The following is a 55,292-nucleotide window of genomic DNA, read 5'->3' on the forward strand; positions in this document are numbered from 1 at the left end:
CGGCTTCAGTTTCTGCCCGGTCGGCAGGGCCCTTGGGCTTGCGGGTGGACAGGTTGGTGCCCTTGACCTTGCCCTCCTCATCGAGCATGTCGAACCATTCCGCGGCGGTCTCAACGTCCTTGTCGCCGCGGCCGGAAAGGTTCACAATGATCACCGTTTCGGACGGGTCAGCAGCGCCTTCGGTGAGGCGCTTGCCAACCTTGATGGCACCCGCGAGGGCGTGTGAGGACTCGATGGCGGGGATGATGCCTTCTGTCCGGCACAGCAGCTTGAACGCATCCATTGCTTCGCTGTCGGTGATGGGCTCGTAGCTGACGCGGCCGATGTCGGCCAGGTACGCGTGCTCCGGGCCAACACCCGGGTAGTCCAGGCCTGCCGAAATCGAGTGCGACTCGATGGTCTGGCCGTCGTCGTCCTGCATGAGGTAGGAGCGTGCGCCGTGCAGGACGCCGGGCTTGCCAAGGGTGATGGTGGCTGCGTGACGGCCGGTGTCCACGCCGTCACCGCCGGCTTCAAAACCGTAGATCTTCACGGACGGATCATCCAGGAATCCGTGGAAGATGCCGATTGCGTTGGAACCGCCGCCGATGCAGGCGCAGACGGCGTCGGGCAGCTTACCCGTCTGCTCCAGGATCTGGGCGCGGGCTTCCTCGCCGATGACCTCGTGGAAGAAACGGACCATGGCCGGGAACGGGTGCGCCCCGGCGGCGGTGCCCAGCAGGTAGTGGGTGTTGTCGACGTTGCTGACCCAGTCCCGGAGGGCATCGTTGATGGCGTCCTTGAGGGTCTGCGAACCGTTGACCACGGGCACCACCGTGGCGCCGAGCAGCTGCATCCTGGCGACGTTCAGCGCCTGCCGGCGGCAGTCTTCAGCTCCCATGTACACAACACATTCCAGGCCAAGGAGCGCGGCGGCGGTGGCGCTGGCAACGCCGTGCTGCCCGGCACCGGTCTCGGCGATCACGCGGGTTTTGCCCATGCGCTTGGCCAGCAGGGCCTGGCCCAGGACGTTGTTGATCTTGTGGGATCCGGTGTGGTTGAGGTCCTCGCGCTTGAGGAAGATCCGGGCGCCGCCGGCGTGCTCGGAAAACCGCTTGGCTTCGGTCAGGAGCGAGGGGCGGCCGGAGTAGTTCTTGTTCAGGTCGGAGAGCTGGGCAAGGAATTCGGGATCTGCCTTGGCCTTTTCAAAGGTGTCTTCGAGCTCGTCCAGGGCGGCGATCAGCGATTCCGGCATCCAGCGCCCGCCGTAGCCGCCGAAGTACGGCCCCGGGGCGTGCTTCAGCGAGCCGCCCTGCAGGAAAGCGTCCGCAGCGTTGTTGTCAGCGTTTTCTGAGGGTGCGTCAACCATCAGTCTCACCGTCCTGTTCCAGTTGATCGTTCGGAAGTGTTGTGCCGCCGGCACCAGGGCCGGCGGGTGCCCGGACTAGGCCCGGGCGGCGATGGCGGCAGCGCCGGCCGCCGTGAATTCGGCGATCCGGTCACGCGGCGTTGAGTCGCTGACCAGGGCCTCGCCCACCAGGATGGCGTTGGCGCCGTTGGAGGCGTAGTGCGTCACGTCGTCCACGCCGCGCACACCGGATTCGGCGATGACCAGCGCTTCGGCAGGAATCAGTCCGGCGAGTGAGGCGAAAACTGAACGGTCGACGTCGAGCGTCTTCAGGTTGCGCACGTTGACGCCGATGATACGCGCCTCAGCCGCCACTGCACGTTCGATTTCCTCTTCCGTGTGCGTCTCCACAAGCACGTTCATGCCAAGTTCGCGGCTGAGCGCGCTGAAGTCCCGGAGCTGGCTGTCGGAGAGCGACGCCACGATGAGCAGGATCAGGTCCGCGCCGTGGGCGCGGGCCTCCCAGATCTGGTACTCGTCGAGCGTGAAATCCTTGCGGAGCAGCGGAATGTCCACGCGGGCACGGACGGCGTCCAGGTCCGCAAGGGAACCGTTGAAGCGCCGCTGTTCGGTGAGGACGCTGATCACGGCTGCGCCGCCGTCGGCATATTGCTCTGCCAGCGATGCCGGATCCACGATGGTGGCGAGGTCGCCCTTGGACGGGCTGCGCCGCTTGATTTCCGCGATGACCTTCAGCTGGTCCCGCCGCACCGCGGTGCCGCCGAGGGCCGACCAGGCGTCCCGGGCGGGTGCCGCGTCCGCAGTCCGGTCCTTCAGTTCTGTCAGCGAAACGAGACGCTTCCTGGCCTCCATATCCTCCCTGACACCGGCATTGATGTCATCGAGAACAGTCGCCATCAGTGGCCGGAGCTCTTCAGCTTGCTGCCTTCGACGCCGTAGCCGGCCTTGCGCATGACGTAACCCAGGATCAGGCCGACGACCATCACGGCTGCGCCGGCGATGAAGATGGGGGTGTTGTTGATGACAAAGGCGATGGACGCGATGAGGGCGCCGACCAGCATAACGATCACGCAGGTCCAGGCCGCGGGGCTGTTGCCGTGGCCAAGTTCCTGGCTGTGGTCAACGACGCCGGGGGCAACGGTCCGGGTGCCTGATTTCGATACGGAAGCGGGTGCTTTGCTCATGTGAATCTCCTCGGGATGAATACTGCTTACATTCTGCCATTTTTTGGCCGGGACCTGCCTATCGGCAGACCGGGCCGCGGTTTGCTCGGGTTTGGCTGAGAGCGGGGGTTCAGGTGGGGTCGTCGCCGCGCGAGAGCCGGTCCCAGCTTTCGATCTCGTCCACCGGACCGCTGGCGGCCGCCGTGCTGCCGGCGGGCGCCCCATACGTGGCCGCGTCATATTTGGTCCGCGACTTCCAGTGCCTACCTGCGGGGATGATCAGCAGGGCGGCCAGCGCCAGCAGGGCACCGGCGACGACGGCGAGGACAGGGAAGGCGGTCACAACCACTTCCGCGTTGCCGCCGGTGACCCCGGTGGCAGCGGCGATGGAGCCCTGCGCGGCGCCCAGCGGGTCAGCCAGCACCGTGGCGGCCGCAGCAATGATGCCTATGGAGGCCACCATGATGATGGCGGTGATGACCCACCGCGCGAACTTTCCGGCGATGGACGCTGCGAGTCCGCCGGCCAGGGCCACCAGGGCCAGAGCCGTCACCGCAGTGGCAGCCTTGCTGCCCTGGACCGGAAGCGTGTTCTGGTCCCCCGCCGCCTGGCCCACCTGGTTGGCGTCCAGGCTGACAGTGATCCAGGTCTGCGTGGTGGCGCCGAAGACCGCCAGCGCAAGAACGGCGATCAGCAGTACCAGCGTGGATTTCCTGGCCCAGGCCGGCGTCATTCGGCGCCCTGGCTTTCCCCGGCGGTGCCGGCGTCGCTGATGTGAGAGGTGCCGGGGAGCGATTCCGCCGCAATGTTGTGCAGCGATCCGGCGGTGTGCACGGCCCGGAGTGGAGCGGCCGCCTTGTTCACGGTCTCCAGCGCTTCTGTGGGGTTCACCGAATCCGCCACGATGCCTCCACCGGCCTGGACGTAGGCGCGTCCTTCGCGGAGAAGGGCCGAGCGGATGGCAATGGCCATGTCCATGTCGCCGGCGAAGTCGAGGTAGCCCACCACGCCGCCGTAGATGCCGCGTCGGTGCGGTTCAAGCTCGTCCAGCAGGCGCAGTGCCCGGGGCTTTGGGGCACCGGACAGGGTGCCTGCGGGGAAGGTCGCTTTCAGGACGTCGTAGGCGTTGGCGTCCGGGGACAGCTTGCCCACCACAGTGGAGACCAGGTGCATGATGTGGCTGAACCGCTCCACCTCCATGAACTGGGTGACGTCCACGGTTCCCGCGACGCAGACCTTGGACAGATCGTTGCGGGAGAGGTCCACGAGCATCAGGTGTTCGGCGCGTTCCTTCTGGTCGGCCAGCAGTTCCTCGGCGAGGGCTTTGTCTCCCTCCACGGTTTTGCCGCGGGGCCGTGAACCGGCGATCGGGTGGGTGATGACTTCCTCACCGGTCACCGTCACCAGGGCCTCGGGCGAGGACCCAACGATCGAGTACTCCCGGCCGTCGGCGTCCTCGAGGCTGAAGATGTACATGTACGGGCTGGGGTTGGTGTTCCGCAGGACCCGGTACACGTCCAGGGGCGAGGCTCCGCACTCCATCTCGAAGCGGCGTGAAATCACCACCTGGAACACTTCGCCGTCCACTATGGCTTCCTTGCCGCGGTCCAGGGCGGCCAGGTAGGAGGGTTCGTCCCACCGTTCCTCGACGCTGGAGGCGAAATCCAGGGCGGCGGGTTCCAGCACGGAAACCGGCTGGGTCACGGGCGTGCTGATCCGGGTGAGGAGGGCCTTGACCCGTGCCACGGCATCTTCCCAGGCCTCGTCCACGCGGTCGGAGCTGCCGTCGAAATTGATGGCATTGGCGATCAGCAGCACGGTGCCGTCATGGTTGTCGTGCACTGCCATGTCGGTGACCAGGTTCAGCGCCATCTCGGGCAGGTGGAGGTCATCCTCCGGCGGGCTGGTCAGCCGTTCCCAGTGGCGGACAGTCTCCCAGCCCAGGAAGCCGACAAGTCCGGAGGTGAAGGGCGGCAGGCCGTCAAACCTGCTGGTCCGCAGCGCTTCGATGGTGTCGCGGATGGCGTCCACGGGGTTGCCGTCCAGGGGCACGCCGGCCGGGGGCTGGCCCAGCCAATGCGCCTGGCCGTCCTTGGTGGTCAGGGTTGCCCGGGACTTCGCGCCTATGAAGGAATACCGCGACCACGTGCCGCCCACCGCCGCGGACTCCATCAGGAACGTGCCGGGCTGGCCCTGGGCAAGCTTCCGGTAGAGGCCGATAGGGGTCTCCGCGTCCGCCAGCACTTTGAGCGTGACGGGGATGACCCGGCTGTTGCCGGCGAGTTCGCGGAACTCCTCGAGGCCCGGGCTGATGATTCCAAGGTCCTGCATGGCTATTCTTCGCCGCCTGTTCTTGTGTGTCGCCTCGTGAATGTCGCCGGGTGTGGAACGGCGCCAGTCTTTGCTGCCAAAAAGTGTGTGCCTGCGGGCCGGTCATCCGCCCATGGGCCGTGGATCAGAGTGCCTCGCCGGTTTGGACTTCCAGGTCCCTGCCGTCGAAGCAGGTCCGGGTGCCGGTATGGCATGCCGCGCCGACCTGGTCTACTCGGATCAGGAGGGCATCGCCGTCGCAGTCCACGGCAACCGATTTGACCCACTGGACGTGGCCGGAGGTGTCCCCCTTGCGCCAATACTCCTGGCGGGAACGGGAATAGAACGTGACCCGGCCGCTGGTCATGGTGCGGTGCAGCGCTTCGTCGTCCATCCAGCCCAGCATCAGCACCTCGTTCGAATCGAACTGCTGTACGACGGCGGCTACGAGCCCGGCGCCGTCACGCTTCAGTGCGTCCGCGACGGCGGGTGGAAGCGGGCTTGTGACGGGGGCCGGGACAATTACGGGGGCGGAGGCGGGCTGCTCAGACATCAGACCAAGTCTAGTGCCTGATCAGCGGCCCCTGAATATGCACAAGCAGGCATACAACCAGTGTGTGAACAAGAGCACCCATCGGCTGGCGGTTCTGCTGCCCAACCTCCCTGCTCTCGTGCTAGTTTCACAAGTGATGCATTTCGTCGAACCGTCCCGAGAAGTCCTGGCCGAAACCCTGCTGGCGGCCGGCCCTGATGCCCCTACCCTCTGCAGAGGCTGGCGCACCAGGGACCTTGCCGCGCACCTTTACCTGCGCGAACGCAAGGCGGCCGTGGGGCTGGGCCTCATCATCAAGAGCCTGTCCAAGGCTTCGGACAAGGCCACCGCCAAGCTCGCGGCCAAGCTTAAGACCGCTGACGACTACACCGGCCTGGTGAACACCTTCCGCGGCGGCCCGCCGGCACTGTCCCCCATGAACATCAAGGCATTGGACGAGAGTTCCAACCTGATCGAATATTTCGTCCACACCGAGGACATCCGCCGGGCTGTGGACCGCTGGGCGCCGCGCGCCCTCGACGAGGCTTATTCGGACGCCCTCTGGGACGAGCTGATCAAACGGGCAGCGATTCTTTACCGCGGCGTCGACCTGGGAATTGTGCTGGTGCGCCCGTCCGGGCCGCGGCACGTCGCCAAGCGGGCACCCGTTTCGGTGGCGATCGTTGGTGAGCCGGGCGAACTGCTGATGCACGCCCACGGCCGGACCCGCCACGCACTGGTCACCTTCGAAGGCCAGCCCGACGCCGTCGCCCTGCTCCAGTCAGCAGAAGTCGGCCTGTAACCGCGATCCGTTGGTTCGGGCCCTCGAGATCAGGTTTCGACAAGCTCAACCACCGGCTAACTGGTGATCGAGCCTGGGCCCACGCCCGCAGGGTTCCCTGTCCGTGGAGCCGCTCCGGCGAGGGCCCCAGCCCGAGCTTGCGAGGGTAGGGAGCCGGTGCGGACTTGCGAGGATAGGGAGCGGGTGGGGATTAGCGGACTTCGAAGCCTGCGTCGCGGATGGCCTGCTTGACCTGGGACATCATGTTGTCCGGTCCCCAGTGGAAGATCGACGCGGCCAGCACGGCGTCCGCTCCTGCGGCGACGGCCGGAGGGAAGTGAGCCGGTTCCCCGGCGCCGCCTGAGGCGATGATCGGCACTTTCACCGCGGCCCGGACCAAGCGGATCAGTTCCAGGTCGAAGCCGTCCTTGGTGCCGTCGGCGTCGATGGAATTGAGCAGGATTTCGCCGATGCCGCGGTCGGCGGCTTCCCTGGCCCACTCGATGGCGTCGATCCCGGTACCGGTACGGCCACCGTGGGTGGTCACTTCAAACCCCGACGGCGTGGGCTGGGACCCGGGGCGGGTCCGGCGGGCGTCCACGGACAGGACCAGCACCTGCGAACCGAAGTGCCGGCTGATTTCGTTGATGACGTCCGGCCGGGCAACGGCGGCCGTGTTGATGGATGCCTTGTCCGCGCCGAAACGCAGGAGCTTGTCCACCTCGGCAACGCCGCGGACACCGCCGCCCACGGTCAGCGGGATGAAGACTTCCTCGGCCGTTCGGCGGACCACGTCGAAGGTGGTTTCGCGGTTGCCCGAGGACGCCGTGACATCCAGGAACGTCAGTTCGTCGGCGCCCGCATTGTCGTAACGGTGGGCCAGCTCCACAGGGTCGCCCGCGTCGCGGAGCCCCTCGAAGTTAATGCCCTTCACAACGCGCCCGGCGTCGACATCGAGGCAGGGGATGACTCGTACAGCTACAGCCATGGGGACTCCTGGAATTCTCGGGTGGATTCTGCGGCGCGGCGTGAACCGGGCGGGACGCTCAGATACGGCAGGCGTGGATGCTGCTGACCAGGATGGCGCGGGCGCCGAGATCGTAGAGCTCATCCATGATCCGGTTGGTTTCCTTCTTCGGAACCATGGACCGGACAGCCACCCAGTCGGAGTCGCGCAGCGGTGAGACGGTGGGTGATTCCAGGCCGGGAGTCAGCGCGGCGGCCTGTTCCACGAGTTCCTTGCGGATGTCGTAGTCCATGAGCACGTACTGGCGCGCCACGAGGACGCCCTGCAGGCGGCGGATCAGGACTTCAATCTCCTTGGCGGTGCCGTTCGCGGCTCCGCCATCGCCTGTGCGGCGGATCAGGACAGCTTCTGACTTGAGGATCGGCTCGCCGAAGATTTCCATCCCGGCGGCCTTGAGGGTGTTGCCCGTTTCCACGACGTCGGCGATGGCATCCGCTACGCCCAGGCGCACGGAAGACTCCACAGCGCCGTCGAGCCGGACCACCTTGGCGTTGATGCCCCGCTCGGCGAGGTAGCCGCGGAGCAGGCCGTCGTAGCTCGTGGCGAGGCGCTTGCCTTCCAGCTCTTCTGCGGCGGCGAAATCGCCCACGGGTCCGGCGAAGCGGAACGTGGACGCAGCGAAGCCCAGGGGCAACAGTTCCTCGGCCTCCACCTCGGCGTCCAGCAGCAGGTCGCGGCCGGTGATGCCGACGTCGAGGGTTCCGCGTCCGACATACACTGCGATGTCGCGCGGGCGGAGGAAGAAGAACTCGATGTCGTTGTCCGGGTCCATCATGACCAGCTCGCGGGTGTCGCGGCGCTGGCGGTAGCCAGCTTCGGACAGCATGGCGGAGGCGGCTTCGGACAGGGAGCCCTTGTTGGGTACGGCTACTCGCAGCATGGGGGTCTTTCTTGGTTGGGAGGTCTATGGATCAGGCATACGGGCCACGCAGGGCACGGGCAGGCAATTGTTGACCGCCGGGTGCCGCAGTGGCTACAGATGCTTGTAGACGTCTTCCAGGGTCAGTCCTTTAGCGAGCATCAGAACCTGCAGGTGGTAGAGCAGCTGGGAGATTTCCTCGGCCGTGGCCTCATCGGATTCGTACTCAGCGGCCATCCAGACTTCGGCTGCTTCCTCCACGACTTTCTTGCCAATGCCGTGGACTCCGGACTCCAATTCAGCGACGGTGCGGGAGCCTGCCGGGCGGGTGGCTGCCTTCTCACTCAGTTCAGCGAACAGCGTCTCGAAATTCTTCACGCCCTACAGCCTACTTGCTGCCGGCCCGGGGGCGCCTTTCGGGCCGCTGCATGACGGGCGCGATGTGAGCGAATACACACCGCGCCCGTCCGCCGGCTGCTACTTGTACTGCTTGAGGAGCACTGCGGTGGCCAAGGCTGCCGTCACTGCTTCGTGGCCCTTGTCCTCGCTGGAGCCCGGCAGGCCCGCACGGTCCAGTCCCTGCTGCTCCGTATCGCAGGTCAGCACGCCGAAGCCCACCGGCACGCCGGTGGAGACACTGACGTCGGTCAGTCCCGACGTCGCCGCCTGGCAGACGTATTCAAAGTGCGGCGTACCGCCACGGATCACGACGCCGAGGGCCACCACTGCGTCAAAGTGCGGTGCCAGCCGCGCGGCAGCGACGGGAAGCTCGAAGGCGCCGGGAACGCGCAGTACGGTGGGTTCGCTGATGCCTGCATCTTTGGCGGCGCGCAGGGCACCGTCCAGGAGTCCGTCCATGATCTGGGTGTGCCAGCTGGCTGCCACAATGGCCAGCCGCAGCTGCGACGTTTCCGCCGGGTTGAGGGTGGTGAGGTCAATATCGGGTGCGCCGTGTCCGCTCATGCGTGAATCTGATCCGTTCAGTTTTGTTCGTGGTCGAAATCGTCGGCGGGGCCGCTCGGCACCGTGACAACGTGGGTGTCCAGCGTCAGCCGGTGCTCCATGCGGTCCTTTTTGGTCTGCAGGTAGCGGATGTTCTGGTCGCGGGACGGCACCTCGGTGGGCACCATTTCCACTACCTTCACGCCGGCTTTGGCGAGCCTGTTCTTTTTGTCCGGGTTGTTGCTCAGGAGCCGAACCTCGTGGAGGCCCATCTCGGCCAGGATCTGGGCGGCCGCCTTGTAGCAGCGGGCGTCCACCGGCAGTCCCAGCTGTTCGTTGGCCTCCACGGTGTCAAAGCCCGCTTCCTGGAGGGCGTAGGCCTTGATCTTGTTGGCCAGGCCGATCCCCCGGCCTTCCTGCCCGCGCAGGTACAGCAGCGTGCCGCCGAACTCGTTGATCAGCTCCAGGGCATAGGCCAGCTGTTCGCCGCAGTCACAACGGTAGGAGCCGAAGACGTCGCCGGTCAGGCACTCGGAATGCAGCCTGACCAGCGGAGCAACGCCCTCCTTGGGCGGGTTGGGTGAGCTAACCGCCAGGTGCTCGGCGCCCGTGACCAGGTCTGTCCACGCTTGGGTAATGAAATCGCCAAATGCCGTGGGCAGCTGAACAATCGGACCGCCGCTCACGGGATGGTGGGCCCGGCCATTGCCGGATGCCCCCCGATGGTGGCCATTCTGGTGGCTGTTCTCCGATACTCCGGAAGCCGTCATCATTACTCCTCTACTCCGCCCGGGCGTCCGGCCCGGTGTCACTTTCGGCGGGCGTCCCGGCTCCTGCTTCAAGGTAGGCCACCAGATCCTCAATCGAGATCAGGGGGCACCCGTGTTCAGCAGCGAATCCCCGCAGCCCGTCGAGCCGCATCATTTCACCGTCGTCGTACACAACCTCGGCGATCACGCCCACTGGCTCCAGTCCGGCGAGCCGGCAGAGGTCCACGGCCGCTTCGGTATGGCCGGCGCGTTCACGCACTCCTCCGTTAACTGCCCGGAGCGGGAAAATATGCCCGGGCCGGGTCACGGCCGCCGGTCCGGCGCCGGGGTCTGCAAGGACGCGGGCCGTGAGGGCCCGGTCCGTGGCGGAGATTCCGGTGCTGACACCCACCGCCGCATCGCAGGAAACGGTGTACGCCGTACCCTTCGCGTCCTGGTTCACTGCCACCATGGGCGGCAGTGCCAGGGCGTCGGCACGCTCCCCCGTCAGGGGGACGCAGATGACGCCGGAGCTGTAGCGGATGGTCCATCCCATGAGGGCAGGGGTGGCATGCTGTGCGGCGAAGATGATGTCGCCTTCGTTTTCGCGGTCCTCGTTGTCCACCACCAGCACGGGCCGGCCGGCGGCCATGGCGCGGATGGCATCTTCCACGGGGTCAAGTCCGAAGGTTGCGTTGGGAACCGGGCCGGCGTCCGCGGCCGGTTCCAGCCGGACGGTAGCGTTCATCGTTCGCCCCCGGTGGTTGCGCCGGTGCTGAATGCCAGCAACCGTTCCGTGTACTTCGCGAGCACGTCGACTTCAAGGTTGACCCTGCTGCCGGTTTTCTTGGCCCCCAGGCCGGTCTCGGCCAGTGTGGTGGGGATCAGCCCCACTTCGAACCATGGCTCCGGCTCCGCGGCGCGGCTGACCGCCGTGACGGTGAGCGAGACGCCGTCGATCGCTATGGAGCCCTTCTCCGCGATATAGCGGGCGAGGTTGGCTGGCACACCGAAGCGGAGGCGCTCCCAGTTGCCGAGCGCCTCACGCTCCAGCAGCTGCCCGACGCCGTCGACGTGGCCCTGGACGACGTGGCCGTCCAGCCGGCCGCCGGCGGGGACGCAACGCTCAAGGTTCACCGAGTCACCGGCGGCAAGTTCGCCGATGGTGCTGCGGACGAGGGTTTCGCCCATCACATCAACGCTGAACTCTTTGCCCTCGATCGCGGTGGCCGTCAGGCAGACTCCGTTGACGGCAATGGACCCGCCCAGTCCGAGCCCTTCGGTGGTGCCGGGCGCGCGGAGGCGGAGCGTTGCGCTGGCATCGCCGTCCCGCTCCACGGACAGGACCTGTCCCTGCTCGGCAATAATTCCGGTAAACATCAGTAGCCTCCCATGGCTGGTTCCGCGGCAGTGCGGGATAGTTGTGGTTCAAAAGCTTCGGTTGGTTCTGGACGGAGGTGCAGCCTCAGGTCCCGGCCCAGGGTCAGGACGGCGCCGCCGTCGGAGGGGTCCCAGTCCCAGTGCCGGGCATCCGCGAGGGTGGTGATTCCCAGTCCGTTGAGGGCGGGGGTTCCGGAGCCCAGCAGGGTGGGGGCAACGTAGACAATGAGTTCGTCCACAAGCCCGGCGGCCAGGAATGAACTGAGGATGCGTGAGCCGCCTTCCACCATGACGTGGCGGACTCCCTCCGCGTAAAGGAGCGAGAGCGCCTCCCTCGGATCCCGCGTGGCGAGGTGGAGCACGTTACCGTCGTCACCGCGGACGGCGGCGTCGGCCGGAATGTCGCGCAGGCCCATCACGGCACGCAGCGGCTGCTTGCCCGATGTCGCTCCGGACTCGTCTCGGGCTGACAGCCGGGGGTTGTCCACCAGCACGGTCTGGGTCCCCACGAGGATGGCGTCAATCCGTCGCCTGAGCCCGTGGTTGTCAGCGAGCGACTCCGGCGAGGAGATCCACTGGCTCGTGCCATCCTCGGCGGCGATCCGGCTGTCCAGCGTCTGGGCGATGTGCAGCGTCACAAACGGGCGTTGCGCGGCCACTCCCAAGAACCACTGACGGTTCAACTCGAACGATTCTCCGGCGGCGAGCCCGCTGCGGACCTGCACCCCGGCGTTCCGGAGGGTGGCCGCGCCGCCCGCCGCAGGGTCATGCGGATCGTCGACGGCGTAGACCACGTCCGTGATTCCGGCACGAATGATCGCCTGGGTGCAGGGCCCCGTGCGGCCGCTGTGGTCACAGGGTTCCAGCGTGATCACCATTGTGCAGCCGCTCAGGTCCAGCCCGGCGGCCTGAGCCTGGGTGATGGCGTCCGCTTCCGCGTGGGGTGTGCCGGCGCCGCGGTGGTAGCCGGTCACCAGCTGGTGACCGGCAGCATCGATGACGACGGCGCCCACCAGCGGATTCGCTCCGCGTGGGCCCTGCAGGGCCGCTTCGAGCGCTGCGTCCATGGCCGCCGTTTCGGCGGCGCTGAACGCCGTGACGTTTTCGATCCGGGTCATGGGGCAGCCACCGGTCCGGCGGCTTCGGTTCCCGGAGCATGGGAAATCCTGGCTTCAAAGAGCCATCGCAAGGGGTACATGTGTGTTGTCGTTCCTTCCCTCTAGAACCGCGATGGCTCCGGGGGTATACGACAGCAGAAGGCCGCAGCGCCAAAGGGCGCCGCAGATACAGCTGTACGTGCTTCTCTCATCCAGACTTTAACTGTCGGTACCGGAATTTCACCAGTTCAACCGTCCGCCGGTTCCTTCCCTGAGGGGAAAGCGCCGGCTCGCGGGTCGCGGACTATCACCGCCGGTTCGGACTTACACCGACCCCGGAGCACGTATTGTGTGTTGCTATTGTGCCATAACCACAAGGTGGCCCAGACTATTCCTCGGACGCAGCACGTAACTTTATGCTGCCGGCTTCGCGGAGCCGGCCGATGGCTGCAGCCGGGTCTTCCGCGCCGTAAACAGCCGAACCCGCCACAAAGACGTTCGCACCTGCTTCGGCCGCCCGCAGAATGGTTTCTTCGGTAATGCCGCCGTCCACCTGGATGGCGACATTGATTCCGGAGCCGTCAATGGCTGCCCGGGCCCTGCGGATCTTGGGCAGGGTGAAGTCCAAGAACGCCTGGCCGCCAAACCCCGGCTCCACGGTCATGATCAGGAGCATGTCCAGTTCCTCAAGCATGTCCAGGTAGGGTTCCACGGCTGTGGCAGGGCGCAGCGCCATGCCGGCCTTGGAGCCGCGGGCCCTCAGTTCGCGGGCCAGTTTGACCGGTGCAATGGAGGCCTCAGCGTGGAAGGTCACGGAGGCCAGCCCTGCGTCGGCGAACCCCGGCGCCCAGCGGTCGGCGTCGGAGATCATCAGGTGGGCGTCCAGCGGGACGGGGCTGACCGCCTGGATCCGCTGGACCACAGGCAAGCCCAAGGTGAGGTTGGGGACAAAGTGGTTGTCCATAACGTCCACGTGGACGGCGTCAGCGGTGCTGATGCGCTGCAGTTCGGCTTCGAGGTTGACGAAGTCGGCGGACAGGATGCTGGGGTTGATGCAGCATTGCGGCATAGAGGAACCTTTCACGGGTCACGCTTTCTTCCGGATGAGGGCCAGGAACATGGCGTCGGTGCTGTGGATGTGCGGCCAGAGCTGGGCGGTGTGTTCGTGCCCGGCGTCCAGGTGGCCGGTCAGGCTGACGCCGTCCAGCACAGCGCCGGCGTCGATCAGTTCGAGGTCGTCGCGCTTGCGCAGCACATCGCTGACCACGGCCGTGGTTTCGGCGGGGTGGGGTGAGCACGTCACGTAGGCCACGACGCCGCCGGGCTTGACGGCAGCAAGCGCGGACTTGAGCAGTTCGCGCTGCAGCGGTCCGAGGTCCGTCAGGTCCTTGGGGGTGCGCCGCCAGCGCGACTCGGGGCGGCGGCGCAGGGCGCCGAGCCCGGTGCAGGGCGCGTCGACGAGGACACGGTCAAAGCTCTCCGCCATCTCCGTGCCGACCTCGCGGCCGTCGCCGGTGCGCACATGCCAGATCTCGTGCGGAACTGCGGCCAAGGCCTGCCTTACCAGCTTGGCGCGGTGCGGTGCGGGCTCGTTAGCCAGCAGGGTCGCGCCCTGCTGCCGGGCGAGGGCGCCGAGCAGCGCGGCTTTGCCGCCGGGACCGGCGCAGAGATCGAGCCAGCGTTCGCCTGCCCCGTCGCTGCCGGTACCGGTCCCAAGGTCGACGGCGGCCATTGCGCGTGCCACGAGCTGCGAGCCGACGTCCTGGACGCGGGTGCTGCCTTCGCGCACTGAGGCGAGCCGGCCGAGGTCGCCGCCACTGGAGAGCGCCGAGCCTTCCACGAGTTCTCCGGGCGTGGCCCCTCCTTCGAGTGCTTCATCGAGGCTTCCCAGCCCGGGCAACGCCACGAGGTTGACCACCGGGGCGGCATTGTCGGCGTCCAGGAGGTTGTTGATTTCGCTGACAGAACGGCCGTGGGCGACCAGGGACTGCCGCAAAGCCCGGACAATCCACTCCGGGTGGGCATAGCGGATCGAGGCGATCCTGGTTTCGTCCGTCTCGTCGCGGAGCAGCAGTTCCAGCCACTCCTCCAGCGTGTGTGCAGAGACTTTGCGCAGGACCGCGTTGATGAGGGCGGACGGTCCGGCACCGATAACGGCGCGGGCCAGGCCAACGGTCTGATCCAGGGCTGCGTGGGCCGGGACCCTCATGGCCAGCAGCTGATGGGTGCCGATCCGCAGGGCGTCCAGGATGGCGGGGTCAAGCTGGTCCAGCGGCCGGTCAACGCAGCGGGCCAGGATGGCATCGTAGGTGCCCTGGCCACGCAAGGCACCGTAGCTGAGCTCGGTGGCGAAGCCGGCGTCGCGCTTGTCCAGGCCGTGATGGCGGATGCGGGACGGGAGCACCAGGTTGGCATAGGCGTCCTCGGCGGCTACCGCGCGCAGGACTTCAAAAGCCACCAGCCTCGCCGGGTCCGCCCGGCGGGTGCGCTGCGCCGGTGCGTTTTCGGTGAAGCTCCGCTGGGAGGGGCGGTTACGTTCGCGGCCCTGGGCGTTGCGCTGGCTGGAATCCCGCGGCCCGCTCTTGCCCCGTCCGCTGTTGCCCCGTCCGCCGCCGGGGGCACCGCTTCCACTGCCGCCCCTGCCGCCTGCATTACCGCCGGATTCGCTCATTCGAAGACCACGCTTTCCAGTGTTGCCATGCCACGCGCCCAGTCGGCGGCGGCCATCATCTTTTTGCCCGAAGGCTGGATCCTGGTCAGCTCCACGGCGTGGGATCCGGTGCCCACCAGGACGCTCTTCCCGTCGAGGAATACTGCGCCGGGCTGCAGGTCAGTGTCACCTGGCCGGAGCCTGACGGGTTCGAGTTTGACGCGCTGTCCGTCCAGGGTGGTCCAGGCGCCGGGCTCGGGAGTTACGCCGCGGGCGCGCCTGCCGATCGCCAGGGCAGGCTGCTTCCAGTCGAGCCGGCCGTCATCGATGGTCAGCTTGGGGGCCAGTGAAACGTCGCCGACCTGCGGCTGCGCAGCTGCCCTCCCGGCCTCAACGGCGGACAGCGTCTGGGCAAGGAGCACAGCCCCGCTGTGGGACAGCCGCTCCAGCAGCGCTCCGGCGGTGTCCTCCGGGCCAACGCCCTCGGTCAGCGTTCCGAAGACCGGGCCGGTGTCCAAACCTTCTTCCAACAGGAAGGTGACAGCCCCGGTGACGTCGTCGCCGGCCATCACGGCCCGCTGCACGGGGGCAGCGCCACGCCATGCGGGAAGCAGGGAAAAGTGCAGGTTGATCCAACCATGCGGGGGAATATCCAGGGCGGGGCGCGGAATCAGTCCGCCGTAGGCCACGATGGCAGCCACGTCCGGCTTGGTCGCGGCGATTTTCGCCGTCACGGCCTCGTCCACGCGGGTGGCGTGGATGATGTCGATTCCCAGCCCGGCGGCGCGGGCTGCAACGGGCGACGGCGTCAGCACCCGTTTGCGCCCTATCGGCGCGTCGGGACGGGTCAGGACCGCAACGATCTCAAAGCCGGCCGCAATCAGGGCATCAAGGGACGGAATGGCCACGGCGGGGGTGCCGGCAAAAAGTACCCTCATGTGGTGGCGCCGCCGCCGAAGCCGGCGCCCCCGGTGCTTGCGCCGCCAAAGCTCGCGCCCCCGAAACTGGACCCGACCGTCTTGGCGCGCTTCGTCGTCGTGCGTTCCGTGATGGCGTCATAGTTGGCATTGCGGATGGAGCGCAGGGCCGTCTTCCGGTCCTCGCCTTCCAGCCTGTCGGTGAAGAGGATGCCGTCCAGGTGGTCCGTCTCGTGCTGGAAACAACGGGCCAGCATGCCTTCCCCCTCCACCGCGACAGGATTCCCGTTAAGGTCAACGCCGGTGGCGCGGGTGGCGCGGAAGCGGCGGACCGGGAACGCCAGGCCAGGAATGGACAGGCAGCCTTCAACTTGGTCCGCCTGGAAGTCGTTGCTGTTTTCCAGGACCGGATTGATGATGTGGCCCTCCACGCCGTCGATCCGGTAGGTGAAGACCCGCTGGCTGACGCCAATCTGCGGGGCTGCGAGGCCGGCGCCGTCCACGTCCTCCATGGTTTCCGTCATGTCCGCAACCAGCTTGGCGAGCTCAGGACCGAATTCCGTCACGGGATCGGCCACTGTGCGGAGCACAGGATCACCGATGATGCGGATATTCAGAATGGCCATGTGCTGTCTTTCCTCACGGTGGGCGTTAATGGCGAACCTATCCAGTTTAGGTGCAGGGGCACCAGCGCCGGGACTCCGGTCAGGCGTGCTCCGGTCAGGCGTGCTCCGGACACGTGTGCTCGGCTATGCGCTGCGGACCTGCGTGGAGACGGGCGGAGCCACCGGGAGAAGCGCAGAACCGGCGGCGAGCGTATCGGCGGACAGTTCCCAGACCCGGCGCAGGGCGCAGAACTTCCACCAGTGGTGTTTGAGGACGTCGGGGTTGGCGCGGACCGGACGGACTTCCGTCTCGCCAATGGCCACTGCCAGCAGCAGCGGGGCCTCGCCGTACTTCCAGGGCTCCCATTCCCCGGCCACGGCATCCACGAGGCTCTCCTCGGCCTTCATGCCGGCCACGAGTTGCATAACCACCTTGTCGTCCAGCGGCTTGACGGTGCCGTCCCGCGTAGTGCCCTTGGTTTTGTAATCAATAACACAGATCCGGCCGTTGATCCGGGCCACGAGGTCCAGCGTCCCGGCGTAGCCCACTGACTTGTTCCAGACGGTGATTTCCGGTGCGATGGGCTCCACGTCATAGAGCTCCCACCACTCGTCAAACCGCAGGGCAAAGGCTTCTTCGCCGTTGGCTGCCAGGGCCTCGCGGGTTTCCTTCATGGTGTGGGGACGGCCCAATGCTCGGAGCGCAACCTGCTCGCAGTAATTATGGACGCGGTCACCACGTTTGGCCGCCTCGTCCCGGTACAGTTCTGCTGCCTTTGAGGCCCGGTTGACGGCCTGCCGGATTTTCGCCGGACTGCCCAGGCAATCGGCCAGCAGCGGATCCTTCGCCAGGCTGCTGGCGCCCATGTAGCCGAACCAGCCGTCCAGTCCGTGCGGCTGCTGGCCGATTACGGTGGTGATGGAGGGAACGGCGAACTGTTCGGAGGTGGACCGCGCATACATGCGGCCGTATTCCGTGGCGTGGGCAAGGAGTGGATCAGTCATACAAAGACTCTTTCACAGGGGGCTGACAGAATAGCGGGCACACAAAAAAGGTCCGTTTCCGCTCGGCTGAGCGGAAACGGACCAGATTCCTCGGTGGGCGATACTGGGTTCGAACCAGTGACCTCTTCGGTGTGAACGAAGCGCGCTACCACTGCGCCAATCGCCCCGATGCCTTTGAATGCTAGCCGACCCGGCGGGGTTTATGGAAATCGAGCAGGGACCAGCCTCGAATTACACGCCTGTAATTAGCAAAATCCCCTAGATTGCAGGGATCCAGGGGCATTGCCGCGGTTGAGGGGCGCTCGATTTGGAGAATCCCTGAACCTCCTATAGAGTTCTTACTCGTTGGAACGCGAGGAAATGCCCGAAACGGCACGGATTCAGCGGCCCAAATGCGGACGTAGCTCAGCTGGTAGAGCACCACCTTGCCAAGGTGGATGTCGCGAGTTCGAATCTCGTCGTCCGCTCGCAGGACACTGTCACGGCAAAGGTTTTTCGGAATCGGAGCTTACACGGTGGGTTGGCCGAGAGGCGAGGCAGCGGCCTGCAAAGCCGTTCACACGGGTTCGAATCCCGTACCCACCTCGGTGAAAACCATGGATTCCGGTTCACGCCGGACGAAATGGGCGATTGGCGCAGCGGTAGCGCGCTTCCCTGACACGGAAGAGGTCACTGGTTCGATCCCAGTATCGCCCACCAAGCAAGGAAACTTGCTTCATGCAGTACGCCAGGCCACCGGCCAGGCTGTACTTCATACGCGGACGTAGCTCAGCTGGTAGAGCACCACCTTGCCAAGGTGGATGTCGCGAGTTCGAATCTCGTCGTCCGCTCTCTACCCCAGTAATAAATCCAAATGGCCGGACTCCCGGTTCCGGGCGATTGGCGCAGCGGTAGCGCGCTTCCCTGACACGGAAGAGGTCACTGGTTCGATCCCAGTATCGCCCACACAAAGCAGCTCCCCGTGAGCTGCTTTTTTGTTGCCTGAATGGCCCGCCCCGACTTGACAAAATTTGTCACAGCCCTTGGCACGCCCGGCAGACAGGGCTAGGATCGGTTGCGGAGGAGCGAACTGGCTCCGCGATTGAAGGGAGGTGCTCGTGGGACTGATTGACGATCTTAAGGGCAAGGCTCAGGGTCTCATCCACGGCAACGGGCAGGCCATCAAGGACGGCATCACGAAAGCCGGCGATTTCGTCGACTCAAAGACTGGCGGCAAGTATGCCGGTCACGTGGACAAAGTCCAGGAGGGCGCTTCCAAGCTCGTTGACAAGAACGACGGAACACCCGGCGAGGCACCTGCCACCGAGCAGGCTCCGCCGGTCAACCCGGTTCCGCCGGTTGACAAGGCTCCGTAACAAGGATTTGGCCAGGGCATTGCCCTAGCACGTCAAGGGGGTGCAGGTCCCGCTGGGAGGCGGCACCTGCACCTTTGGCGTTTAACACACTGTCCGGCTCCTAGGCCGCCGCCTAGGACGGCTCGTGGTTCTGGCCCTCGCGGGCCAGTGCGGTCAGGCGGGACACGGCACGGAAATACTTCTTGGTGTACCCGCCGTGCATCATCTCATCCGTGAAAAGCTTGTCGAAGGGGACGCCGCTGGCCAGGATCGGCACATCCTTGTCGTACAGGCGGTCGGCCAACACCACGAACCGCAGCGCCACGGCCTGTTCGGTGATGGTCTCCACGTTGCGCCACACAACGCCGTCGATGCCGTCGATGAGCTGCCGGTAACGGCTCGGGTGGACACCGGCCAAGTGGCCGATCAGTGAGCTGAATTCGTCTTCTGCCACGGTCTTGCCGTCGAATTCGGCCTTCATCTGTGCAGCGAGCTGGCTGTTCTTCAGCGGCGCCGGGGCGGCGGGCAGCCCACGGTGGCGGAAGTCCTCGCCGTCGATCCTGATGACGTCGAACTGGTCCGCCAGGACCTGGATTTCACGGGCAAAGTCGACGGCGGCAAAGCGGCCGTCACCCAGCGAACCCGGCAGGGTGTTGGACGTGGCAGCAAGCTTGACGCCGGCGTCGGCCAGTTCACGCATCAGACGGGACATCAACACGGTGTCACCCGGATCATCCAGCTCAAATTCGTCGATGCACACCAGCTTGTAGTGGCTCAGGGCTTCAACAGTTTTGCGGAACGACAGCGCCCCCACCAGGTTGGTGTATTCCACAAATGTGCCGAAGGCCTTCGGGCCCGGGGCGGCATGCCACAGCGAGGCCAGCAGGTGGGTTTTGCCGACGCCGAATCCGCCGTCGAGGTAGATCCCCGCCCTGGTTGCCACTCTCTTGGTGAAGAGCTTCTTGAACAGGCCGTCGCCGTCGCCGGCTCCAACTCCCCCGGCGAACGCTTCCAGGGCCTTGACCGCCGCCGCCTGGGACGGCTGGTTCTGGTCCGGCCGGTAGCTGGCAAAGGAGACCTTGCCAAACCGTGGCGACGGATAAAAGCCTTTAAGGAGCTCATCCACCGAAACCGCCGGAGTGCGGGCGGCAAGCTGTTCGATCTGTACCAAGGTGGTCCGTTCTGCTGGTGGGTTGTCCCCAGAAAGAATACCGGCAACAGCCCCGGCCTCCCCCGCCAGGCCGCCGGCAGGACCGCCGGCGTGACGAAGGCCATATTTCCCACTGTTAACGAGGAGGCGGACAGTGCGACCAGCCGTGGCTAGGGTGGGATGCAGGTTTTCCTTCTACAGAATCCGCCGTGTGTCTCAGTGAAAGGCCATCACCATGTCCTACGCAGTTGAACAAAACGAGAAGTTCGCCGCCTACGCCAATCCGGAGCGTCTGGTGTCCACCGAGTGGCTTGCCGCCGCACTTGCTGCTGGCGCCGTTGCGGACGGAAAGCTGGTGGTGGTCGAGTCCGACGAGGACGTCCTCCTTTACGAGACCGGCCACATCCCCGGATCCGTCAAAATTGACTGGCACACGGACCTTAACGATGAAGTGACCCGCGATTACGTGAACGGCGAGGCATTCGCCGCCCTGGCCGCGGCCAAGGGCATCTCCCGCGACACCACGGTGGTCATCTACGGGGACAAGTCCAACTGGTGGGCCGCGTATGCGCTCTGGGTCTTTACCCTGTTCGGCCACGAGGACGTCCGGCTGCTCGACGGCGGCCGGGACAAGTGGATCGCCGAAGGCCGTGACCTGACCACGGAGCGGACCGCCCCGGTGCCCGGCGACTACCCCTTGGTGGAGCGCAACGACGCCCCCATCCGCGCTTTCAAGGAAGACGTCCTGGCACACTTCGGCAAGCCGCTGATCGACGTCCGCTCCCCCGAGGAATACACCGGCCAGCGGACCCACATGCCGGCCTACCCGGAAGAAGGTGCGCTCCGCGGCGGCCACATTCCCACGGCAGCATCCATTCCGTGGGCCCGCGCCGCTGCGCCGGACGGAACCTACCGCAGCCGGGAAGAGCTCGAGGCCCTTTACCTGGGCGAGGCCGGGCTGACCGCGGGCGATGACGTGGTGGCCTACTGCCGCATCGGCGAGCGTTCCAGCCACACCTGGTTCGCACTCAAGTACCTGCTGGGCTTTGACACCGTCCGGAACTACGACGGTTCCTGGACCGAGTGGGGCAACGCCGTCCGGGTTCCCATCGCGAAGGGCACGGAACGCGGCACGGTCCCGGCGTAAACTGGAACAGATGACTACACATGACCTGCCCGCCGCATTGGCGGAAATCGTCGAGGACTTCCAGGCCCTGACCGAACCCGATCGGCTTCAGTTGCTGCTTGAGTTCTCGCGCGAACTGCCGGAGCTGCCGGACCGGCTGAAGGACCACCCCGAACTCCTGGAGCAGGTGGTGGAATGCCAGTCGCCGCTGTTCCTGACCATTGAGACGGAAAAGAACGACGCCGGCCCGGCCGACGCCGTTCGGCTCTACTTCAAAGCGCCACCGGAAGCCCCCACCACGCGGGGTTTCGCCGGCGTACTCCACGAAGGGCTCGACGGACTCAGCGCCGCTGAAATCCTGGCGGTGCCGGACGATATGCCGGAGCTTCTGGGCCTGACGCGGGCCATCACGCCGCTGCGGATGCGCGGCATGACCGCCATGCTGGGACGGATCAAGCGCAAGGTCGCCGCTACGTCACGGTCCGCGTCCTGATCTCCTGATCGGGAACGGAACGCTTTGGGACGCAAGAGTTCTTCAAACGGAACGCCGGCCACAGCCGCACTGGCTGCAGCCGGCGTTCCCTTTGTACTGCATCCGTATGCCCACGATCCTTCCGCGGCCAACTACGGCACGGAAGCCGCCGAAGCCCTGGGCATCGCTCCCGAAAAGGTCTTCAAAACCCTCATGGTCGAAGTGGAAGGCCGGCTGGCAGTCGGGGTTGTGCCGGTCAGCGGAAACCTTGACCTCAAGGCATTCGCCGCCGCCCTGGGCGCCAAGAAGGCTGCGATGGCTGATCCCGCGGCTGCGGAACGCCGCACGGGCTACGTCCTCGGCGGAATCTCGCCGCTGGGCCAGCGCCAGTCATCACCCACGGTGGTGGACAGCAGCGCCCTTGAGCTGGGAACCATGCTGGTTTCCGGCGGTAAGCGCGGCCTGGACGTTGAGCTTGCGCCGGAGGACCTCGTCCGGCTGACGTCCGCGGTGACAGCCGCCATCGGCACGCGCACACTTTAGCGGTTCTGCCCGGGATTAAGCCGCGGAGCCAACTGGGGCCGGAGCCACGCCTTGATCAGGTTCTCCCAGCGCTCGGGATCGACATTCCATTCCTTGGTGTGCCTGGCGTGATTGAACGTTTCGAACGTGACCATGTCCGGATTCCGCTCGGCCAGAAGGGCGGACGGTTCATAGGGGACGTACTCGTCATCAACGCTGTGGATGATCAGGGTGGGCGTCCGGACTTCCACGGCGCGCGCCACCCAGTCCATGGCCTTGAGGTCTACGGGTGCGGCCAGGCCGGTGAGCCTGCGGCCCACGGGGTGGCCCAGCATCAGCTGCCCGTAGCGGCCCACGAGGGACGGAATGCGGTTGATCTGCGCATGGTGGGCCAGCACATTGACCCAGTTGATGACTGGCGCGTCCAGGACCATGGCCCGGATCAGGTGACGGTGAGGCGAGAGATCGGCCGTCTGCAGGCAGATGGCGCCGCCCATGGACCAGCCGAAGAGAACAATTTCCTCAGCGCCGTTAGCCAGGGCGAACTCAATGGCGGCCTCCACGTCATGCCATTCCGTGGACCCCAGGCCGTACCGGCCGTCCTCGGCCGATGGTGCCAACCCGTCATTCCGGTACGAGACAAGCAGGCTGGTGAGCCCCAGTTCGAGGGCGGGGCCTACCGCCCGGAGGGCCTCCTGGCGGGTGGCCCCGCGGCCGTGAACCATGATTGCCCAGGTCCGGGAGGTGCCGCCGGCCCGGACCAGCCACGCCGGGGCTGTACCGCCGTCGACCTCGATCAACACGTCCTCGGCCGCAAAGCCGGCGGTGGCGGGATCCGGGTAGAGCGCACCGCTCCACCATCCGCGGCGGGCCGTATCGAGATCGCCGGCATAGACGGCTTCCACTTCGCGCAGGACCGTGCCGTCCGCCGGCGAATAGGACACGATCCGCCCGATCCGGGCGTGCCCCTTGCCGCCGTCGAAAAACAACCCATAGACACCCTCCACCGTGGTCTCCGGAGTTGCTGTCAGGATGACCTGCCGGCCGCCGCCTTCCCGGAGCACGGCGAGGACTTCCTGGTCCGCAGTCCGCTGCCGGACGGGGGTGATCACACGCCTGGCAAAATAGAGCGCCAGCGCGGAGGAGCCTGTGGCCAGCAGTCCGGCAAGCGCCCCGCCGCCAATGACGCCGCCGAGCGCCCATTTGGCGCGCAGCGACATACGGCCGTCGGCCTGGATCGGAACTGCCGCCGTCAACGTGGGGGTGCGCGTGGAAGGTGCCATGGAACCATTCTTACTGCCGCAGGCGGGTTGACCATATTCCGTCCGGCACGTGGCGCGCCCGAATGCGCCGGCCGCGAGGACGCCGCTCGCACAACATCGCAACGGCCGTGCGGCCCAAATGGATGCAGGCGCCGGTGCGCACGACTAGGCTGATGCCATGAGCGATCCAATCGTCATTCTGACTGAAGAACCCCTGGGCGCGGACGACCGCGTCAACATAGAACGTCTGGTGGACGGGCAGGACACGCCCCTTGTCCTGCTGGTTCCGGGGAACACTGAACGGCATCTGCTGGTGGATTTTCTTGAGAATCTCTCCCTGCTGGACGTTGTTAAGGCGTTCCGCGAGCTGACCGCCCACGCTCCGGACCCCTCCGCTGAACGGGCCGAGGCTGCAGAGACGCTGGCCGTCTCGCTGGCTGCCCTGGAGGGGCTGGGCGCAGGAGTCACGGGCGAGGTGGTGGACGTTGGCGCCGTTAAAGGCCTCGTGGCCAAGGTGAAGGAGCTCGGCGCAGCCCAGGCGGTGGTGATCACCCGTCCGCACGCAGTGGCGGATACGTTCCACACGGACTGGGCCAACAAAGCCCAGGACCAGCTGGGGCTCCCGGTGCTCCACCTGTACGCCGGTTCGGGATTTATCGGCGACTCCTGAGCGTTGAGCTGACTATGAGCATCTTTGGAAAGAGCATTTTCGACAACAAGGCCACGGATTCCGTACCGGATCCGGCAGCCGACGCCGGAACTGCGGAACCTGCATACCGGAAATCCGACGCCGAGTGGCGGCAGGAACTCACGCCGGAGGAATACAACGTGCTGCGCCAGGCGGGTACGGAGCGTCCCTTCACCGGCGAGTACGTGGACACCCATACGGACGGTGTCTACCAATGCCGTGCCTGTGGAACAGAGCTCTTCAGGAGCAACGAAAAATTCGATTCGCATTGCGGCTGGCCGTCCTTCTGGGCACCGCTCGCCGACGGCACCGTCCGTTACATCCACGACCGGACACTTGGCATGAAGCGGGTGGAGGTACGGTGCGGGCACTGTGACTCGCACCTGGGCCATGTGTTCGAAGGTGAGGGCTACGGCACGCCCACGGACCAACGCTTTTGCATAAATTCGGTGTCCCTGAAGCTGGTGCCGCGCGGCGCTGCCGGGGAAGAATCCACGGAGTCCTGAGTCCGCCAGCCGTGGCTCGGCCTATATCTGGCGGAGCCACGAGGCGCCTCGAGCCCGAGAGTATCTTATGCTCAGGCTGGATTTGAGTTAGGGACTCTGGTTGCTTGCTACGCTCGCCGTAGATGCCCCAAGCAATGAGAAAGGCAGGCGCACCATGACCGTCACCCTGACCGGCGCCCCAACAAAGATCACCGCCGAAAATCCCGTCTGGCTCCGCCTCAGGAACGCCGCCGAATCCCTGCAGGAGCTGCAGATCCAGGACGGCTCCGTACCTGACGCGGGCCACCACCCAGCCGCAGCGCTCGAGGTTGCCGAGATCACGGAGTCGCTCACCGAACTGGCACCGCAGTTCCCGCACGACGCGGCCTACCTTGACGCCGTCGTCGCTGATTTCCGGGCGTGGGCCAAGGCTGGTTTCGGGATCCCGGACTTCCTGGCATCCCTGCTGGCGTTCCAGCCCCAGCTGCAGCGCCAGGATGGCCTGCAGCATGTTGTCATCTTCCCCATGTACACCCAGAACGGAAGCAGCAGCCGGCTGGTGGAGGCCGTTCTGATCGAGGTCATCTGGCCCGATTTTGTGGCCGGCCTTGAGGCCGGGGACTATTCCAACAAGCTTTTTGTGCCCATCCGGTTCCTGGACTTCACCCGCGGTTACAACACCAACTCGGCGGTGCTGTTCCCCGAAACCGTGGCCGTTCGGGAAACACCCACCTTCACCTGGGGCGCTATTTTTGCGGACCGCGAAGCTGCCCGGTTCCGCAGGGTCCTGCGCGCGGCCGCGGACATCACGTCCCTGGACCTGCCCGCGGGCGCTATTGAACTCCTGGCGGACCAGGAACTGACCGAGGCCACGTTTGTCATGTGGGACCTGATCCATGACCGGACCCACATGCGCGGCGACCTGCCCTTTGACCCGTTTATGATCAAGCAGCGGATGCCCTACTTCCTGTATTCGCTTGAAGAACTGCGCTGCGACCTCACAGCCTTCCGGGAATCCGTCCGGATCGAACAGGACGAAGACGCCGGGCCGGAAGCACGCCGGCACGCGAAACTGGTGCAGTACGCCATCATCTTCGACCGGATCTTCCGCTTTGCGATCACCGGCAACCGGGTGCGCAACTACGACGGCCTCGGCGGGCAGCTGCTCTTTGCCTGGCTGCACCAGCACCACGTCCTGCACTGGACCGACAGCCGGCTCAGCATCGACTGGGACCAGGTGCCGGACGCGGTGATCGCCCTCGGCGCCTCGATCGACGAGCTCTACTGGCGCTCCATTGACCGGCCGAAGATGGCCCACTGGCTTGCCGCGTACCAGCTGATCGCCGCCACAGTCACCCCCAACCCCGCATCTGTCTGGGCCAAAGGCCCCGACGCGCTCCCCGTTGCCGGTCCGCCCCGCGGCCTGACGGACCGGGTGCTGGACGACGAATTTCCGCTGTCCATGTTCTACGAAGCCCTGGAGAAGAAAATGCGCCCGGTCATCGAATCCACCGCCGGCATCACCGGGGCGACCGCACTGTGAGCGAATCCGGCGCGCCGCGCGTGGCTCCTGTTCCGGACCATGCCCCCGGGCTGAACGTCCTGGTCACGGGCGGCAGCGGACCCTCCGGGATCGCCGTGGCCCGGGCGTTGCACCAGGCGGGGTTCCGGGTCTTCACGGTCGGCTCGGACAGCACGCGCATCGACGCTGCTGCGAGGAAGGCGGGCGACGGCGTCACTCCCCTGGTGTGCGATCTTGCGGATCCCGCTGACGTCCAGGCCCTCCGGAAGACCCTGGCGGGCACCGCCGGAGCGATGGACGGAGTTATCCACCTCGTGGGCGGCTGGCGCGGTGCTAAGGGCATCACGGACCAAAGCGACGCCGACTGGGACTTCCTGGAGCGCGGCGCCATCACCACGCTCCGGAATGTCTCCCGGGTCTTTTACGCCGATCTGGCCGCCGCCGTAACCGGAAGGTTTGCCATGGTGTCCTCCACCGCGGTGGACAAGCCCACAGCAGCGACTGCCAGCTACGTGGCGGCAAAAGCCGCCGCCGAGACCTGGACACTGGCGATGGCGGAGGGCCTGGCCCGCGGGGCCGCGGATGAGGGCACCGCCCTGCGCGGCGCCGCCGTCGTCCTGGTCGTAAAAGCCCTGGTGGACGCAGAACTCCGGACGGCGCACCCGGAACGGACCTTCCCCGGTGCCACCGACGTCGAGGACCTGGCCGCCGCCGTCGTCGGACTGTTCAGCCGCCCGGCAGCCGAACTGAACGGCCGGCGCCTGCTCCTGACCTCCGACCGCAAAATCCCCTGACCGAAAAATCCCCTGGCTTACCGGCCCCCTGACCGGCCGGACTCCACCTCCTAGACTGAGAACGTGAGCAAAGCAATGACAACAACGGCAAATGCCGCCCCGCGGCTTGAAAATCCCGCCGCCCGGCTGCATGACGCGTCCGTCCGCGGTTTCGCCTCGGACAATTACTCCGGTGTGCACCCCGAGGTCCTGGCCGCCCTCGCGGCAGCCAACGAGGGCCACCAGGTCTCCTACGGCGAGGACGACTACACGGCACGGCTGCAGGGGCTGATGGAGGTGCACTTCGGCGCCGGCATCGAATGTTTCCCGGTGTTCAACGGCACGGGGGCCAACGTGCTGTCCCTGCAGTCGCTGCTCCCGCGCTGGGGTGCTGTGGTGTGCGCTTCGACGGCGCACATCAACATGGACGAAAACGGCGCTCCGGAACGGATCGGCGGGATCAAACTCCTGCATGTCCCCACTCCGGACGGCAAGCTGACGCCGGAACTAATTGACCGCGAGGCGTGGGGCTGGGGCGATGAACACCGGGCACAGCCGCTGGCAGTGTCCATCACCCAGACCACCGAGCTTGGCACGTGCTACACCCCGGAGGAGGTCCGGGCCATCGCGGATCATGCCCACGCCAAGGGCATGAAACTCCACATGGACGGCGCGCGGCTGGCCAACGCCGCCGCGCACCTGAACGTGCCGCTGCGTGCTTTCACCCGCGACGCCGGCGTGGACATCCTCTCCTTCGGCGGCACCAAGAACGGGCTGCTGTACGGCGAGGTGGTGGTGGCACTGAACCCCGAAGCGGCCCACGGCCTGATATTCCTGCGCAAGATGAACATGCAGCTTGCCTCGAAAATGCGCTTCCTGTCGGCCCAGTTCATCGCCGTGCTGGAAGGCGACCTGTGGCTCCGTTCGGCGTCGCACGCCAACGCCATGGCCGCCCGCCTCCGCGCCGCGGTGGACACGATCGAAGGCGTGGAGCCCACCCAGAAGACGGAGTCCAACGGCGTGTTTGCCGTCCTGCCGGCCGGCATAGCTGACCGGCTGCGGGAGTCCTTCCGGTTCTACGACTGGGATGAAGCCGCCCGCGAGGTCCGCTGGATGTGCTCCTTCGACACCAGCGAGGACGATGTCGACGCCTTTGTGGCCGCGATCCGACGGGAACTCGCGGCACGCCACGCGGTCAAGGAAGCCGGATAGGATGGACCGGCCGACGGCGAGCCTGCGCTGCCCGCCCCCTGCTGTTGCGTAATCTGCGAAGGTGAACGCACTAGCCCAGGTTCCCCCGGAATTTCTCCACGCCTTGGGAACGCTCAGGAAGGCCCAATGCCGCAGTGAGCTGCGCCTGGCGGAAATTCCCGCCCCGGCGCGCCTGGCACCGTTCGCCGTGGCACTCGGGGCCGAGGTCATGGCGCCCGGACCGGGCAGCGGCACCACTCCCGTCCACGGGCCCGCCGCCATGGCCCTGGCCGCGGCGTCCGGCACCGAGGACGACGACGACACCGAGCTGGCCACGGGCCGCTTCATCCTGCTGCACGACCCCGAAGGCTCGGCAGTCTGGGATGGCGAATTCCGCATCGTCACCTACATCCGGGCCCAGCTTGAGCCCGAAATGGGCAACGACGAAATGCTGGGCACCGTCGCCTGGACCTGGCTGGTCGAGGCACTGGAGAATCACAAGGCCCCCTACCGGGCGGCCGGCGGGACCGCCACGCGCGTCCTGTCGGAGAGCTTTGGAACACTCTCTGACCGGCCCGGATCGATCGACATCGAGCTGCGCGCCTCCTGGACTCCGGCGTCTTCGGACGTCACTGCCCATCTGGAGGCATGGTCAGAAATGGTCTGCACGTTCGCCGGCCTCCCCCCTGTGCCCGACGGCGTCGCGGCCCTTCCGCGCCGGCGCCGGAACTAGGACTGCCCCTTGTCGGTAAACTGAAGGCATCATGACCCCTCATATTCCGGAAAACACCACGGCCGGCGCTCCGGCTGCTGATACCACTCCCCACATCACGGTGGAAGGCTTCGACAGCCAGGTCCCCGTAGTCATTGACCTCGACGCACCGCGCGACGGCGTGCCGCTGGTTATCGAAACGCAGTCCGGGCTGGAGCGGTGTGCGGCAGCCATCGCCGCCGGAACAGGGCCCGCAGGGGTTGATGCAGAACGGGCCTCCGGATTCCGGTACGGCCAGCGCGCATTCCTGGTGCAGATCCGGCGCGAAGGCTCCGGCACCTGGCTGATCGATCCGGAACCGTTCGAGAACCTGTCCATCATCAACGATGCGCTCCAGGGGGTGGAATGGATCCTGCATGCAGCCAGCCAGGACCTGCCCTGCCTGCTGGAGCTGGGCATGTGGCCGGACAGGCTCTTTGACACGGAGCTCGCCGCGCGGCTGGCCGGGCTGCCACGCGTTGGCCTGGCTGCCGTCATCGAACAACTGCTCGGTTTTGGCCTGGCGAAGGAACATTCGGCCGCCGACTGGTCCACCCGGCCCCTGCCCGAGCCGTGGCTGCGCTACGCCGCCCTGGACGTGGAAGTCCTGACCGAACTGCGCGAAGAACTCATCGAACTGCTCCAGGCTGACGGCAAGCTGGAATACGCGGAACAGGAATTTGCCGCAATCCTCGCCGCCGGCGTGGCCCCTCCCCGGATTGACCCCTGGCGCAAGACGTCGGGCCTGCACCAGATCCGCGACCGGCGCCAGCTGGCCGCGGTCCGCGAAATGTGGCTGGAGCGCGATTCCCTGGCACAGAAGCGCGATGTGGCGCCGGGCCGGCTGATTCCTGATTCCGCCCTGGTGTCCGCCGCCAAGGCCATGCCGTCCACTGTTCCCCAACTGCTCGGCACCAAGGGCTTCCACGGCCGTGCGGCTCAGCGTGAGGCACCCCGGTGGCTCCGGTGCATCGCCGCTGCCCGCGATCTTGAGGACCTCCCGCCGTTGCACCTGCCAACCAACGCACCGCCCCCGCCGCGGGTGTGGTCCGATCGCGACCCCGAGGCCGCGGCACGCCTGTCCACCGCCCGCCCGCTCCTGCAGGCGAAGGCGGACGAACTGAACCTTCCCGTGGAGAACCTGCTGACGCCGGACTACCTGCGCCGCGTCGCGTGGCGTCCGCCGTCGGACATCAACGGAGAAGCAGTGGCCGCTGAACTGCGCACCCTCGGTGCCCGCGAATGGCAGATCGGCCTGATCGCGCCGCTCGTCACAGATGCTTTCCTCAACCCGCAACCGCTGGCGGCCAAGGAATCCAAGGCAACCGCAGCCTCCGAGTAAACGCCCCTTCACCGAGCCTTGCACACTATGTTACTGACGAGTAACATAGTGTGCACTGCCGTCCTGCCGAGTGCTGCCCTTTGGCCTCCGGACGGCGCCAACGTCTCGATGAGGAGTAAACGTGAGCCACCACGGAAGCAGCGGATCCCCGCGAACTGTCCGCGACGTCGTTTTTGTTGACGGCGTCCGCACACCCTTCGGCCGGGCCGGCGAGAAAGGCATCTACGCCGGAACCCGCGCCGATGACCTGATGGTGAAGTGCATCCGCGAACTTCTGCGCCGCAACCCCACCCTGCCCGCGGCCCGGATCGACGAAGTCGCTGTTGCCGCCACCACCCAGACCGGAGACCAGGGCCTGACCCTCGGCCGCACAGCCGCCCTCCTGGCAGGGCTCCCCCGCACCGTCCCCGGCTTCGCCATCGACCGCATGTGCGCCGGCGCCATGACCGCAGTCACCACCACGGCGAGCGGCATCGGTTTCGGCGCCTACGACGTCGTCATCGCCGGCGGTGTAGAGCACATGGGCAACCACCCGATGGGCTCCGGCGCCGATCCGAACCCGCGTTTTATGTCCGAGCGCCTGGTTGACCCCGCCGCCCTGAACATGGGGAACACGGCCGAGAACCTGCACGACCGTTTTCCCGCCATCACCAAGGAACGCACAGACGCGTACGCGGTTGCCTCGCAGGATAAACTCGCAGCCGCCTACGCCCAGGGCCAGATCCAGCCGGACCTCGTTCCGGTCGCTACCCTGAAGCCGGGACAGGGCTGGACGGTGAACAGCGTTGATGAGCCGCCCCGCCCGGGCACCACCCTGGACGACCTGGCGGCACTGCGGACTCCCTTCCGTGCCCACGGCCGCGTGACGGCAGGCAACGCCGCCGGCCTGAATGACGGCGCCACGGCCGCCGTCCTGGCATCCTCGGAAGCTGCCGCGGAACTGGGCCTGCCGGTCAAGATGCGGCTGGTCGGCTACGCCTACGCCGGCGTCGAACCGGAAGTCATGGGCATCGGCCCGGTGCCCGCCACCGAAAAAGCCCTGAAGAACGCCGGCCTCAGCATTGAGGACATCGGACTTTTCGAGATCAATGAAGCGTTTGCCGTGCAGGTCCTGAGTTTCCTGGACCACTTCGGAATTTCCGACGACGACCCCCGGGTCAACCGCTACGGCGGCGCCATCGCGGTGGGCCACCCCCTCGCGTCCTCCGGGGTCAGGCTGATGAACCAGCTCGCCCGGCAGTTCGAAGAAGACCCCTCCGTCCGGTACGGGATCACCACCATGTGCATAGGCTTGGGCATGGGCGCCACCGTCATCTGGGAAAACCCGCACCACGCCGATTACAGCGGTGCCGTCGCAGCAGACGACCACGAAGCAACCACCGAAGCAACCACCGAAGGAGCCGCCGCATGAGCGCCGCCGATTTCACCAAGCTTGCCGAGCTCTTCCCCGACGAAACCGTGACCCACTCGTACGTCCAGGACATCAAGCTGCCGGCCGCCGCCGGCCAGCAGAGCCCTGGGGTGTTTGCGCTGATCACCCTGGACAACGGCCTGGATCACTCCAAGCCCACCACGCTGGGACCCAATACCCTGGTCGGACTGGGCACGGTCCTCGAGGGCCTGAAGGAACGTGCGGCCCGCGGCGAGATCGTGGGCGTCGGCGTGACCGGCAAGCCGTACTTCCTCGTGGCCGGCGCCGACCTGTCCGCGGTGAAGTCGCTGGAGAACCGCGATCATGGCCTGTGGATGGCGCAGCTCGGGCATGACGTTTATGCCACGCTGGCCAACCTCGGCGTCCCCAGCTTCGCCTTCATCAACGGCGTTGCCCTGGGCGGCGGCCTGGAGATCGCCCTGCAGTCCACGTACCGCACGGTGTCCACCGGAGCCGGTGCGCTGGCGCTTCCCGAGGCCTTCATCGGCCTGGTCCCCGGCTGGGGCGGCGTCTACATCATGCCTCGCCTGATCGGACCCGAGAACGCGGTCAAGGTGATGATCGAGAACCCGCTCAGCAACAACCGGACGCTCACGGGGCCGCAGGCCTTCCAGCTCGGCATCGCCGACGCCCTGTTCGAACCGGCAGACTTCCTGGAACAGTCCCTCGCCTGGGCGGCCACGGTCATCACCGGCGAGGTGGTCCCTGCACGGGCCAACGCCGTGGACCCCGCTGATCCCGCTGTTGCCGGGCGCTGGTCCGCAGCCGTCGCCGCCGGCCGGACGTTCGTGGAGGCCAAGACCTCCAACGCCTCCCCTGCGCCGGCCAAGGTCCTGGACATCCTCGAAGCCAACCGGACCATGTCCCAGGCCGAATCCGCCGCCCTCGAATGCGAAACCCTCGCCGGTCTGATGCAGACAGACGAGTTCCGCGCCACCGTATACGCCTTCCTGGACCTGGTCCAGAAGCGTTCCAAGCGGCCTGCCGGCGCACCGGACCGTAAGCTCGCCCGTCCGGTCACCAAGATCGGCGTTGTGGGCGCGGGACTCATGGCCAGCCAGCTCGCCCTCCTGTTCGCCCGCCAGCTCAAGGTCCCCGTGGTGATGACGGACATCGACCAGGCCCGCGTGGACAAGGGCGTGGGCTACGTCCATGCCGAGGTGGACAAGCTCCTCGGCAAGAAGCGCATCAGCCAGGACGCAGCCAACCGCACCAGGGCCCTGGTCACGGGATCGGTCTCCAAGGAAGCCTTCGCGGACGCCGACTTTGTCATCGAGGCTGTCTTCGAAGAGCTGAACGTCAAGAAGCAGGTCTTCGCCGAGGTGGAAGCAATCGTCTCCCCGGACTGCATCCTCGCCACGAACACCTCCTCGCTGTCCGTCACGGCCATGGCCGAAGACCTCGCGCATCCGGAACGGCTGGTGGGCTTCCACTTCTTCAACCCGGTGGCCGTGATGCCGCTGCTCGAAATCGTGCGCGCGCCCAAAACCGACAACGCCGTCCTGGCCACCGCTTTTGAGCTCGCCAAGGGCCTGAAGAAGAGCGCGGTCCTGGTCAAAGATGCGCCGGCCTTTGTGGTCAACAGGATCCTGCTGCGGCTCATGGGCGAAGTGACAGCTGCCTTCGACGAAGGAACCCCTGCCGACGTTGCCGACACCTCGCTGCGCCCCATGGGCCTGCCGATGACCCCGTTCACGCTGGGTGCCATGGTGGGACTGCCGGTGGCCCAGCATGTCCAGGAGTCCCTGCAGGCCGCCTTCGGAGATCGCTTCGCCGTGTCCACGAACCTGCAGAAACTGATCGAGAACGGCGTGAAATCGCTCTGGGCCCCGGCAGCCGACGGCTCCCAGGAGATCCCGGAGTCCACCCTGTCGCTGATGTCTTTCGGCACGTCACCGTCCACCGGGGACGACGTGCTGCGCCGTGTCCAGGATGCCCTGGCCGAGGAGATCGGGCTGATGCTGGATGAGGGCGTAGTGGCCGGTCCTGAAGACATCGACCTCTGCATGATCCTGGGCGCCGGCTGGCCGATGTTCCTGGGCGGCATCACGCCGTACCTGGACCGTGTGGGCGCCTCAGAGCGGGTCAACGGCAAGCGGTTCCTGGCGCCCGGCGTCGCGTCCGGCCTGACGGGTCAGTCCTCCGAATCAGTCAGCCCGGATGCAGCCACCCCGGAATCAGTCCGCGGGTAGCAGGCGGCCGGCGTCGAGGCGCACCAGCCGGTGCGCGATGGACCGGGCGTAGTCCAGGTCGTGAGTGACCAGCACGACGGCGGTGCCCTCCGCCGTCGTGCTGCGTACCACCCGGTCCAGCTGGGCCAGCCCGTGGCCGTCCAAGGCAATGGTCGGCTCGTCCAGGGCAAGGACTGACGGACGCCGGGCCAGTACTGTCGCCAGGGCCAACAGTCGCTGCTGGGACGCCGGCAGTTCCGCCGGGTGCCGTCCGGCAAGGTGCTCCAGGCCAACGGCGGCGAGTGCGTGCTGCACCGCCTGGTCCGCCGCTGGCCCGTGGCGCTCGAGTCCGAAGCGTACTTCCCGTTCCACGGTCCGCTCAAACAGCTGGTCCCTGGGCTGCTGGAAGAGGAGCCCAACATCGTTGGCCACCCGTCCCGCCGGGTGCCCGCTGATGTTCCGCCCGTTGACCAGCACGCTGCCTGCTGTTGGTTGGAGCAAGCCGTTGAGGTGCCTCAGCAGCGTGGACTTTCCGGCGCCGTTGGGACCTGCCACCGCAAGGATCTCGCCGGGTCTGACGGTCAGGCTGAGTCCGTGCAGGACCGGGTCGGCCGGCGGGCCCGGTTGTGCCTTGAACCAGCCTCTGCGCTGCGTCCGCCGGTACGTGAACGAGACGTCACGCAGTTCCAAAGCCGGCGGACTGCCGACTGCGGACGGTTGGCCTTTTTCTACCAGCGTCCGGAGACCTGTAAGCGGGCGGCGCCAGACCACGCCCGCCATTTCAAGCGCCCCGGCAGCCACGATTTCTGCCGGCGTGCCGGCCGCAGCTACGGTACCGCCGGCAAGGACCAGCCACGTGTCGGCGTTGTGCAGGAAGGCATCGGCGCGCTGGCTCAGGATCACGACGGCGGTGCCGTCCTGTGCGAGGTTCCGCACCAGGGCCGCGAGGTCTTCGGCTCCGTCCGTGTCGAGGGAGGCGAAGGGCTCGTCCATAACGAGAACTGCGGGGCGCTGAATGACCGCGCAGCCGATGGCCAGGCGGCGCAGCTGACCGCCGGAAAGTGTGGCGGGATCACGGTCCAGCAGATGGGCCAGGCCGGTCAGGGCTGCTGTGTGCTGGACGGCGCTGGCCATACTCTCACGGTCAACCCCCGCGTTTTCCAGTCCAAAGGCCAGTTCCTCGGCCACCGTGGCCCGGACCGTGGACAAGGCGGCGGCGGGATCCTGCGGCACAAAGCCCACCTGGCGGCCCCAGTTACCGGGATCGGTCCGCGGATCGGCAGCTGTTCCGGTGAACCGGACGCGCGTGCCGGCGAGCTCAAGAAAGCCCGTGAGTGTCCCGCCGTCGCCGGGCAGCAACCAGCCGGCGAGGAGGCGTCCCAGAGTTGATTTGCCACTGCCGGAACCGCCCAGGACCGCCGTAAGCGTCCCTGGGGCAAAGGTCAGCGTTATGCCCGCCAGGACGGGTTCCGTTTCGGTGGGGAAGACGAATTTTTCGATGCCGGCAGCCAGCGCCGGAGGTGGGGTTTGCACCATTGCTAAGTACCCGCCGTCGGCTGCCAGATACGGGCGGCGATGGCCGCCAGCGCCGCGAGCAGCAAGACCAGGCGCACCCACTGCTGGACCGGAGAATCCTGCACCTGACGGTAACTGGTGATTGGACCGGCACTACCGAAACCGCGGGCCTGCAGGGCCGCCGCGCGGGTGCCTGCTTCCTCCACGAGGGACAGCACCAGGGGTACCGCCTGCCATCGGAACGCGGCAGCCCGCCCAAGAATTCCGGGCCTGATCACCAGGCCACGCGCTTCCTGGGCCTGCCGGATCCGCCCCAGCCGTGAGCTGATGGCCGGCAGCAGCGTCAAGGTGGAGGCGAGCACAAACGCGAACCGCGCGTTGACGCCGCGGGTGGACAGGGCAGCCACCAGGTCCGGAACGCTGATAGTGAAGGAACACAGCAGCAGCACGAGCACGGCCGCGGAAAGCTGCGCCGCCCGCTCGAGCGCAAACTGCAGGCCTTGTGCTGTGACACGCGCCGGTCCCCACTGCGCCAGCACGGTGGCGCCCTCAGGAAAGAACAGTCCGTGCAGGGCCAGCAGCGACAGCACCAGCGGAACCAGGATGACCGCCGCCGCTGGCAGCATCCGGCCCGCCGCTCCCCCGGCGACCGACAAGCCCACGGCCGCGGCAATCACGGTGAGGGACAGCGGCCAGCTGGCGGCCGCCGTCGTCATCACTGCCGTGCTGCCGGCAGCCGCCAGCGACGTCAGGGGGTGAAGGCGCATCAGCGGTGGGTCAGGCGTCCTGGCCGGTTGAGTGGCCGATTGAGTGGCCGGTGGGCTGGTTGGTGGCTTTGCCGGCCAGCACGCGGTACTGCCGGACAAAGGGGAACTGCACGCGCGTGCGGCGAGGGAGGGCGTAGACCAGGACGGCTACGAGCGTAAAGACGATGGCCTTGTCCATGGGGTCCGAGATCAGGGCCTGCTTGGTGATGGCGGCGAGCAGGCTGTCCCCCATGGAGCGGAAGGCGCTGACGATGGCGCCGGTGGCCAAGCCGGAGGTGCCGCCGAAGACGAACGCGGCCACGGGAGCGGAGACCACACCGCCGATGATGCCGGTCAGGAACCCCGCCACCGGTGCCAGGTAGAAGCGACGGAACAGGCCGTAGCGGGCGGCGAGGCCCGCCAGGCAGCCGATCAGGGCGGCGCCGGCGGCGAACGGCAGGACAGTGGGGTTGAAGAAGGACCAGACAACGCTGCTGAGGGCACCTGTGGCTGCTCCGGCGGCGGGTCCTGCCAGGACGGCGATCAGGACGGTGCCGATGGCGTCGAGGTAGAACGGCACCAAGGTGCTGCCCACGAACTGGCCCAGGACAATGTTCAGTACCAGTGCCACCGGAATCAGCACCAGAGTGGACACGGGCACGGTTGGCAGCACGCCGATGATCAGCAGCACGGCGCCCACGAGGAAGCCGGAGAGGGCGATCAGGGCCGAGGCACTACCTGGGCCCCCTGTGATGTCCGCGGGCTGGTTCAGGACCAGGTAGATGTACGTGCCGGCAATGGCCAACGCTCCGAGGGTTTCCAGCAGACGGCGGTTCCGGGCGGTGGCCGGCGTTTGTGGCGGCAGCGTAAGGGAGGGCGATGACATGGCGTTCCTTCGAAGGGTGCAGGCTCTGGCGCCCGGATGGCCCGGGCGGTGCGGAACACCGCCTATGTCACCTCGGCGGCAGCCGGGGCGTCTACGCCGGCCCGGTCCGCGGACCAGTCTACCGGCCGGAAATTCGCAAGCCGTGCTCTGGTCCTTGGCAGCAGCCCGCCATCACGTCCGTGGCAGCAGCCCGCCAGCACGTTCCGCACTACCGTCCGTCCCCCGTCGCCTCTTCCCGGTGGGTGGTGTCGTGTTCACCTTTGTGGCGTGCTTCCTCGAGGTGGTGTTCCAGCTTCTCCTCCGCTTCCCGCCGCCGCTGCCCGACAGTTCGCATCTGCTGGGTGGTTGGCGCTGCTGCATGCGAGTGCTGGTGCGGCCTCTCGTCCCGCAGGTCTTCTTCGTGTTTGTCGCTCATAGGGGCATCGTCCCACCGGAAATGACTAAGGGGAAGACCAGCTGCACGGAGCCACCCGCGCAGTAACCCGGCCGTACGATGTGGAGTAGGCTCGCAAGCCGCTGCCCGCCCTGCTGACCTTCCGAAAGGCAAAAATGCCCCACTTCGACCTGGCCATCATCGGATCCGGCTCCGGCAATTCGCTGATCACCCCGTTCTGGGACGGCAGGAAGGTAGCCATGATCGACGGCGGCGTGTTCGGCGGCACGTGCCTGAACGTTGGCTGCATCCCCACGAAGATGTTTGTCTACCCGGCCTCCTTGGCCGCCGCGCCCAGGGAGGCCGCCCGCCTGGGCGTGGACCTGAGCCTGGACAAGGTGCGCTGGAATGAACTACGGGACAGGATCTTTGGCCGGATAGACGCGATTTCCGAGTCCGGCCGGCGGTACCGGGCCGATGAACTGGCCCATGTGGACCTGTACCAGGAGCACGTCCGGTTCACCGGTCCACGGACGCTCAGCACTGATTCCGGCGTCGAGCTCACCGCGGACCGGGTGGTGGTGGCCGCGGGTTCCCGGGCTGTGCTCCCCGATGTACCCGGGATCGGCCTGCCGCAGGTGCACACCTCGGACACCGTGATGCGCATCGATGGTCCGCCCGAACGGGTGGTGGTGGTTGGCGGCGGGTACATTGCCGCCGAGTTCGCTGCCGTGTTCCACGGTTTCGGGGCGGACGTGACCCAGGTGAACCGTTCGCAGCGGCTGCTTCGTGGCAACGACGCCGAGATCGCCGGACGCTTCGCCGCCGCGGCGGCCGACCGCTGGAAGCTCAAGCTTGGCTACTCGCTCCAGGCAGTGGAGGACAACGGCGACGGCAGCGTCACGGTTGTGTTCGCCGACGACGACGGCAAACCACTGCGCGTCACCGCGGACATCGTCCTCATGGCCACAGGGCGGGTGCCGAACACGGACCGGCTGGGCGTGGACGCTGCCGGCTTTGACCTGGATGAGGACTCTACCCTGTCCGTGGACGCGAACCTCAGGGTCCTCACGGGCGGCAAGCCCGTTGATGGTGTCTATGCCTTGGGCGACATCGCCAACAGCTACCAGCTCAAGCACGTCGCCAACCGGGAGGCGCGGGTGGTGGCGCACAACCTGGAACACCCGGACCGGCTCCGGACCATCGACTACACCGCGGTGCCGTTTGCGGTGTTCAGCAATCCGCAGGTGGCCTCCGTGGGCCTGACCGAGGATAAAGCCCGGCAGCAGGCGACAGCAGGGGCGGACATTGTCACCGCAGTCCAGGACTACGGCTCCACCGCGTACGGCTGGGCCATGGAGGACGAAGAAGGTGTGGTCAAGCTTGTGGCGGAACGTTCCACCGGCCGGCTGCTCGGCGCGCACGTCATGGGCCACGAGGCCTCGCTCCTGATCCAGCCGCTGGTCCAGGCGATGGCCACTGACGTAGCTGTCCACCAGCTCGCGCGGGGCCCGTACTGGATCCACCCGGCCCTGACGGAAGTGGTGGAGAACGCTCTGCTTGCCCTGGACGTTGAGGTGCCGGCAGACGCACCGCTGTAGGGCTGGGTCTTAGCCGACCCTGCCGGCCAGGCGCCCGAGGGAACCCACAAGTTCATCGAACGCCTGCGCCGGGTTGTTCCCGGAAACGATCCGGGCATTGTGTGGCTGGTTCCACAGGTTCCGGTAGTCCGCCACTGTGGTCCCCATCAGCATGGCGGACTCGACCTCCACGTCCACCGTGGCCGGCCGGGTGCTGTAAGCCAGGGTGCCGGCTGCCACACCGGCGGCGAAAAAGTCGTGGACGTGCGCCAGGTAGCCCTGGTCATAGTGCCGGTGGAACTCGAAGTAGAAGCGCAGCGCGTCGGACAGGTGCCGCACCAGGGTGTTATCCGAGCTGCTCCTGAGCCCTTCGGCCTGATCCGGCAGCACGAGTTCCTCCACGGCGCAGCCTGCCGCCGCAGCCAGCCGCTGCAGATGCTCCGGGCGCATCTCCATCCGCTCCGTGGTGTCCAGGGAACAGACGATGGGCAGCCGGTCCGCCGGCAGGCCCCGGTACGCGGCATAGACTTCCTTGGCCGCGTGCGGATCAACGTGCGTATTCCACTCTGCCGTGGGTGTGGTGTTCCCCTGGTGGTAGAAACTTCCGCCCATGATGACCACACGCCCCAGCAGTTCGGGCAGCCGGGGTTCACGCCGGATGGCGAGGGCGAAATTGGTCAGCGGGGCCGTGATCAGGGCTGTGAGCTCCCCCGGCTGGGCGCGAGCGGCCTCCACCCAGACGTCGGCGGCGTGCCGTGCCGACACCGTGCCCGACGGCGGGGGCAGGACTGCATATCCCAGCCCCTGCGGGCCGTGGGTTTCCGGCGTTGTCACCAGCGGGATGCCCAGTGGGGCCAGTGCGCCGACGGCGACCTCCACGGTGGGCCGGCCGCACAGCTCCAGCAGTGCGAGGGTGTTGATCGCCACCTGGTGGGCATCCACGTTTCCCGGGGACGCCGTCACGGCCACGAACTCCACCTCCGGCAAGGACGCCAGATAGGCCAGCGCCAGGGCATCGTCGATCCCGGTATCCACGTCCAGCAGCAGCCTGGTCATCGGCGGGGTTTCCTAAAAGAGCGCGACTTGGGGGACCTTCGGGAAGATCGCATCCAGTTCCGCGAGCTCCGCCGGCGACGGCACCCAGGCGACAGCGGCCGCATTTTCGCGGATCTGCTCCGGCCTGGTGGCTCCGGCGATCACGCTGCTGACGGCAGGCTGGGCCGCGAGCCAGGAGAAGGCCACCTGGATCTCGGTCAGGTCGCGTTCGGCAGCGAAGGAACTGAAACGCTGGAGCTGGTCCCAGTCGGCGTCGTGCACCATGTTGGTGCGTGTATGGCTCAACCTCGAGCCGGCGGGAGCTGAGCCCGGCGAATACTTGCCCGTCAGCAGGCCGTTGGCCAGCGGGAAGTACGGCAGGACGCCCAGGCCGTAGGCTTCTGCCGCGGGCGTGACCTCCTGCTCGGCGCGACGGTCCAGGAGGTTGTAGTGGTTCTGGGTGGAGATGAACCGCGTGCCGCCGGCGGCCCGCGCCACAAATTCCGCCTCGGCAATCTGCCAGCCGGCCCGGTTGGAGTGTCCGATGTAGCGGACTTTGCCGCCGGTGACCAGGTCATCGAGGGCACTCAGCGTCTCCTCGATGGGAGTCAGGGGATCGGGCGTGTGGAACTGGTAAAGGTCGATCCAGTCCGTGCCCAGCCGCCGCAGCGAGGCCTCCACCGCGCGGACAATGTAGCGCCGGGACCCCCGGGCCCCAAAGTCGTTCCCATTGGCACCCCGGACGTCCATGCCGAACTTGGTGGCTACCAGCACATCATCCCGCTTGCCGGCCAGCGCCTTGCCCAGCATCGTCTCGCTGAGTCCGGGCTCGTGCCCGTAGTTGTCGGCGACGTCGAAAAGCGTCACGCCGGCGTCGAGGGCTGCATGGACGACGGCGTCAGTCCCCGTCTGCGATTCGGTCACCGTGTTGGACCGGCCCAGGTTGTTGCAGCCGAGCCCCACCACGGAGACGGTCAGCCCGGAGTTTCCCAGGCGTCGGTAGTCAGGCATGGAATTCCCCTCTAGAGGCTGAAAGTGTTGGCAGGCTTCGCGGAGTGCTTGAGTTTGAGGTTGTCCGGTTCGCCGTAGGAGGCGGCCCCGATGCTCAGCTTGGTGAAGTCGAGGTCTTCGCCGCGGCTGCAGACCTTGATGGCGCTGACGGCCTTGTTCACGTCGGGGCACAGGCAGAAGATGTTCAGTTTGTAGTCGCTGAACTCCGAGCGTTCCACGGTTCCCAGGCCACGCCAGGCCAGGTGGCTGATGAGGGCGTCTTTCGCCTTTTCCTCAAGGTAGCGGTCGCGGTCGGTGCCTTCCTTGGTTTTCAGGGCGAACTGCGCCACCACCCAGAACTGGTCCTCGTCGGGGATTTCGGCGAAGCCGTCCTCTGCGCACTGCACGGCAAAGGCATCCATGAGGCCCTCCACCGCAGCTGCATCAGCCACGTCGGTCTCTTCGGTTTTGCTCTGGTGCCCAACTACGCCGTAGTTCATCACAAACTGGCTGTAGTCCTCGTCGAACCAGCCTTCACGGAAGTGCAGTATTCCTTCGTCGTCCCGTTTGTAGACCCTGATGATTCCGCTCATGACCGTCCCTTCGTGAACCATTCGACGTCCGTTCCGTCGAATGGTGCGTGCTCTGCCTTGACGGCCTGATAAAGCTCATCCGCGGCGGCCTGGATGTCATCCACCAGCCGGTCCGGGTAATTCATGGCGATGCGGTGCTCGGCGAACTCGTCCTGGTCATCGATAAAGACGCCCCGGCCGGCCATGCGGATCACGTCCAGGTCCATGTCGATCACATGGAACTCGGTGACCGCCGGCCGGATGTCCGTCCACTCGTGAGCGACGGCGAGGTCAACGTAGACCCTGACCCCGCCGGGATGGGCGTCGTCGTAGAACGTGGCAACCCAGTCTCCGGACCGCGGCACCAGGAGTACGGCGTCGGACGCTGTGTAAAAGGCAGCGCCCGGGCGCGAACAGAATTCATTGGTTCCCTGGAAGATCCACCAGCCGTGCCGGTCTTCGCCGAGGTACCGTCCCGGGACCACCCAGTGGGCTTTTCCGTTCCATTTCCGGTTCCTGGCCACCACCAGCTGGCCCGGCTGTAAACCCGCGGGAACGCGGGTGGTGCTGGTATGCCGCGCCGGGCGTGAATCCCCGACGGCGGCCGGATACTTCAGTGCGTCTTCTTCCCTCACAGGATGGGCAGGCTGCCGGTGGTGGGGTGCTCCTGGCCTGGCAGGGGGCGCGCGAAGGGGACCTTTGTGCCCAAAACCTGGGCGACGACGTCGTGCGTGATCTGCTGGGCCGTCAGCCCGACGCGCTCCAGCACCTGGCTCCGCGTGCCGTGGTCCAGGAACTCCGCAGGGAGCCCCACCTCGTTCAGCGCGGTATCAACGCCGGCTGCGCGCATTTCCTGGCGGATCCGCGATCCGACGCCGCCTGCCCTGACGCCGTCCTCGATGCAGATGACCAGCCGGTGGTGGGAGGCCAGCGCAATGATGGAACGCCGTACGGGCAGTACCCAGCGCGGGTCCACCACGGTGGTGCTGATGCCTTGGGCGCCGAGGCGGTTGGAGACGTCAAGGGACAGTTCGGACATGGCTCCGACGCTGACGATCAGTACATCGTTTTCGGTGGACCCGGCCGGCCGGCGGGCCAGCACGTCAACACCGTCGCCCAGCCGTTCGATGGCCTCCACTTCGGCGCCCACGGTGCCCTTGGAGAAGCGCACCACGGTGGGGGCGTCGTTGATGGCCACGGCCTCTCGCAGCTCTTCCCGCAGCCGGGACGCGTCGCGCGGCGCGGCGAGGTGGAGTCCGGGCACGATCTGGACCATTGCCATGTCCCACATGCCATGATGGCTGGCCCCGTCCGGGCCGGTGACACCGGCACGGTCCAGGACGATGGTGACGCCGGCCTTGTGCAGGGCCACGTCCATCAGGAGCTGGTCAAAGGCACGGTTCAGGAAGGTGGCATATATGGCCACCACGGGGTGGAGCCCGCCGAAAGCCATGCCGGCGGCGGACGTCAGCGCATGCTGTTCGGCGATGCCGACGTCGATCACCCGGTCCGGATGCTTGGCCGCAAACTTGTGCAGGCCCACGGGAATGAGCATGGCCCCGGTGATGCCCACAATGTCGGGGCGTTCATCGGCGATCTTCGCGATCTCGTCCGCAAAAACAGACGTCCAGGACTGTGCGCCTGAAACTCCCGTCGGTTCACCGGTTTCCGGATCGATAATGCCGACGGCGTGGAACTGGTCCGCTTCATGGGCCCGGGCAGGGGCGTAGCCGTGGCCTTTTTCGGTCATGGCGTGGACAATCACGGGGCCGGCGTAGTTCCTGGCCGTGGACAGTGCGTGCTCCATGGCCTGGAGGTTGTGGCCGTCAACCGGGCCGATGTACTTCATGCCGAGGTCTTCGAACATGCCCTGCGGCGCCCACCAGTCCTTGATGCCCTTTTTCATGGCATGGAGGCTCTTGTAGGTGAACTGGCCTACGGGGCCGCCGTTCTGGAGTTTCTTCTTCCACCAATCCAGCGTGCCCTCATAGGCAGGGGCGGCGCGGAACGAGTCGATGGTGGGGCGCAGTGAGGCGAGGTAGTCCGCGAAGCCGCCCACCGTGGGGGCATAGGAGCGGCCGTTGTCGTTGACGACGATCACCACGCGGCGGCGCTTGTCCGCGGCAATGTTGTTGATGGCTTCCCAGGCCATGCCGCCGGTCAGCGCCCCGTCTCCGACGACGGCGACGGTGTAGCGCTCCGACTCGCCGGTAAGCTGCCTGGCGCGGGAGATGCCGTCCGCCCAGGAGAGGGACGAGGACGCGTGCGAGCTTTCCACAATGTCGTGCTCAGACTCGGCGCGGGACGGGTAGCCGGACATGCCGCCCTGCTGGCGCAGGGTACTGAAGTCCTGGCGGCCGGTGAGGAGCTTGTGCACGTAGGACTGGTGGCCCGTGTCGAACACGATGCTGTCCCGGGGCGAATCGAAGATGCGGTGCACGGCAAGGGTCAGTTCCACAACGCCGAGGTTGGGCCCGAGGTGTCCACCTGTCTGGGAGACGTTGGTGATCAGGAAACTCCTGACCTCAGCGGCCAGCTCTTCGAGCTGCTCTTGAGTCAGCTGGTTCAGGTCCTGCGGATTCCGGATGGTGTCCAAGATTCCCAATGACCCCTCCTTCGGGTGGTAGACGTGCCTGTTAACTCTAACGCCTCGCGGAAAATGCAAAGCCGAAGCCCCGGCTGGTCGGTGACCGGCCGGGGCTTCGAAAGAGAGTACTGCGGGGGTTCAGATTCCGGCTAGTTGGCGGAGATCTGGCGCAGGACGTACTGCAGGATGCCGCCGTTGCGGTAGTAGTCGGCTTCGCCCGGCGTATCGATGCGGAGTACTGCATCGAAGGACTTGGCGGAGCCGTCTTCTGCTGTGGCGGTGACCTTGAGGGTCTTGGGCGTGGTGCCTTCGTTCAGGGCGATGACACCCTCAACCGCGAAGGTTTCCGTGCCGGTCAGGCCCAGGGTCGCTGCGGATTCTCCAGCCGGGAACTGCAGGGGCAGGACGCCCATGCCGATCAGGTTGGAGCGGTGGATACGCTCGTAGCTCTCGGCGACGACGGCCTTGACGCCCAGGAGGGCCGTGCCCTTCGCTGCCCAGTCACGCGAGGATCCGGAACCGTATTCCTTGCCCGCCAGGACCACCAGCGGCGTGCCGGCTGCCTGGTAGTTCTGCGCAGCGTCGTAGACATATGCCTGCGGGCCGTCAGCCTGGGTGAAGTCGCGGGTGAAGCCACCTTCGACGCCGTCCAGGATCTGGTTCTTGATGCGGATGTTCGCGAACGTGCCGCGGATCATGACTTCGTGGTTGCCACGGCGTGAGCCGTAGGAGTTGAAGTCCTTGCGCTCCACACCGTTGGCCAGCAGGTACTGGCCGGCGGGGGTGTCCGACTTGAAGGAACCGGCCGGGGAGATGTGGTCGGTAGTGACCGAATCGCCCAGCTTCAGCAGCACGCGTGCGCCGGAGATGTCCTGGACGGGTTCCGGCTGCGCCTTGATGCCATCGAAGTACGGGGGCTTCCGGACGTAGGTGGAGTTCGGATCCCAGGCGAAGGTGTCGCCGGCCGGGGTGTCCAGCGCCTTCCAGCGTGCGTCGCCGTCAAAGACACCTTCGTAGCCGCGGGCGAACATCTCCTTGTCGATCGAGGAATCGATGACCTGCTGGACCTCAACCGGGTTGGGCCAGATGTCCTTCAGGAAGACGTCGTTGCCGGCTTCGTCCTTGCCCAGGGAATCGGTGTCGAAGTCGAAGTCCATGGAACCGGCCAGGGCGTACGCGATGACCAGCGGCGGGGAGGCCAGGTAGTTCATCTTTACGTCCGGGTTGATCCGGCCTTCGAAGTTGCGGTTACCGGAAAGCACCGCGGTGACGGAGAGGTCGTTGGCCTGGATGGCCTCGGAGATTTCGGCGTCCAGCGGGCCGGAGTTGCCGATGCACGTGGCGCAGCCGTAACCCACAATGTAGAAGCCGAGCTTCTCCAGGTACGGCGTCAGGCCCGACTTGTTGTAGTAGTCGGTAACAACCTTGGACCCGGGAGCCACGGAGGTCTTGACCCACGGCTTCGAGGTCAGGCCCTTGTCGACGGCGTTGCGGGCCAGCAGGGCTGCGGCCAGCATCACCGAAGGGTTGGACGTGTTCGTGCAGGACGTGATCGAGGCGATGGATACCGCTCCGTGGTCCAGTTCGAACTCGCGGCCGTCTTCAGTCTTGATGTGCACCGGGTTGGACGGACGCCCGTGGGCGCCGTTCGCTGCGGACACAACACGGCTGGTCTCGGTGGTGTGCGAGTCGGGGTGCGTGAACGACGGGGCGTCCGATGCGGGGAAGGACTCGTCCAGTGACTCGTCCACGCTGCCGTCTTCGATGGCGACGTAGTTGTGGATGTCCTTGCGGAACTGTTCCTTGGCATCCGTGAGCTCAATGCGGTCCTGCGGACGCTTGGGGCCGGAGATGGAGGGAACAACCGTGGACAGGTCCAGCTCGAGGTACTCGGAGAACTTGATCTCGCGGGAAGCATCGTGCCAGAGGCCCTGTTCCTTGGCGTAGGACTCCACGAGTGCCACATTTTCGTCCGAGCGGCCGGTGAGGCGCAGGTAGTCCAATGTGACGTCGTCGATGGGGAACATTGCGGCGGTGGAGCCGAATTCCGGGCTCATGTTGCCGATGGTGGCGCGGTTGGCCAGCGGCACTGCCGCAACACCTTCGCCATAGAATTCCACGAACTTGCCCACAACACCGTGCTTGCGCAGCTGCTCGGTGATGGTCAGCACAACGTCTGTTGCGGTGGCGCCGGCCGGAATGGACCCGGTCAGCTTGAAGCCCACAACACGAGGGATGAGCATCGAGACAGGCTGTCCCAGCATGGCCGCTTCGGCTTCGATCCCGCCAACGCCCCAGCCCAGGACACCCAGGCCATTGACCATGGTGGTGTGCGAGTCGGTGCCGACGCAGGTGTCGGGGTACGCACGGAGGACGCCGTCAATTTCACGGGTCATGACCGTGCGGGCCAGGTATTCGATGTTGACCTGGTGCACAATGCCGGTTCCCGGGGGAACAACCTTGAAGTCGTCGAATGCGGTCTGGCCCCAACGCAGGAACTGGTAACGCTCGCCGTTGCGCTGGTACTCGATCTCCATGTTGCGCTCCAGTGCGCCGGAGTTGCCGAAAGCGTCGATCTGCACGGAGTGGTCAATGACCATTTCCGCCGGAGCCAGCGGGTTGACCCGCTTGGGGTCACCGCCGAGTTCCTTGACCGCTTCACGCATTGTCGCCAGGTCCACCACGCAGGGGACGCCGGTGAAGTCCTGCATGATCACGCGGGCAGGCGTGAACTGGATTTCTGTATCGGGCTGGGCATTGGGATCCCAGCCAGCCAAGGCACGCACGTGATCGGCCGTGATGTTCGCGCCGTCCTCGGTCCTCAACAGGTTTTCAAGCAATACCTTGAGGCTGAACGGAAGGTTTTCTGCACCTTCAACGGAGTTCAACCGGAAAATTTCGTATTCGGTTCCGGCTACATTAAGTTTGCCTTTTGAACCGAAGCTGTCCACTGTGCTCATCGCAGGACTCCTCTCGCAACAGTTTCATCTTTGTCGCGCGGTAGACCGCTTGCTAGTTAGGCAGGCCTAATTAGTGCTGGCCACACAAATTGCAGGAGGTCAGCCGTGAATACGGGGCGCGACGTGGGATTACTACCGCCATCCTAGTAGCATCACTGACCCGGCGTCAGTAACGCCACCGTCTCCAGGTGGTGGGTGTGCGGATAGAGATCAAAGGCCCGCAGGCCCGCCAGGGACCAGCCTGCCTGCTGGAAGTACCCCACGTCCCGGGCAAACGATGCCGGATCACAGGACACGTAGGCGATGGCGCGGGGCCCGGCAGCGATCAGCTGGCTGACCACGGGCTTCCCGGCGCCCGCCCGGGGCGGATCCAGCACGATGGCGTCGAATTTCCGCGGCTTTTGGCGGAGGACACGTTCCACCCGGCCGTGCTCGATCTCCACCTGCGGCGCACCGTGAAGGTTCTTGCGGGCGTCCCGGCTGGTTCCCGGCGCACCTTCAACCGAGAGAACGGACCCGGTCTCCCCCACCGCGTCAGCCAGCGGAGCCGTGAACAGCCCGGAGCCGGCATAGAGGTCGGCCACCACGGAACCCGGCGCCAGAAACCCACCGGCGTGCAGGAATTCTGTGACGGCCCCCACAAGCGTCCCGGGCGCGTCGCGGTGGATCTGCCAGAAACCTGCGCCGGTGACCCGGTAGTCGTGGCTGGCCGCGGTCTCCTGGACCCAGGTCCGGCCCCGCAGCTGCGCAACGTCCCCGGTCAGGGGGTCGAAAGTGGCCACGGAAACGTCGTCCGGAAGCTGGGCCGCGATGGCGCTGAGCCGCTTGGGCTTGGTGCCGGGAGCCGGCGCCAGCAGCACCAGTGGGCGTGAACCGTTCGACGGCGCCGCCACCTCCACGCGTTCAATGCCCGTCAGGTCGATGTCCCACAGGCGCAGCCGGTTGATGCGCTCCGATGCGAGCGGCGTCTCCCGGACAGGAAAGATGTGGTCGGAACGGTGGGCGTGCATGCCAAGTTTTCCGCCCGGAGTCACCGAGAAACTGGCGCGCGTCCGCCACCCCAGGCCAGTGCCGGCGTCGTACGTTGGATCTGTCCCCTGGCCGGAATCCGGCCCGCTCGCGTCCACGGCCTCAACCAGGTTCCCGAGGTCCAGCCCTTCGGGCAGGCGTTCGACGGCGGCGAGTCGCTGAAGCTGTTCGGCCAGTACCGCCGACTTGAGCGTGCGCTGGCGGCCCAGCAAGATGTGGCCGAATTCGGCTCCGCCTACCGGCGGATGCCCGTGGGCCCAGGCGCGGAGGGAGTCCGCCGGACGCCAGAAGTGCTCCACCCGGTCCGGGGAGGCGTCCAGCACCTCAACAACGTCGGCGCGCCAGAACTTGGCCGACTCCCCCGCATCGGTGAGGCGGGCGCGAACCTTTTCGCCGGGGATGCCGTGCCGGACAAAGATGACCCTGCCCTCATGGCGGGCCACACAGTGGCCGCCGTGGGCCACCGGACCGACGTCGAGCACCAGTTCGGTGGGCGCTGCCGTGGCAGCTGCGGAGTTGGTCTGGGTGTGGGGGTTCATCGGATATCCTGCATGTTTTTGGCTTCTTCGGACGACTTCAACTGCCACGGGACACTGGCCACCATCACGCCAGGTTCAAAGTGCAGCCGGGTTTTGATGCGCAGCGCTGTCTGGTTGTGAACCAGCTGTTCCCACCATTTACCGACCACGTATTCGGGGATGTAGACCACGATCAGGTCACGGGGGGAATCACGGCGCATGTTCTTTACGTATTCCATGATGGGTGTAATGGTTTCCCGGTACGGGCTGGCGAGCACGGTCAGCGGCACGGGGATTTCCAGCTTTTCCCAGTCGGCAACCGTCTGCGCGGTTTCCGTTGCGTCAATGTCCACCGTGATGGCGTCCAGCCGCGACGGCCGCGAGGCCCGTGCGTAGGCCAGGGCGCGCAATACAGGCTTGCGCACATGGGACACCAACAGTACCGCGTGCACCCTGGTTGGCAGGGCCCGCGGCGACGAATCCTCGTCCACGGCAAGCTCCTTGGCCACATTGTCATAGTGCGCCCGGATGCTCCACATGATCAGGAACAGCACCAACATGGCCAGCAGGGCAATCCACGCGCCCTGCTGGAATTTGGTGATCAGAACGATCACCAGCACAAGGGCCGTCATGCCGAACCCGATGGTGTTGATGGTGCGGGACTTAACCATCCGGCGTCGGGCGGTTTTGTCCTTGGCGAGCTTAAGGTGCCTCCCCCAGTGCCGGATCATGCCCAGCTGGCTGAGGGTGAAGGAAATAAAGACGCCCACGATGTAGAGCTGGATCAGCTTGGTGACATCGGCGTTGAACGCGATGATCAGCACCAGCGCTCCGGCGGCCAGGGCCAGGACACCGTTGCTGAACGCCAGGCGGTCTCCCCTGGTCCGCAGCTGGCGCGGCAGATAGCCGTCCTGGGCCAGGATGGAACCCAGCACCGGGAAGCCGTTGAAAGCGGTGTTCGAGGCAAACACCAGGATCACACCCGTGGCGGCCACCACGATGAAAAAGGGGATGGACCCCGGCCCGAAAACAGTCTGCGCGATCTGGCTGATCGCCGGACTCTGAATGTAGCCGTCCGGCAACGGCAGGCCGTCCAGGAGGAATTCCGTGGCCGGGTCCAGCACAATGTGGACCTTGGTGGCGTTGGCCAGATACATGATTCCCGCCAGCATTGCAGCGCCGATGACGCCGAGCAGCAGCAGCGTCGTGGCCGCGTTTTTGCTCTTGGGCACCTTGAAATTTGGTACACCGTTGCTGATGGCTTCAACACCCGTCAAGGCAGCGGCCCCGGATGAGAAGGCGCGCAGCAGGAGGAAGGCGCCGGCCAGGCCCACCAGCCCTTCGTCGAATCCGGGAGCCGGCACAATCTCGAAGGCCGCTGACGGCGCTTCGCCCAGCTGGCCGGTGGCAGCCTGGAAGACGCCCACCGCTGTCATGCCGAGGATCGCCGCCATAAAAATGTAGGTGGGGACGGCGAAAACACTGCCGGCTTCCTTGATGCCGCGGAGGTTGACGAGTGCAAGGATCACGACGCCGATGGTGGCGAACAGGGCCTGTTGCCCATGCAGGGAAGGCACCGCCGTGGTGAGGTACGTGGCCGCCGAGGACATGGAGACGGCCACCGTCAGGACGTAGTCCACCAGGAGCGCCGAGGCCACAGTCAGCCCGGAAAACTTGCCGAGGTTTTCGTTGGCGATCTCGTAGTCTCCGCCGCCGGAAGGGTAGGCGTGCACGTTCTGCCGGTAAGACGCCACCACCGTGAGGAGGACAACCATGACGGCCAGGCCCACCCACGGCGAAAAGGCCACTGCACTCACGCCGGCCAGAGCCAGGGTCAGCAGGATTTCATCGGGCGCGTAGGCCACGGAGGACAATGCGTCGGAAGCGAAAACCGGCAGTGCTATCCGTTTCGGGAGCAAGGTATGGGCGAGCCTGTCATTCCTGAAGGGCCTGCCCACCAGCACCCGTTTCACGGCATTCAATATTGTCAGCACTCCACAAAGCTAGTCTGATTCCCCGCCCATGTCATGACGGCGCCCGGGCGGCAGCAGCACGCGCGCTGCCGGTAGAGTTCTAGCAGCAGCAACGGGCTACGGAAGTTGAGGAGATACGGTGGCGCATTTCGTGATCATGGGATGTGGCCGGGTAGGGGCCACCCTGGCGCACACGCTGGAAGACGCCGGTCACTCCGTCGCAATCATCGACCAGGACGACCGCGCGTTCCGCCGGCTTCGGCAGGGCTTCACCGGGCGCAAAGTCACCGGCGTAGGGTTCGACCGGGACACACTCCAGCAGGCCGGCGTGGCCGACGCCTACGCCTTCGCCGCCGTATCTAGCGGCGACAACTCCAATATCCTGGCCACCCGCGTGGCACGCGAAACCTTCCACGTTCCCCACGTGGTGGCCCGCATCTATGACCCCGGCCGGGCAGAAATCTACCAACGGCTGGGCATTCCCACCGTTGCGGCCGTCCGTTGGAGCGCAGACCAGGTGTTGCGCCGCATCCTGCCCGAACAGCATCTCGCCGGCGATTTCCGCGAACCTTCCGGCCGGCTGGTCCTCGCCGAAGTGGACCTGGACGCCAACTGGATCGGCCACCGGATCAGCGAGGTCGAAAAGGCTGCCAACATCCGGGTGGCATACCTCACCAGGTTCGGCGAGGGCATGCTCCCCGAAACCGGGACTTCCTATCAGGACGGCGATACGGTCCACGCCATGCTGCCCGTGGACCGCAGTTCCCAGGTCGCCCAGATCCTGGCCAAAGCACCCGCCAAGGAGTTGTAGTGAAAGTTGTCATCGTCGGGGCCGGCAGCGTCGGGTCATCGATCGCCAGGGAACTGCTGGCCCACAAACACGAGATCCTGCTGATCGACCTTAAGCCTGAGGTCATCGGACGCAGCGGGCTGCGCGGCGCGCACTGGCTCGTGGGCGACGCCTGCGAGCTCAGCACCCTGCAGGGAGCGAAAGTGGAGGACGCCGACGTCGTTGTTTCAGCCACGGGCGACGACAAGGTGAACCTGGTGGTGTCACTTCTGGCCAAGACCGAATTCGGGGTGGGCCGCACAGTGGGCCGGGTCAACAACCCCAAGAACGACTGGATGTTCAACGACTCCTGGGGCGTGGACGTTGCCGTCAACACCCCGCAGTTGATGACTGCACTGGTGGAGGAAGCTGTGGAGATCGGTGACCTGGTCCGGCTCCTGACGCTGCAGACCGGCGTCGCTTCGCTGGTTGAGTTTACGGTGCCGCACGATTCCCATGTCATCGGCCTGACGGTCGGCGGCATCCTTTGGCCCGAGGACGCCACGCTCGTGGCAATCCTTCGGGACCACGCTCCCATTACTCCCAGCCGTGACGACGTCATCGATGGCGGGGACGAACTGTTCTTCGTCACCACCATCGCGGCCGAGGACGATTTGCGTGCGTTACTCTCACCCGAATCAGCAGATGAGCCGGAGGATAGCGCCAGCGAGCCCGATGGGGTGCAGCCTGCCGAAACTCAGGCGCTGGAGGACGACGGCTTCGACGGCTGATCCGGCGGCGGGGCACCGGCGTCCGCCGGTACCGGCCGGGTGACGAGCCACGCGATCCAGACGCCCAGGATATAGAGCGGCGCCCCCATGATCAGGCGGGTCGTGGCCAGGGCGGCCAGTCCGTCCCCGCCCAACAGGTACAAGGGAACCTGGACCACCAGCCGAAGCACCAGGACCGCCACGATGATCCACGTGCCCAGGCGGTACGCCTTGAGCCGCGCGGGGTCCTTGCGCCAGTCCAACCCTTCGTTGCGGATGATCCCGAACAGCAGGCCGGCCACCGGCCACTTGATCGCGATGGAGATCACCATGGCGAGGATGTAGGCGATGTTGGTGAAGAAGCCCGGGAGGTAGAAGTCCTCGGCCTTGCCCGTAGTGTTGGCGACCCAGGCCGAGATGCCCACCCCCACCACTCCGGCGAGGGCCTGGGTCCGCGGGCGCCGCTGGATGAGGCGGACCACCGTAAAGACGGCGGCGGAGGCCAGCGCGGCCACCAGCGACGGCGTCAGGTCCCGGGTGATGGTAAAGGCGATCAGGAAGACCAGGCCGGGCACAATGCTCTCGGCGATGCCCTGGATCCCGCCAGCGCTCTTGAGGACATCGATCCGGCCGTCCTGGGTGCGGTGCAGGCCCGCTTTGGCTGCATAGCCCTCAGCAAGACCCTTCACGGCGGACGGCTCGGGCTGCTCGGACGGCTCGGACGGCTCGGGCTGCTCGGACGGCTCAGGCTGCTGGGGCGAGGTCATTCGTTCTCCTGGCGGGAAAGTATTTCATAGCGGGGATTAAACATGGTGGGCAGGCCGTGGCTTTGGGACAGCATGCCCTCGAGCCGGACTTCGGTCCCGGCTGCGATGCCCGGCACCCTTCGCCGCCCCAGCCAGACCACGCGCAGGCGGCCGCCCTTTCCCTGGGCCCGCTTGGCGCCGGACTGGCGAGTGTCCGGGTCCGAGACAATGGCGGTGAAGGCCGCGTTTTGGTCCGCGGGCATGTAGGTGACCGATTCGATGTGCCCCTGGCACACCACCCTGCCCCGTTCCGGCAGCCGGCTGACCGGCATCCCCGCGTCCGGGGAGGAGTCCGGGGGACCTTGGCGGGAATCAGCCAATCTGTGTGGTTTCCGGACCGCGTTCAGGGCCCTTGAATTCGGGGGCGGCCAGCGGCGGGGTGGCGCTGGCGTCCTTGGGCAGCCGCAGTTGAAGAAGGTCCCGGGGCGGCATGGGGCTGTCACCGCGGATGACCACAATCCTGCGGAACAATGACTCCAGCGGTGCCGCTGCCTCGCGCTCCATCGCTGCGGCACCGCCCAGGACGCCACGCAGAAACCATCGCGGACCGTCGACGCCGATGAAGCGCGCCACCCGGTAGCCCTGGCTGCCGTCCTGGGCACCAGCGGGCAGTTTGGCGATCAGTTCGGTTCCGAAGCCACCCTGGACCTCTTCAACCTGTCCGCCCTGGCTTCCCACGGACTGGCCGATCTGTTCGCGGATCTCGTCCCACAGTCCCTCGGTTTTGGGAGCAGCGAACGCCTGCAGCTGAAGGCTGGAGCCGTTCAGGTCCAGGGTCACGGCGACCACGCGCTGGGTGGCTTCCTCAACTTCGAGCCGGAGCTGGAGCCCTTCGCTCGGGGCGATCAGCAGCGCACCGAGGTCAACGTAGCCGTCGCGGCTGGAGACCTCGGAAACATCAAAGGGGCCTGCGGCCCGAAGCCCGGCGTCCGCCGCGGCCGTGTCGGCGGAATCCGCTGATTCCGCCGAGGCCTGGGGTTCGTCCGGGTCGGCCGATTGGTCCTTCTTGGATTTCCTGCCGAGCCCAAAAACCATGGGGGTTGTCTCCTTAGTTGTGAAAGTGACTCGCCGGCCCGGGGGTCCCGTCGGAAGTCTTAGCTGCCGCGGGCAACCACCGCTGGTTGCCGCCGTCGGCGGGTGTCAGACGTTTGGCGAGGTGAAGCCGCCGGTGGATCCGAATCCGCCGGCTCCCCGCACCGATTCGCTCAATTCGTTGACGGGGACAAACTGCGCATATTCCACCCGCTGGATCACCATCTGTGCAATTCTATCGCCGCGCCGCAGCTCGATGGTGTTCCTGGAATCGGTGTTGAGGAGGGTCACGGAAATTTCCCCGCGATAGCCGGCATCCACGGTGCCGGGCGCATTGACGATCGTCAGCCCGTGCTTCGTGGCCAGGCCGGAGCGCGGGTGGATCAGGGCAACAAAGCCGTCCGGCAGTGCGATGGAAACACCCGTTGCCACCAGCTTCCGCTCCCCCGGCGCCAGGACCACATCTTCCCGGGACCGCAGGTCAGCCCCTGCATCGCCGGGGTGGGCATAGGACGGTGCCTCCAGCCCGGCGTCGAGCATTTTCAGCTGCACCTGCAGCGTCGGGGCACCGTAGGCTGCGGCGGTATCCGGAGCAGCGCCGGCCAGCTCATTGTCAGGAACGGTTTTAACAGTGGCAAGTTCGTCAGTCACAGTCACTCACTCTAACGCCCAGCCACAGTTCCGTCCTAGATTCAACGGTACGCCGCAGGCCAAGGCCGGATGAACCCAAGATGAAATAGCCAGCCAAAGGTGGAAAGGTGGTGGCATGCCCGAATCCAGCTCCACTGCCCCCGTCCCCGACGCCCCCTCTGCCGGCAGCCCGGCAGTATTCCGGGAAAGGCTGTGGCCGAACGTCTGGATCTGGGTCATCGCGGCGGGGATCTCCGGTGCCGGGATCCTCGTTTTCGCCCCGATCAGTATGGCGGCGGGTTACACGGCCGCGGCCGTCCTGTTCACGATCATGGCTGTCCTGCTGGTGCTGTCCACGCCAACCATCATGGTCACCGGTGACGCTTTGACCGTAGGCCGCGCCACCATCGAGCGCCGCTTCGTCGGCGAAGTGGCGGCGTTCCACGGCAAGGATGCCACGGCCCAGCGGGGTACCCGGCTCAACGGCCTCGCCTACCTGTGCATCCGTGGCTGGATCGACCCGGTGGTGCGGATCGAAATCACCGACCCGTCAGACCGGACCCCCTATTGGCTGACGTCCTCCCGGCGGCCCGAGGAACTCACTGCCGCGCTTTCGCGGAAATAGGCACCCCGGATCAGCCCTCACACTCCTTGCAGTAGAAGCGGCCGTCCTTCTCCCGCGCTATCTGCGAACGGTGCCAAACCAGGAAGCACGAGGAACACGTAAACTCGTCCGCCAGTGGAGGCACCACCAGGACCAGCAGTTCCTCGCCGGACAGGTCCGCCCCGGGAAGCTCGTAGCCTGCGGCGAGGTCACTTTCGTCCGCATCAACCGCGTCCGTCGGGTTATCTGATCGCCGGGTTTTCAGATCCTCCAGCGAATCCTCGGTGAGGTCTTCTTCGGATTTTCGCGGCGCATCGTAGTCGGTGGCCAT

The 55,292-nt window shown here is 66.2% G+C and carries 56 protein-coding genes, 6 tRNA genes and 1 riboswitch (1 of these 63 only partly in view); of the genes, 23 read left to right on the plus strand and 39 right to left on the minus strand.

Annotated elements, in window-relative coordinates; translation table 11 throughout:
- From trpB to hisI, 6 genes are all read right to left on the minus strand, one after another.
- A protein-coding gene (gene trpB / locus AC50YA_RS03240; protein ID WP_494980933.1) for a tryptophan synthase subunit beta crosses the window boundary here: on the minus strand, positions 1 to 1,348 show its 5' portion. It extends 59 nt beyond the left edge of the window; only the first 1,348 of its 1,407 coding nucleotides appear in the window; its start codon is at positions 1,346 to 1,348; its stop codon lies off the left edge, out of view.
- 75 nt (positions 1,349 to 1,423) lie between these two features.
- The gene (trpC, locus tag AC50YA_RS03245; RefSeq protein ID WP_494980934.1) at positions 1,424 to 2,245 is read right to left on the minus strand and encodes an indole-3-glycerol phosphate synthase TrpC; all 822 of its coding nucleotides are present in this window, start codon (positions 2,243 to 2,245) and stop codon (positions 1,424 to 1,426) included.
- On the minus strand, positions 2,245 to 2,532 hold the full coding sequence (locus AC50YA_RS03250; protein WP_494980935.1) for an HGxxPAAW family protein: 288 nt from the start codon (positions 2,530 to 2,532) through the stop codon (positions 2,245 to 2,247). The genes trpC and AC50YA_RS03250 overlap by 1 nt, the downstream gene beginning before the upstream one ends.
- A 109-nt stretch (positions 2,533 to 2,641) precedes the next feature.
- Complete coding sequence (locus tag AC50YA_RS03255; protein ID WP_494980936.1) at positions 2,642 to 3,244, minus strand: Trp biosynthesis-associated membrane protein; 603 nt, start codon at positions 3,242 to 3,244, stop codon at positions 2,642 to 2,644.
- On the minus strand, positions 3,241 to 4,842 hold the full coding sequence (locus tag AC50YA_RS03260) for an anthranilate synthase component I (protein ID WP_494980937.1): 1,602 nt from the start codon (positions 4,840 to 4,842) through the stop codon (positions 3,241 to 3,243). Before AC50YA_RS03260 ends, AC50YA_RS03255 begins: the two co-directional genes overlap by 4 nt.
- Before the next feature lie 124 nt (positions 4,843 to 4,966).
- Entirely contained in the window at positions 4,967 to 5,374 is a 408-nt protein-coding gene (hisI, locus tag AC50YA_RS03265) for a phosphoribosyl-AMP cyclohydrolase (RefSeq protein ID WP_494980938.1), read from the minus strand.
- 136 nt (positions 5,375 to 5,510) lie between these two features.
- Between hisI and AC50YA_RS03270 the strand changes: the two genes are divergently transcribed.
- On the plus strand, positions 5,511 to 6,155 hold the full coding sequence (locus AC50YA_RS03270; RefSeq protein ID WP_463862463.1) for a TIGR03085 family metal-binding protein: 645 nt from the start codon (positions 5,511 to 5,513) through the stop codon (positions 6,153 to 6,155).
- Positions 6,156 to 6,345: 190 nt separating this feature from the next.
- Here the strand turns inward: AC50YA_RS03270 and hisF are convergent, their stop codons facing one another.
- From hisF to AC50YA_RS03340, 14 genes are all read right to left on the minus strand, one after another.
- Positions 6,346 to 7,122 carry an imidazole glycerol phosphate synthase subunit HisF gene (gene hisF, locus AC50YA_RS03275; RefSeq protein ID WP_141140182.1) on the minus strand — a complete coding sequence of 259 codons (777 nt, stop codon included), beginning with the start codon at positions 7,120 to 7,122 and terminating at the stop codon, positions 6,346 to 6,348.
- A 58-nt stretch (positions 7,123 to 7,180) separates the two neighbouring features.
- Positions 7,181 to 8,041, minus strand: coding sequence for an ATP phosphoribosyltransferase (gene hisG, locus AC50YA_RS03280; protein WP_058929289.1), 861 nt, complete (start codon positions 8,039 to 8,041; stop codon positions 7,181 to 7,183).
- A gap of 93 nt (positions 8,042 to 8,134) precedes the next feature.
- A complete protein-coding gene (locus AC50YA_RS03285) occupies positions 8,135 to 8,398 on the minus strand; it encodes a phosphoribosyl-ATP diphosphatase (protein ID WP_056345618.1) in 264 nt (87 codons plus the stop codon).
- Positions 8,399 to 8,497: 99 nt separating this feature from the next.
- Positions 8,498 to 8,983 carry a 6,7-dimethyl-8-ribityllumazine synthase gene (gene ribH / locus AC50YA_RS03290; protein ID WP_160670188.1) on the minus strand — a complete coding sequence of 162 codons (486 nt, stop codon included), beginning with the start codon at positions 8,981 to 8,983 and terminating at the stop codon, positions 8,498 to 8,500.
- A 17-nt stretch (positions 8,984 to 9,000) separates the two neighbouring features.
- Complete coding sequence (ribA, locus tag AC50YA_RS03295; protein ID WP_494980939.1) at positions 9,001 to 9,732, minus strand: GTP cyclohydrolase II; 732 nt, start codon at positions 9,730 to 9,732, stop codon at positions 9,001 to 9,003.
- A gap of 10 nt (positions 9,733 to 9,742) precedes the next feature.
- Positions 9,743 to 10,459, minus strand: coding sequence for a 3,4-dihydroxy-2-butanone-4-phosphate synthase (gene ribB / locus AC50YA_RS03300; RefSeq protein WP_494980940.1), 717 nt, complete (start codon positions 10,457 to 10,459; stop codon positions 9,743 to 9,745).
- Positions 10,456 to 11,091: a riboflavin synthase gene (locus AC50YA_RS03305; RefSeq protein WP_494980941.1), complete on the minus strand. Its 636-nt coding sequence runs from the start codon at positions 11,089 to 11,091 to the stop codon at positions 10,456 to 10,458. The genes ribB and AC50YA_RS03305 overlap by 4 nt, the downstream gene beginning before the upstream one ends.
- Positions 11,091 to 12,209 carry a bifunctional diaminohydroxyphosphoribosylaminopyrimidine deaminase/5-amino-6-(5-phosphoribosylamino)uracil reductase RibD gene (gene ribD / locus AC50YA_RS03310; RefSeq protein WP_494980942.1) on the minus strand — a complete coding sequence of 373 codons (1,119 nt, stop codon included), beginning with the start codon at positions 12,207 to 12,209 and terminating at the stop codon, positions 11,091 to 11,093. Before ribD ends, AC50YA_RS03305 begins: the two co-directional genes overlap by 1 nt.
- Positions 12,210 to 12,383: 174 nt before the next feature.
- Positions 12,384 to 12,536: riboswitch (FMN riboswitch) on the minus strand.
- A 40-nt stretch (positions 12,537 to 12,576) separates the two neighbouring features.
- Entirely contained in the window at positions 12,577 to 13,257 is a 681-nt protein-coding gene (rpe, locus tag AC50YA_RS03315) for a ribulose-phosphate 3-epimerase (protein ID WP_494981090.1), read from the minus strand.
- Positions 13,258 to 13,275: 18 nt separating this feature from the next.
- Entirely contained in the window at positions 13,276 to 14,859 is a 1,584-nt protein-coding gene (locus AC50YA_RS03320; protein WP_494980943.1) for an RsmB/NOP family class I SAM-dependent RNA methyltransferase, read from the minus strand.
- Entirely contained in the window at positions 14,856 to 15,776 is a 921-nt protein-coding gene (gene fmt / locus AC50YA_RS03325) for a methionyl-tRNA formyltransferase (RefSeq protein ID WP_494980944.1), read from the minus strand. The genes AC50YA_RS03320 and fmt overlap by 4 nt, the downstream gene beginning before the upstream one ends.
- Positions 15,773 to 16,381, minus strand: a complete 609-nt coding sequence (def, locus tag AC50YA_RS03330; protein WP_494980945.1) for a peptide deformylase — start codon at positions 16,379 to 16,381, stop codon at positions 15,773 to 15,775. The genes fmt and def overlap by 4 nt, the downstream gene beginning before the upstream one ends.
- A 123-nt stretch (positions 16,382 to 16,504) precedes the next feature.
- Positions 16,505 to 17,365, minus strand: a complete 861-nt coding sequence (locus AC50YA_RS03335; protein ID WP_494980946.1) for a cytochrome — start codon at positions 17,363 to 17,365, stop codon at positions 16,505 to 16,507.
- A gap of 94 nt (positions 17,366 to 17,459) precedes the next feature.
- Positions 17,460 to 17,531: transfer RNA gene (locus AC50YA_RS03340), tRNA-Val, on the minus strand.
- A gap of 228 nt (positions 17,532 to 17,759) precedes the next feature.
- On the opposite strand from AC50YA_RS03340, the gene AC50YA_RS03345 reads away from it, so the two are divergent.
- From AC50YA_RS03345 to AC50YA_RS03370, 6 genes are all read left to right on the plus strand, one after another.
- A tRNA-Gly gene (locus AC50YA_RS03345) sits at positions 17,760 to 17,832 on the plus strand.
- Between the two features lie 47 nt (positions 17,833 to 17,879).
- A tRNA-Cys gene (locus AC50YA_RS03350) sits at positions 17,880 to 17,950 on the plus strand.
- Between the two features lie 39 nt (positions 17,951 to 17,989).
- Positions 17,990 to 18,064, plus strand: a tRNA-Val gene (locus AC50YA_RS03355).
- A 58-nt stretch (positions 18,065 to 18,122) separates the two neighbouring features.
- Positions 18,123 to 18,195: transfer RNA gene (locus AC50YA_RS03360), tRNA-Gly, on the plus strand.
- 43 nt (positions 18,196 to 18,238) lie between these two features.
- Positions 18,239 to 18,310: transfer RNA gene (locus tag AC50YA_RS03365), tRNA-Val, on the plus strand.
- A gap of 152 nt (positions 18,311 to 18,462) precedes the next feature.
- The gene (locus AC50YA_RS03370; protein ID WP_494980947.1) at positions 18,463 to 18,720 is read left to right on the plus strand and encodes an antitoxin; all 258 of its coding nucleotides are present in this window, start codon (positions 18,463 to 18,465) and stop codon (positions 18,718 to 18,720) included.
- A gap of 112 nt (positions 18,721 to 18,832) precedes the next feature.
- Here AC50YA_RS03370 and zapE read toward each other — a convergent pair whose 3' ends face one another.
- Positions 18,833 to 19,870 carry a cell division protein ZapE gene (gene zapE, locus AC50YA_RS03375; protein WP_494980948.1) on the minus strand — a complete coding sequence of 346 codons (1,038 nt, stop codon included), beginning with the start codon at positions 19,868 to 19,870 and terminating at the stop codon, positions 18,833 to 18,835.
- Positions 19,871 to 20,084: 214 nt separating this feature from the next.
- Between zapE and AC50YA_RS03380 the strand changes: the two genes are divergently transcribed.
- From AC50YA_RS03380 to ybaK, 3 genes are read left to right on the plus strand one after another with little or no spacing between them, the layout of a single operon-like run.
- Positions 20,085 to 20,996 carry a sulfurtransferase gene (locus tag AC50YA_RS03380; protein WP_494980949.1) on the plus strand — a complete coding sequence of 304 codons (912 nt, stop codon included), beginning with the start codon at positions 20,085 to 20,087 and terminating at the stop codon, positions 20,994 to 20,996.
- A 10-nt stretch (positions 20,997 to 21,006) separates the two neighbouring features.
- Positions 21,007 to 21,468, plus strand: coding sequence for a SufE family protein (locus AC50YA_RS03385; RefSeq protein ID WP_494980950.1), 462 nt, complete (start codon positions 21,007 to 21,009; stop codon positions 21,466 to 21,468).
- A 24-nt stretch (positions 21,469 to 21,492) separates the two neighbouring features.
- Positions 21,493 to 21,990: a Cys-tRNA(Pro) deacylase gene (gene ybaK, locus AC50YA_RS03390; RefSeq protein WP_494980951.1), complete on the plus strand. Its 498-nt coding sequence runs from the start codon at positions 21,493 to 21,495 to the stop codon at positions 21,988 to 21,990.
- Here ybaK and AC50YA_RS03395 read toward each other — a convergent pair.
- The gene (locus AC50YA_RS03395) at positions 21,987 to 23,252 is read right to left on the minus strand and encodes an alpha/beta hydrolase family protein (protein WP_494980952.1); all 1,266 of its coding nucleotides are present in this window, start codon (positions 23,250 to 23,252) and stop codon (positions 21,987 to 21,989) included. The two genes, ybaK and AC50YA_RS03395, sit on opposite strands and share 4 nt — an antisense overlap.
- A 157-nt stretch (positions 23,253 to 23,409) precedes the next feature.
- Between AC50YA_RS03395 and AC50YA_RS03400 the strand changes: the two genes are divergently transcribed.
- The 9 genes from AC50YA_RS03400 to AC50YA_RS03440 all read left to right on the plus strand — a co-directional run bounded on the left by AC50YA_RS03400 (position 23,410) and on the right by AC50YA_RS03440 (position 33,607).
- The gene (locus AC50YA_RS03400; RefSeq protein ID WP_494980953.1) at positions 23,410 to 23,901 is read left to right on the plus strand and encodes a hypothetical protein; all 492 of its coding nucleotides are present in this window, start codon (positions 23,410 to 23,412) and stop codon (positions 23,899 to 23,901) included.
- A 14-nt stretch (positions 23,902 to 23,915) separates the two neighbouring features.
- Positions 23,916 to 24,425, plus strand: coding sequence for a peptide-methionine (R)-S-oxide reductase MsrB (msrB, locus tag AC50YA_RS03405; RefSeq protein WP_494980954.1), 510 nt, complete (start codon positions 23,916 to 23,918; stop codon positions 24,423 to 24,425).
- A gap of 154 nt (positions 24,426 to 24,579) precedes the next feature.
- Positions 24,580 to 25,947 carry a DUF6421 family protein gene (locus AC50YA_RS03410; protein ID WP_494980955.1) on the plus strand — a complete coding sequence of 456 codons (1,368 nt, stop codon included), beginning with the start codon at positions 24,580 to 24,582 and terminating at the stop codon, positions 25,945 to 25,947.
- On the plus strand, positions 25,944 to 26,720 hold the full coding sequence (locus AC50YA_RS03415; RefSeq protein ID WP_494980956.1) for an SDR family oxidoreductase: 777 nt from the start codon (positions 25,944 to 25,946) through the stop codon (positions 26,718 to 26,720). Before AC50YA_RS03410 ends, AC50YA_RS03415 begins: the two co-directional genes overlap by 4 nt.
- A 75-nt stretch (positions 26,721 to 26,795) precedes the next feature.
- The gene (locus AC50YA_RS03420; protein WP_494981091.1) at positions 26,796 to 27,911 is read left to right on the plus strand and encodes a threonine aldolase family protein; all 1,116 of its coding nucleotides are present in this window, start codon (positions 26,796 to 26,798) and stop codon (positions 27,909 to 27,911) included.
- 61 nt (positions 27,912 to 27,972) lie between these two features.
- Positions 27,973 to 28,623 carry a DUF3000 domain-containing protein gene (locus AC50YA_RS03425; RefSeq protein WP_494980957.1) on the plus strand — a complete coding sequence of 217 codons (651 nt, stop codon included), beginning with the start codon at positions 27,973 to 27,975 and terminating at the stop codon, positions 28,621 to 28,623.
- Positions 28,624 to 28,654: 31 nt separating this feature from the next.
- Positions 28,655 to 29,983: an HRDC domain-containing protein gene (locus tag AC50YA_RS03430; protein ID WP_494980958.1), complete on the plus strand. Its 1,329-nt coding sequence runs from the start codon at positions 28,655 to 28,657 to the stop codon at positions 29,981 to 29,983.
- A 121-nt stretch (positions 29,984 to 30,104) separates the two neighbouring features.
- Positions 30,105 to 31,394, plus strand: coding sequence for a thiolase family protein (locus AC50YA_RS03435; RefSeq protein ID WP_494980959.1), 1,290 nt, complete (start codon positions 30,105 to 30,107; stop codon positions 31,392 to 31,394).
- Positions 31,391 to 33,607, plus strand: coding sequence for a 3-hydroxyacyl-CoA dehydrogenase NAD-binding domain-containing protein (locus tag AC50YA_RS03440; protein WP_494980960.1), 2,217 nt, complete (start codon positions 31,391 to 31,393; stop codon positions 33,605 to 33,607). The genes AC50YA_RS03435 and AC50YA_RS03440 overlap by 4 nt, the downstream gene beginning before the upstream one ends.
- On the opposite strand, the gene AC50YA_RS03445 is transcribed toward AC50YA_RS03440, so the two are convergent.
- The 4 genes from AC50YA_RS03445 to AC50YA_RS03460 all read right to left on the minus strand — a co-directional run bounded on the left by AC50YA_RS03445 (position 33,593) and on the right by AC50YA_RS03460 (position 37,148).
- Positions 33,593 to 35,122 (minus strand): ABC transporter ATP-binding protein, encoded by a 1,530-nt coding sequence (locus AC50YA_RS03445; protein WP_494980961.1) that lies wholly within the window; start codon positions 35,120 to 35,122, stop codon positions 33,593 to 33,595. The genes AC50YA_RS03440 and AC50YA_RS03445 overlap by 15 nt on opposite strands.
- A gap of 2 nt (positions 35,123 to 35,124) precedes the next feature.
- On the minus strand, positions 35,125 to 35,868 hold the full coding sequence (locus tag AC50YA_RS03450) for an energy-coupling factor transporter transmembrane component T (protein ID WP_494980962.1): 744 nt from the start codon (positions 35,866 to 35,868) through the stop codon (positions 35,125 to 35,127).
- 10 nt (positions 35,869 to 35,878) lie between these two features.
- The gene (locus AC50YA_RS03455; protein WP_494980963.1) at positions 35,879 to 36,733 is read right to left on the minus strand and encodes an ECF transporter S component; all 855 of its coding nucleotides are present in this window, start codon (positions 36,731 to 36,733) and stop codon (positions 35,879 to 35,881) included.
- 208 nt (positions 36,734 to 36,941) lie between these two features.
- Positions 36,942 to 37,148 carry a hypothetical protein gene (locus AC50YA_RS03460; protein WP_494980964.1) on the minus strand — a complete coding sequence of 69 codons (207 nt, stop codon included), beginning with the start codon at positions 37,146 to 37,148 and terminating at the stop codon, positions 36,942 to 36,944.
- Positions 37,149 to 37,282: 134 nt separating this feature from the next.
- On the opposite strand from AC50YA_RS03460, the gene AC50YA_RS03465 reads away from it, so the two are divergent.
- Complete coding sequence (locus AC50YA_RS03465) at positions 37,283 to 38,707, plus strand: mycothione reductase (protein WP_494980965.1); 1,425 nt, start codon at positions 37,283 to 37,285, stop codon at positions 38,705 to 38,707.
- Between the two features lie 9 nt (positions 38,708 to 38,716).
- Here the strand turns inward: AC50YA_RS03465 and AC50YA_RS03470 are convergent, their stop codons facing one another.
- From AC50YA_RS03470 to AC50YA_RS03505, 8 genes are all read right to left on the minus strand, one after another.
- Complete coding sequence (locus AC50YA_RS03470; RefSeq protein WP_494980966.1) at positions 38,717 to 39,742, minus strand: nucleoside hydrolase; 1,026 nt, start codon at positions 39,740 to 39,742, stop codon at positions 38,717 to 38,719.
- Between the two features lie 12 nt (positions 39,743 to 39,754).
- Positions 39,755 to 40,732, minus strand: a complete 978-nt coding sequence (locus AC50YA_RS03475) for an aldo/keto reductase (protein WP_494980967.1) — start codon at positions 40,730 to 40,732, stop codon at positions 39,755 to 39,757.
- Between the two features lie 11 nt (positions 40,733 to 40,743).
- The gene (locus AC50YA_RS03480) at positions 40,744 to 41,304 is read right to left on the minus strand and encodes a hypothetical protein (protein ID WP_494980968.1); all 561 of its coding nucleotides are present in this window, start codon (positions 41,302 to 41,304) and stop codon (positions 40,744 to 40,746) included.
- Positions 41,301 to 41,918, minus strand: a complete 618-nt coding sequence (locus AC50YA_RS03485; RefSeq protein ID WP_494980969.1) for a DUF402 domain-containing protein — start codon at positions 41,916 to 41,918, stop codon at positions 41,301 to 41,303. The genes AC50YA_RS03480 and AC50YA_RS03485 overlap by 4 nt, the downstream gene beginning before the upstream one ends.
- The gene (gene dxs / locus AC50YA_RS03490; RefSeq protein WP_494980970.1) at positions 41,915 to 43,888 is read right to left on the minus strand and encodes a 1-deoxy-D-xylulose-5-phosphate synthase; all 1,974 of its coding nucleotides are present in this window, start codon (positions 43,886 to 43,888) and stop codon (positions 41,915 to 41,917) included. Before dxs ends, AC50YA_RS03485 begins: the two co-directional genes overlap by 4 nt.
- 131 nt (positions 43,889 to 44,019) lie before the next feature.
- On the minus strand, positions 44,020 to 46,830 hold the full coding sequence (gene acnA, locus AC50YA_RS03495) for an aconitate hydratase AcnA (RefSeq protein ID WP_494980971.1): 2,811 nt from the start codon (positions 46,828 to 46,830) through the stop codon (positions 44,020 to 44,022).
- 152 nt (positions 46,831 to 46,982) lie between these two features.
- A complete protein-coding gene (locus AC50YA_RS03500; protein WP_494980972.1) occupies positions 46,983 to 48,398 on the minus strand; it encodes a class I SAM-dependent RNA methyltransferase in 1,416 nt (471 codons plus the stop codon).
- Entirely contained in the window at positions 48,395 to 50,371 is a 1,977-nt protein-coding gene (locus AC50YA_RS03505; RefSeq protein ID WP_494980973.1) for an APC family permease, read from the minus strand. The genes AC50YA_RS03500 and AC50YA_RS03505 overlap by 4 nt, the downstream gene beginning before the upstream one ends.
- A gap of 118 nt (positions 50,372 to 50,489) precedes the next feature.
- Here AC50YA_RS03505 and AC50YA_RS03510 point away from each other — a divergent pair, with 118 nt between their 5' ends.
- The gene (locus AC50YA_RS03510) at positions 50,490 to 51,161 is read left to right on the plus strand and encodes a potassium channel family protein (RefSeq protein WP_494980974.1); all 672 of its coding nucleotides are present in this window, start codon (positions 50,490 to 50,492) and stop codon (positions 51,159 to 51,161) included.
- Positions 51,161 to 51,910, plus strand: coding sequence for a potassium channel family protein (locus tag AC50YA_RS03515; protein WP_494980975.1), 750 nt, complete (start codon positions 51,161 to 51,163; stop codon positions 51,908 to 51,910). Before AC50YA_RS03510 ends, AC50YA_RS03515 begins: the two co-directional genes overlap by 1 nt.
- Here AC50YA_RS03515 and AC50YA_RS03520 read toward each other — a convergent pair.
- The 4 genes from AC50YA_RS03520 to dut form a co-directional block, all read right to left on the minus strand.
- Entirely contained in the window at positions 51,877 to 52,656 is a 780-nt protein-coding gene (locus AC50YA_RS03520) for a DUF3159 domain-containing protein (RefSeq protein WP_494980976.1), read from the minus strand. The two genes, AC50YA_RS03515 and AC50YA_RS03520, sit on opposite strands and share 34 nt — an antisense overlap.
- Positions 52,653 to 53,015: a single stranded DNA-binding domain-containing protein gene (locus AC50YA_RS03525; protein ID WP_494980977.1), complete on the minus strand. Its 363-nt coding sequence runs from the start codon at positions 53,013 to 53,015 to the stop codon at positions 52,653 to 52,655. Before AC50YA_RS03525 ends, AC50YA_RS03520 begins: the two co-directional genes overlap by 4 nt.
- Positions 53,008 to 53,730, minus strand: a complete 723-nt coding sequence (locus AC50YA_RS03530) for a DUF3710 domain-containing protein (RefSeq protein ID WP_494980978.1) — start codon at positions 53,728 to 53,730, stop codon at positions 53,008 to 53,010. The genes AC50YA_RS03525 and AC50YA_RS03530 overlap by 8 nt, the downstream gene beginning before the upstream one ends.
- 105 nt (positions 53,731 to 53,835) lie before the next feature.
- Positions 53,836 to 54,378 (minus strand): dUTP diphosphatase, encoded by a 543-nt coding sequence (gene dut, locus AC50YA_RS03535; protein WP_494980979.1) that lies wholly within the window; start codon positions 54,376 to 54,378, stop codon positions 53,836 to 53,838.
- A 115-nt stretch (positions 54,379 to 54,493) separates the two neighbouring features.
- Here dut and AC50YA_RS03540 point away from each other — a divergent pair, with 115 nt between their 5' ends.
- Complete coding sequence (locus AC50YA_RS03540) at positions 54,494 to 54,982, plus strand: DUF3093 domain-containing protein (protein WP_494980980.1); 489 nt, start codon at positions 54,494 to 54,496, stop codon at positions 54,980 to 54,982.
- Positions 54,983 to 54,992: 10 nt separating this feature from the next.
- On the opposite strand, the gene AC50YA_RS03545 is transcribed toward AC50YA_RS03540, so the two are convergent.
- Complete coding sequence (locus AC50YA_RS03545) at positions 54,993 to 55,292, minus strand: DUF4193 domain-containing protein (RefSeq protein ID WP_494980981.1); 300 nt, start codon at positions 55,290 to 55,292, stop codon at positions 54,993 to 54,995.

Source organism: Pseudarthrobacter sp. RHLT3-21 (assembly GCF_059383495.1).

Coding starts and splice junctions, on each gene's coding strand:
- trpC (WP_494980934.1), bottom strand. CDS start 2,245: ATGGCGACTGTTCTCGATGACATCAATGCCGGTGTCAGGGAGGATATG.
- AC50YA_RS03250 (WP_494980935.1), bottom strand. CDS start 2,532: ATGAGCAAAGCACCCGCTTCCGTATCGAAATCAGGCACCCGGACCGTT.
- AC50YA_RS03255 (WP_494980936.1), bottom strand. CDS start 3,244: ATGACGCCGGCCTGGGCCAGGAAATCCACGCTGGTACTGCTGATCGCC.
- AC50YA_RS03260 (WP_494980937.1), bottom strand. CDS start 4,842: ATGCAGGACCTTGGAATCATCAGCCCGGGCCTCGAGGAGTTCCGCGAA.
- hisI (WP_494980938.1), bottom strand. CDS start 5,374: ATGTCTGAGCAGCCCGCCTCCGCCCCCGTAATTGTCCCGGCCCCCGTC.
- AC50YA_RS03270 (WP_463862463.1), top strand. CDS start 5,511: ATGCATTTCGTCGAACCGTCCCGAGAAGTCCTGGCCGAAACCCTGCTG.
- hisF (WP_141140182.1), bottom strand. CDS start 7,122: ATGGCTGTAGCTGTACGAGTCATCCCCTGCCTCGATGTCGACGCCGGG.
- hisG (WP_058929289.1), bottom strand. CDS start 8,041: ATGCTGCGAGTAGCCGTACCCAACAAGGGCTCCCTGTCCGAAGCCGCC.
- ribH (WP_160670188.1), bottom strand. CDS start 8,983: ATGAGCGGACACGGCGCACCCGATATTGACCTCACCACCCTCAACCCG.
- ribA (WP_494980939.1), bottom strand. CDS start 9,732: ATGACGGCTTCCGGAGTATCGGAGAACAGCCACCAGAATGGCCACCAT.
- ribB (WP_494980940.1), bottom strand. CDS start 10,459: ATGAACGCTACCGTCCGGCTGGAACCGGCCGCGGACGCCGGCCCGGTT.
- AC50YA_RS03305 (WP_494980941.1), bottom strand. CDS start 11,091: ATGTTTACCGGAATTATTGCCGAGCAGGGACAGGTCCTGTCCGTGGAG.
- ribD (WP_494980942.1), bottom strand. CDS start 12,209: ATGACCCGGATCGAAAACGTCACGGCGTTCAGCGCCGCCGAAACGGCG.
- rpe (WP_494981090.1), bottom strand. CDS start 13,257: ATGCCGCAATGCTGCATCAACCCCAGCATCCTGTCCGCCGACTTCGTC.
- AC50YA_RS03320 (WP_494980943.1), bottom strand. CDS start 14,859: ATGAGCGAATCCGGCGGTAATGCAGGCGGCAGGGGCGGCAGTGGAAGC.
- fmt (WP_494980944.1), bottom strand. CDS start 15,776: ATGAGGGTACTTTTTGCCGGCACCCCCGCCGTGGCCATTCCGTCCCTT.
- def (WP_494980945.1), bottom strand. CDS start 16,381: ATGGCCATTCTGAATATCCGCATCATCGGTGATCCTGTGCTCCGCACA.
- AC50YA_RS03335 (WP_494980946.1), bottom strand. CDS start 17,365: ATGACTGATCCACTCCTTGCCCACGCCACGGAATACGGCCGCATGTAT.
- AC50YA_RS03380 (WP_494980949.1), top strand. CDS start 20,085: ATGTCCTACGCAGTTGAACAAAACGAGAAGTTCGCCGCCTACGCCAAT.
- AC50YA_RS03385 (WP_494980950.1), top strand. CDS start 21,007: ATGACTACACATGACCTGCCCGCCGCATTGGCGGAAATCGTCGAGGAC.
- AC50YA_RS03395 (WP_494980952.1), bottom strand. CDS start 23,252: ATGGCACCTTCCACGCGCACCCCCACGTTGACGGCGGCAGTTCCGATC.
- AC50YA_RS03400 (WP_494980953.1), top strand. CDS start 23,410: ATGAGCGATCCAATCGTCATTCTGACTGAAGAACCCCTGGGCGCGGAC.
- msrB (WP_494980954.1), top strand. CDS start 23,916: ATGAGCATCTTTGGAAAGAGCATTTTCGACAACAAGGCCACGGATTCC.
- AC50YA_RS03410 (WP_494980955.1), top strand. CDS start 24,580: ATGACCGTCACCCTGACCGGCGCCCCAACAAAGATCACCGCCGAAAAT.
- AC50YA_RS03420 (WP_494981091.1), top strand. CDS start 26,796: ATGACAACAACGGCAAATGCCGCCCCGCGGCTTGAAAATCCCGCCGCC.
- AC50YA_RS03430 (WP_494980958.1), top strand. CDS start 28,655: ATGACCCCTCATATTCCGGAAAACACCACGGCCGGCGCTCCGGCTGCT.
- AC50YA_RS03440 (WP_494980960.1), top strand. CDS start 31,391: ATGAGCGCCGCCGATTTCACCAAGCTTGCCGAGCTCTTCCCCGACGAA.
- AC50YA_RS03445 (WP_494980961.1), bottom strand. CDS start 35,122: ATGGTGCAAACCCCACCTCCGGCGCTGGCTGCCGGCATCGAAAAATTC.
- AC50YA_RS03450 (WP_494980962.1), bottom strand. CDS start 35,868: ATGCGCCTTCACCCCCTGACGTCGCTGGCGGCTGCCGGCAGCACGGCA.
- AC50YA_RS03455 (WP_494980963.1), bottom strand. CDS start 36,733: ATGTCATCGCCCTCCCTTACGCTGCCGCCACAAACGCCGGCCACCGCC.
- AC50YA_RS03460 (WP_494980964.1), bottom strand. CDS start 37,148: ATGAGCGACAAACACGAAGAAGACCTGCGGGACGAGAGGCCGCACCAG.
- AC50YA_RS03465 (WP_494980965.1), top strand. CDS start 37,283: ATGCCCCACTTCGACCTGGCCATCATCGGATCCGGCTCCGGCAATTCG.
- AC50YA_RS03470 (WP_494980966.1), bottom strand. CDS start 39,742: ATGACCAGGCTGCTGCTGGACGTGGATACCGGGATCGACGATGCCCTG.
- AC50YA_RS03475 (WP_494980967.1), bottom strand. CDS start 40,732: ATGCCTGACTACCGACGCCTGGGAAACTCCGGGCTGACCGTCTCCGTG.
- AC50YA_RS03480 (WP_494980968.1), bottom strand. CDS start 41,304: ATGAGCGGAATCATCAGGGTCTACAAACGGGACGACGAAGGAATACTG.
- acnA (WP_494980971.1), bottom strand. CDS start 46,830: ATGAGCACAGTGGACAGCTTCGGTTCAAAAGGCAAACTTAATGTAGCC.
- AC50YA_RS03500 (WP_494980972.1), bottom strand. CDS start 48,398: ATGAACCCCCACACCCAGACCAACTCCGCAGCTGCCACGGCAGCGCCC.
- AC50YA_RS03520 (WP_494980976.1), bottom strand. CDS start 52,656: ATGACCTCGCCCCAGCAGCCTGAGCCGTCCGAGCAGCCCGAGCCGTCC.
- AC50YA_RS03530 (WP_494980978.1), bottom strand. CDS start 53,730: ATGGTTTTTGGGCTCGGCAGGAAATCCAAGAAGGACCAATCGGCCGAC.
- AC50YA_RS03540 (WP_494980980.1), top strand. CDS start 54,494: ATGCCCGAATCCAGCTCCACTGCCCCCGTCCCCGACGCCCCCTCTGCC.
- AC50YA_RS03545 (WP_494980981.1), bottom strand. CDS start 55,292: ATGGCCACCGACTACGATGCGCCGCGAAAATCCGAAGAAGACCTCACC.